We start from the raw sequence: 55,767 nt of genomic DNA on the forward strand, positions 1-55,767 counted from the left end.
CATCCACGGGAGCTGGCACCGGCACAAACCCAGCAGGCGATAAAACGAATACTGTCGACCGGGGCCGTCATCCGAACCCAGGCACCTTTGCTAAAACATATCAATGATAAACCAGAGACCTGGATAGATTTATGGACTAAACAGGTTCAGCTTGGTTGTATTCCTTATTACATGTTCGTTGAGCGGGATACCGGTCCGAAGCAGTATTTCGAAGTCCCTCTGGTAGAGTGTTATGACATATTCCAGAAGGCCTATTCAAAAGTCTCGGGGCTTTCACGTTCGGTCAGAGGGCCCATAATGTCGGCGACCTCAGGTAAAGTTTGTATCGACGGCATCATTGAACTCAATGAAGAGAAATATCTTTCTCTTCAGTATCTACAGGCTCGCGATCCGTCATTATGCAGAAAGCCTTTCCTTGCCAAATATGACCCGGATGCCGTTTGGTTTGATCAATTACAATGCGTGACATTACCACGCACAGATGGCACTCGAAAATTAGCAGCCTTAAATAATCGCATTCATGCGACTGAGATATTTTAATCCTCAAATATACCTGCCTTTTTTATTTTTATTGGCCTTAGGAATTATGATGAAACGAAAAATTAAGTTAGGTCTGTCCATTTGGCGTCATGGCTACCATGTTGCATCCTGGCGACTTCCTGAAGTTCCACAAGATAATATGATGAATATATGGCGTTTTATTGACGTTGCAAAAGCTGCCGAAAGAGGAAAATTTGATTTAGTGTTTCTGGCCGATGTCCTTGGCTCACACCATATAGAAAATGATTCAAGAACGAAAACGAAAGGCCATGCGGTTCATAAAAATGATCCCCTGCAAATCCTTTCGGCCATTGCTGTACATACCCGGCATATTGGTCTTGTCGCCACGGTATCTACAACATACGGTCATCCTTATAAAACTGCGCGTGCCTTCGCCACTTTAGATCAAATCAGTAACGGACGTTCAGGGTGGAACATTGTGACCTCACACAATCTGGAAGAAGCACGAAACTTCGGTCTTGAAAAGAGGCCGGATCCGGCCATTCGCTATGCGCGTGCCCAGGAGTTTATTGATGTCACAAAAGGGTTATGGGATAGCTGGGGTGATGATGCATTTCCTGTAAATAAGGAGACAGGGTTATATGTCGATCGCAGCAAAATGCATGTTCTGGCACATGAGGGGATACATTTTAAAGTCCGTGGGCCGCTGGATATTGTACGATCTCCCCAGGGCCAGCCCGTGCTCGTAACTGCTGGCGACTCAGACAATACCGTGACGATGGCCGGTAAATACGCCAATATTGTTTATGCCGGACAGCCCGACTTAGAGGGTGCAAGAGATTTTTATCAGCGAATCAAAAGCAAGGCCCGGGAGTACGGACGAGAGGATGAAGTCTTCGTAATGCCGGGAATGATGGTTTATGTCGGCCAGACGCGTGAAGAAGCACAGGCAAAATTGGACAGAGTGCAAGATCTCGTCACGCCCGATGTGGGGTTTGCCCTGATCAAACCCTTCTTCGGTGATTTAACGCACCTGGATATTAACGCCCCTTTCCCGCTTGATGTTGAAGCATTAAAACTTGAATGGATCAACAGCCATTTCAGCAAGCTTCTGCTTCAGAAAGCAGCAGAACATAAATACACCATCAAAGACATGTACCGGGCTATTGCCAGAGGAGATGACTGGCATATCACCATCGCAGGAACCGCTAAAGAAGTCGTTGATAAAATGGAGGAGTGGATCAATGCAGGCGCAGCCGATGGTTTTAATATCCAGCCTCCGGACACTGTCGGGGGCGTCAATGACTTTATTGATCTCGTGATCCCTGAACTCCAACGACGCGGACTGTTCCGTGAAGAATATGAAGGGAATACATTGAGGGAAAATTTAGGATTAAAACATCCGGAAAATGTGTTTTTTAACACCACAGAATCCGTTTAGTAGAACACACTCCGGATGTTCGTCTGGTCAGGAGAATCGGCCTGAGAGACAGGCTGATTCTCCTTTACAAGAAAAGCGCTTTGTTCTTATGAGAATAATCCTTCTCTTATGCCCTTTTTGAGAACCCTGCGATAGCTTGTCACATTCGTTCTTCAGAGATTGCTAAGATAGAGTCAGACCAATAAGAAATTCGGGAAATGATGATGAGCACACAATTGAGACAGGAAGCCTTTCACTTAATGCGTAAGGTATTCCAGCAACACACTGCGAGATGGCAGCAATGCATCCCGGAACTGACGAAACCGCAGTATGCAGTGTTACGCGCTATTGCTGAAAACCCCGGAATTGAGCAGGTCCAACTCACGGATGTCGCCTTCAGCAGTAAAGCGACACTGGCTGAAATGCTGGCACGTCTTGAAACACGCGGGCTGCTGATCCGTGCAGCCGATCCGGCAGATAAACGCCGGCGTTTTATTACACTGACGGCGGAGGGGAAAGCGGTTCTCGCGAAAATCCGGCCCGCCGGTCAGCAGGTAGATACTGAATTTCTGGCAAGACTTTCTCCGGACGATCAACAGCATTTAGTCCGTCTGCTGAAGTCGATGATGGAGGATTCAGTATAACTTTGCCGTAAACCCTTGTGGCTTGATTAGTGAAGGCCGCTTCGTTCCATAATTCCGGTCATTAATCTGCATTCAGCGCCGTATTGCCCCAAAAGGTACTAAGGCACTCTTGCACCGTCCCGATGATGAATGCTCACCAATAATAAGCCTATGAAAATCAACTTATTACGATTTCCGCTAATTGTTTTCGGCGCTAATTGTTTTCGGCGATTGATGGGCATAACTATACCCTCACTGTTAAATGGGACTTATCAAAATGGCGATACCCGCTTACCTATGGCTTAAAGATGACGGCGGCGCACACTGACAACTGGAAGTACCAAACGTCTCAAATTCTCCTATGTCGATAATCCTGGGGCATTTGTGGCGCGCTGGATCCCTTTCCCAGGTGTTGTAATTCCTGCGAGTGACATATCTCAAATTGTTTGGAAAAGCACCCGTCGTTACAACACCAGTGCGAGAGAGAATGACCGCTTATGGTGAATAATCAGGATGTCATAGATTGGTATAGCTCAAGATGGAATAAGACAGGTAAATGGCCTGTCACGATTGACACCAGCCTTACGACAGGACGCTATGTCTGGGTGTGGGAGACAGGCGAAGAAATCATGGATTATCAGTAAGTTAATTCGGAAAACCTACTCAACAGTGTACGGGCAACGCCCTGGGCATTCAGCCCGCGGATAGTGTTACAGCTGGGTCAGATTATGCAGAAAATCCTGAGTCTGCTTGGGTGATGTAAGACGAACAAAGCGAACATGCTGCCAGTCTGGATCGTTAAACAATGCCTGATATTGACGCCGGTTTTTCGCATAAGTTTTCAACGTCCAGAGAATAATCGAATCCCGGCTGAAGAAGCTCTTACGAAACGACTCACGGTTCCCTGTGCCTGCCCAGATTTCCTTTTGTCCCCATGCCCGGGTGACGGCGCGTTTCACCGCCTGATATAACGTACGTCCGAACGAATAATCTACCCACACGATCATATCGATCTGGCGCCATTTCACTGCCTGCGTACGTTTGTAATTTCCGTCAATCACCCAGCCGTCACTGGCCGCCAGTTTTTCTGCCAGACGGGCAAAAAATTCGTCATCCGGCGTGCCCTGCCAGTCCGGACGCCAGAACAGCGCATCCAGTTCAATATAAGGAATATTCAGTTTCTGAGAAATATTGCGTGCAAGCGTGGATTTCCCGCTTCCGCTGGTGCCAATGACATTGATTTTCACCGTATGACTCCTTATCTACTGTCGGATATTGCCTATGACCCGAGCAAAAAAGGCGCATATTTTGCCGCACTCCATTTCAGTTGTACAGGAAGATAAATTCACGCCCTGAACCATTACGCGCGGAACTTAATTGTTACGTGAATGTATTAACACACCAGAACGATGAACTTTTTGTGCTTTTTTTAGATTGCTAGCAACAAAGTTTAAGATATTTTACGACCATACCTGTACAGATTTGAAATCTTTGTATAACTTTCTGTTACCCCTGCTTCATCATTAGTCCGTCTTTTACGGGCGTGTTCAGCCTGGCCTTTGGAAGGAAAATTGGATTTCCCTTCTTCCAAAGGTTTTTTTCACGGCTGGGATTTCGTGATGCGCAATTCAATGATCAGATGAGTCAGGGCCGGAAATTGTGAAGAGAAACTTCACAATACTCTCTTTTCTGACTGGTAATAGGCACTTTTCACATGAGACAAGTCTGCTGAAAAGTTTAAGGAGGTCTACATGCAAATCGAAGCAGAACATACAGTTACAGAAATCAGTGATTATTTAAATGTTCGGGAAACGCCGACATTAAGCGAAGTGGAGATCCTCGGGACTATCGTTTCAGGACTTCTCTCCAGCCATTATCCGGTAAGCAATAAGGCCATCATTGAAGGTCTGGTGCGTCAGCTGGAACAGGAGACCAACGTCAGTAATCAGCAAGCTTGTCGCAACTTGTTAGAGCTGGTGTTGCTTTCAACGCAGGATGATGTGATCTAAAAATATTACCGGCCTGTTAAGGCATGATATTAACAGGCCGGAGTGCAATCATTTTTTTATTAAAGCGTTTTCAGCGTTGCTGCAATGACATCTTTAACTGGCGTAGTCGGACGACCAATCAGTTTGCTCAATGTATGGGAATCATCAAACAAGCCGCCTTTCCCGGCACCCGCATCAGAATCAGCCAGCATATTCGCCAGACCTTCCGGTAAACCGGCCCCGAGCAGCGCTTTGGCAAAATCCGCCTCCGGCAGGTTGATATAATCGACTTTTTTACCGGACTGACGGGCAATTTCGGCAGTGAATTCAGCCAGCGTGTAGGCATCATCCCCGGCCAGTTCGTAGATTTTACCGGCCTGATTTTCCTGGGTCAGTACTGCGGCGGCGGCTTCAGCATAATCCTGACGCGCAGCGGAAGAGATTTTTCCTTCACCCACTGAACCAATAAACGCGTTATGTGCCAGCGCCGGGGCAATACTTGCCGCATAGTTTTCGGTATACCAGCCGTTACGCAGCAGCACGAAAGGAATAGCGGATTCACTTAATGCTTTTTCTGTCGCACGGTGTTCAACACCCAGTCCCAGCGGACTTTTGTCTGCATGAAGCAAACTGGTGTAGGCCAGCAGTTGCACGCCTGCACGTTTTGCTGCATCGATGACCGCGTTATGTTGCGCTTCGCGCTGACCGACTTCACTGGAAGAAATCAGCAGCAATTTTTCGACACCTTCAAAAGCCGAATCCAGTGTGGCGGGCTGGCTGTAATCGGCCTGACGTACCTGAATACCCTGCTCTGCCAGGTCCTGCGCTTTTTGCGGATTACGTACCGCAGCAATTATCTGATGAGCAGGCACTTTTTTCAAAAGTGCGGCAATAACGAGGCGACCTAACTGGCCGGTAGCACCGGTAACTGCGATCATAGTGGTTTCTCCAAAAAGTCTTCGACAGAAAAGTTATACTTTAAAGACGCTAAAAGCGTCGCCGTAAGCACATCCTATGCGATATACTAACTTTTCGTAAGTACGCACCCAAAGGTTAGTATGAAAATAATTTCTTCCGGGCAACCCGCTGAACGTTTACCACTGACAGAGCAAATCCGCCGGGGCGAAGTGCTGGATCCCAACTGCCCGTCGCGCGAAATTCTACGCCACATCACCAGCCGCTGGGGCTTACTGATCCTGATCGCCCTCAGCGATAATACGTTGCGCTTTAGCGAGTTGCGCCGCAAAGTCGGTGGTGTCAGTGAAAAAATGCTGGCGCAGACTTTACAATCCCTTGAAGAAGACGGTTTCATCGACCGCCGCGCTTATCCGGTGGTGCCACCACATGTGGAATATTCTCTGACCCCGCTCGGCGTTGAAGTAAAAGATCAGGTTGCCGGACTTGCAGACTGGCTGGAGTCGAATCTGCATCGTGTGATGAAACAGCGTAGCTTGCATATTGCAGGCACGCAGTAATTAACAAAAAAACTTAACAAGTCCCCAAAAATTCTCACCTATCATTGATTCAACCCACCGACTAACATCATTTCATTGATTCGATAAATCCTTTTATTTTAATCAGCTGAGGTGATGTATGTCCCTGTCCCAGCCCCACCAGCAACATGTCACGCTCGTTATTACCCACAAGATTGCGCCAGCCAGCGAAACACAATACGAGGCCTGGCTGAATAAAATTATGCCGCAGGCCAGCACCTTTCCGGGCCATCTGGGCGTCAACGTTATACGCCCGAACCGCAGCGGCGATGCTTACACCATTCTGGTGCGTTTCGACACGCTGGAAAATCTCAACGCATGGCATAACTCGGATCTGCGTAAACAACTGGTCGCCGAAGTCAGCCCGCTGTTATTGCAAAACGACAACACCGAGGTGCGTCCCGGCGCCGAATTCTGGTTCACCCCGCCAAGTGCGAATGTCCGCCCGCCAGCACGCTGGAAACAATATCTGCTGACATTAGGGGTGATTTACCCATCGACTCACATTGTGCCCTGGTTTTGGGGGCAGTTTTTGCCGCAGCTTAAAGGCACCGAAGGCGGTCATTTACTTAATGACGCAACGGTCGTCGGGCTGGTGGTTTTCCTCTGGATGCCGATCGTTACACGCGTATTTCATTCATGGCTGACGCGCTCTTCCGCGCAATAACAGGAGATTTTCCAATGAATCCAATAAATAATGTTGCTTCACTGATCCTGCTTAACGGCAAGTTCCATACCGTTGACAGAGAAAAACCGCTGGCAAATGCCGTCGCAATCAAAGACGGTAAATTTCTGGCTGTCGGTACCGAAAATGAAGTGATGCAGTTTGCTGATGCACAGACGCAGGTGGTCGATTTGCACGGCCATACCGCCGTTCCCGGCCTGAATGACTCGCATCTGCACCTGATCCGTGGCGGTCTGAATTATAATCTGGAACTGCGCTGGGAAGGCGTACCTTCACTGGCCGATGCCCTGCGTATGCTCAAAGAGCAAGCGCTGCGTACGCCAAGCCCGCAATGGGTGCGCGTCGTCGGTGGCTGGACCGAGTTTCAGTTTGCTGAACGCCGCATGCCTACGCTCGATGAAATTAACCAGGCCGCACCGGATACGCCGGTGTTTATCCTGCATTTATACGACCGTGCCCTGCTCAACCGCGCCGCACTCAAAGTGGTCGGCTATACCAAAGACACGCCAAATCCACCGGGTGGTGAAATTCAGCGTGACAGCAACGGCAATCCGACCGGCATGTTGATCGCCAAACCAAACGCCATGATCTTGTATTCAACGCTGGCAAAAGGTCCGAAACTGCCGCTGGAACAGCAGGTGAATTCCACACGCCAGTTTATGCGTGAGCTGAACCGGCTCGGCCTGACCAGCGCCATAGACGCAGGCGGCGGCTTCCAGAATTATCCTGAGGATTATCAGATCATTGATGAGCTTCATCAGAAAAATCAGCTGACGGTACGCATTGCCTACAACTTGTTTACCCAGCGGCCGCAACACGAGCTGGAAGATTTTGAACTCTGGACTGACATGCTCAAACCTGGCCAGGGTACCGATTTCTACCGTCATAACGGCGCAGGTGAAATGCTGGTATTTTCAGCGGCAGACTTTGAAGACTTCCTGCAACCGCGTCCGGATTTACCGCCGGGAACTGAGGTCGAACTTGAACGCGTGGTGCGTCATCTGGTGGAGCACCGCTGGCCGTTCCGCCTTCATGCAACCTATGACGAATCGATCAGCCGGATGCTGGATGTCTTTGAAAAAGTGAACAGCGATATTCCGTTCAACGGATTGCACTGGTTCTTTGACCACGCGGAAACCATCACCGAACGTAATATTGAGCGCGTCAAAGCGCTGGGCGGTGGCATTGCGGTACAGCATCGTATGGCGTTCCAGGGAGAATATTTTGCTGACCGTTACGGTATCGAAGCCACTAAACATACGCCGCCGGTGGCAAAAATGTTGTCCGCAGGCGTGCCGGTCGGGCTGGGTACCGACGCGACCCGCGTTGCCAGTTATAACCCATGGACGGCGCTGTACTGGCTGGTTTCAGGTCGTACAGTAGGCGGCATGGCCATGTATGATGATGAGGCCCGCATTGACCGCGAAACTGCGCTGATGCTGTGGACACAGGGCAGCTCGTGGTTCTCCAGCGAACAGGGCAAGAAAGGTCAGATCAAAGCCGGACAGCTGGCCGATCTGGCGGTGCTTTCCGAAGATTTCTTCAGCGTGCCGGAAGAACGTATCAAGGGTATCGAATCAGTGATGACCGTAGTCGATGGTAAAGTGGTTTATGCTGCCGGCAGCTTCTCGCCTCTGGCTCCGCCAGCGATTCCGGTGCTGCCGGACTGGTCGCCGGTCACCACGGTACCCGGACATTACCGCTCTGCACCGCCACAAGGTGTTGCGCGTGTCGGGCTGGTTCGTCAGGGACATCAGTGCGTTGGCCCGTGCGGCGTGCATAAACACAGCCATGATATTGCCCGGGGTTCTGATGTCCCGGTGTCCGATGACAACGCCTTCTGGGGTGCTTTAGGGTGTTCGTGCTTCTCGTTCTGACCCTTTCAGAACAACATGGAAATGGCCTGTAACGCAGGCCATTTTTTCTGTCATCGTATCTTTTGCACGGGCTACGCCATACCCTATTATGAGCATTTGCTCATTAACAGGAACACCATGATGCGTGACCTCCCTCCTACAGCCACACTCCGTGCCTTTGAAGTGGCCACCCGCCACACAACGTTTACCTCAACTGCAGAAGAACTGTTTATTACACAAAGTGCGGTCAGCCATCAGCTGAAAAAACTGGAGGAAATCTGGGGCCTTCAACTTTTCCAACGGGGTAAAACCCTTAGCCTGACACCTGCCGGTGCCGCGCTCGCCCCTCTGGTACGGGAATTCTTTAGTAAACTTGAAACCACACTTGCGGATCTGCGTGAACAGAAAGGACGGGTGCGACTGCGTGTCAGCACCACCTATTCTTTCGCCTTAAAGTGGTTGTTACCGCGTCTGCCGGAATTAGCACGTTTGCATCCGGAGATTCTGGTGTCGCTGGAAAGTACGGATAAAGCCATCAACTTCGCCAGCGCAGATTCCGATGTAGCGATCCGTTTCGGACATGGTAATTATGCGGCACTGCATACAGAATTTATGTTCCGCGAACAATTATTTCCGGTGGCCAGCCCCGCTTTTTTAGCCAGCTTTGGTACCCCTTCCGGGCCTGCTGAACTGTTGCGTTTTCCCTTGCTGACGCGTGACGGAGCCGATCTGGTACCGAAATGGGATGCCTGGTTTAAGCTGGTCGGGATAAACACCGATGTGCTGCACGAGAGTGTACGCTTCGCCGACACCAATATGACGATTGAAGCCGCGTTACTGGGCCAGGGCATTGCGCTAGCGCGCAGCGGACACGTAGAAAAAGAAATCCGTGAGGGCAGTCTGGTCAGGCTCTTTGACGTCAATTTTCCTTCACCGGCCGCCTATTACTTCGTCTGTCCGCAAGGCATCGAAACGCAGCCACATATCATTAAATTCCGTAACTGGCTGCTGGCCGAATCACAACAGGCACAGTTAAGTTACCGCTGAAGTATGAATCATTGCTCATACCCCGATGACAACACTTCACTGTTAATCCGGGGACAGGCTGTTTAGCATCGGTACATGCCCGCTCATATTATTTTACTTACATTATTCGCCGCCCTGCTGCATGCCAGCTGGAATGCCTTATTACGCAGCGGTAATGACCGGTTGTGGTCGATGACCATCATGTGTGTGGCGATTGCGTTGAGCTGCGTTGTCATCGCGCCATTTCTGCCACTGCCTGCCCGGGCGAGCATCGGATATGCGGTGTTATCTGCCCTGCTGCATGTCAGCTATAACCTGTGTTTAATACGCAGTTATCAGAGCGGGGATCTCGGGCAAACCTACCCGGTTGCACGCGGCTCCTCGCCGCTGATGGTGACCTGTGGGGCAGCGCTGTTCGCCGGGGAGAAGATCGCTTTTAACACCCTTCTTGGCATCGCGCTAATTTCTGGCGGTATTCTTATGCTTGCAATGAGAAGCCGCAAACTGGCGATGCCAGGCCTGAAATATACCCTGGCTACCGGCGCGTTTATCGCCGCATACAGCGTAGTGGATGGAATGGGCGTACGCGTCTCCGGCAATCCGTTTTCCTATACCGTGTGGATGAGCATGTTATGGGGAGTGCTGATGCCAGTGCTGTATATCGTTCTGCGCGACACAAAAAGCTTACTGCGCTGGCGGCCTGGTTTACTCAGTGCGGCCGCGGGGGGGCTGGTATCGCTGCTGGCTTACGGCATTATTATTTATGCCATGACGGCCGCACCGATGGGTGCCGTCTCCGCGCTGCGCGAAACCAGCGTACTGTTTGCCGCTGTTCTGGGTTATTGGTTCCTTGGCGAAACACTCACGCTGAGAAAAATGCTGGCATGTGCGGTGATTGCCACCGGCACATTATTGATGGGTTAATCAAATCAGGAGAACTTAAAATGTCTGACCGCCCTGCTATAGCTCTGATAGGCCCCGGTGCGATTGGTACCACCATCGCCGCAGTACTGCATGAGGTGAACCGCACCCCGCTGCTGTGCGGGCGCACCGCACACCCCGAATTAATTCTGCGCCATGATGACGGCGAAATTGTAGTACCAGGTCCGGTACTGAACAATCCGTCAACCGTTACCCGTCCTTTCGATTTGGTTTTTGTTGCGGTGAAAACGACGCAGGTGGCTGACAGCGCTGGCTGGCTGACCACCTTATGCGATGAAAATACCGTTGTCTGTGCACTGCAAAACGGCGTTGAACAGAAAACGCTGCTGGAACCTTACGTTAACGGAGCAACGGTACTGCCTTCCGTCGTATGGTTCCCGGCACAACGCGAACCGGATGCTTCAGTCCGGCTGCGCGCCAAACCGCGACTGACGTTGCCGGATGTGCCAAAGGCAAAACGGATCGCTGAGGCGCTCAGTGGCACACGCTGTGCGGTTGAATTGTCATCCGATTTCCTCACGATCGCATGGCGCAAACTGCTGCAGAATGCGGTCGCTGGTCTGATGGTTCTCGCAAACCGCCGGGCAGGTATGTTCTCACGCGGGGATATCACGCAACTGGCACTGGCATATCTGCAGGAATGTCTGACGGTCGCGCGTGCAGAGGGGGCGGTACTTAGCGATACCGTTCCGCAAGAGATCGTTGAGGGTTTTCATCGTGCGCCGGCAGATTTAGGCACATCCATTCTCGCCGATCGCCAGGCTAACCGCCCGCTGGAATGGGATATACGTAACGGCGTCGTACAGCGTTATGGGCTCGCCCGGGGTCTTCCTACACCGATCAGCGACATTCTGGTCCCGCTGCTGGCGGCGGGGAGTGAGGGGCCGGGCTGATGCCCACAAAAAGGCCGCCGCGAACCTGATGCCAGCGGCAGCCTTTGCGTATTACGGCTTATAAATCCTTAAACGATCCCAGCCGGAATCCGCGTTCAGTTATCGCAATTTTGAGCGAGGCCGACGTCAGCACATCCAGCTCTGCCAGGCGCGGAGTGCAATATTTGCTCGCCATTATGGTGTTATCGATAAACGACGGATGGGTCATGATTTCCACGGAGCGGTCACCACGTTGTGTCGCGCTGTCCAGTGTTTGCACAAACAGGGCTTCTGAAACCGCCTCACCGTAGAAACTGCTGTCGAAACCGTCGGTACTCTTCGCGCCGCACAGCGCAATGTCGCCCCTGCGGATTTCCTCACGGTCTATGCGTACAGGAATGCCCTGCTCTTGTGCGAACGCCTCAACGATCGGGAAAATCTGCGGGAACATATGCACATGATGATGACTGTCGAGATGGGTCGGCAAATGGCCAAACAGAGCCAGGAAACGGTCGAACTGGCTTTGCAGTTCATGCCTGATTTCATCAAGCGGTAACGTACCCTGCCCGGCCATTTCCCAAATCCATTTGCCCAGTTCACCGTCGCGGACCAGACCCGGCATGGGTGACAACGGACGTCCAAGCGTCAGCACGAAGTGCATGCCCACGGCAAGATCAGAATTTGCTTTGCTCAGCGCCGCCGCGTGTTCAGCACTGGCCATATTGACCATCGCCGTCGTCGACCGCACCACGCCGTTGTTGAATGCGTCAATAATCCCGTAGTTTTGCGCTTTACAAAGCCCGAAATCATCGGCGTTCACTATCAGTAATTTATCCATAAATGTCCCGTTTGAACGCCTTCCCTTTTCGGGGAAGGCCATGGGTTATTTCAGCGCAGCAATGGTTTTGGCAAAATTTGGCAGCAGTTTTTCATGAGCCAGCAACATTTCGCGCGCCAGTATTTCGGCATCTTTATCGGAATGGATCAGCGGGCTGAGATTCATTGCCAGCAGAACATCATTGAGTTCACCGCTCAGTGCAGCCTCACTCGCGGCAATCTCAAACCCTTTGATGGTGTAAATCAGCCCCAGTACCTTTTCGTCAAAATGCGTGATACGCGGGTGTGGTTTTGCGCCGTCACGCCCGATAGTACAGGTCATTTCCACCGCCCAGTCAGCCGGAATGTTATCAACATGCCCGTTGTGCGGGAAATTGACGTACTGCTCGGTTTGTTTATCGTTGTAAATCGCGCTGATGACTTCGCAGGCCGCGTCGGAATAATAGGCCCCGCCGCGCAATTCCAGTTCTTTGGGTTTGACATTCAGATCAGGGTTTTTGTACAGATCGAACAGCTGCTTCTCAACCTTCTGTACCACCGTAGCGCGCGCGCCGCCTTTGTAGAATTCCCCCATTTCAATCGCCAGCATCTCTTTCTGCTTAAAGTAATACAGCAGATAAGAACACGGCAGCAGATTCAGGGAGCGGATCAGCCCTTCACTGAAGGGCAAATCAAAGATGTTTTTCACCGAACCGGCGGTGAGTGTGCCGGATGCTACGCCGTCAAGCAGTTCGGCGAAACGTGATTCGCCGTTGACCAGAACATCTTTGATGAACACCATGTGGTTCAGGCCAAACAAATCGATAGACAAATCATCCTGCGGTGCCAGCTTCAGCACATCCTGAATAAACATTTTCATGCCGACCGGGATGTTACATACGCCGATAAATTTTTTGAATTGGGTATGACGGAATACGGCTTCTGTCACCATACCCGCCGGGTTGGTGAAGTTAATGACCCAGGCGTCCGGACAGATTTCTTCGACATCCCGGATGATGTCAAAAATCACCGGAATAGTCCGCAGCCCTTTGAACAATCCGCCAGCCCCGTTGGTTTCCTGACCGAGATAACCGTGACTCAGCGGGATACGTTCATCCAGCTCGCGTGCTTTCAACTGGCCGACACGCAGTTGCGTGGTGACGAAATCGGCATCCGCCAGCGCTTCGCGGCGATCCAGTGTTTTATGCATCACAATCGGCACGCCTGCGCGCTCCACCATACGCTGGCAAAGGTTGAAAATAATGTCCTGTTTCTCTTTACCGGCTTCCACATCAACCAGCCATAATTCAGTAATGGGCAGTTCATCGTAGCGTTTAATAAAGCCTTCCAGTAATTCCGGGGTATAACTACTTCCGCCACCGACGGTGACGACTTTCAGTTTTTTACGCATAGGAACTCCCGTGCAATAATAATGCACTGCAAATTTAAACAGAGAAATAAATGATTCGGATTAATTAATACTGCATAACTTCTTCCGGTAATGATTCGGGGTGAAAGATGTCAGCTTTTTAAAGTTTTTAATAAACATACTCGGACTGCTGTAACCAGATTCAAATGCAATATCCGAAACCGAGTAATTCGTAATTTCCAGTTGCTTTTTGGCAAAATCAATACGGATTTCATTAATAATCTGCATCGGCGTTTTGCCATAATGTCGCTGCGTGGCTCGGCTAAGATATTCCTGAGATTTACCGGAAAGTGCCACCATATTCACTAATGCCTTGTCACCAAACTGTGCTTTATCATGCATCTTCTCAATGGTATTTTTAAGCCAGCCTGGCGCATCTGTCGCTACTTCGGATTCCCGGTGATGACGTAAACGGTTCACAATATAAAACGTCACCATTTCCAGAAACTCATTAAATTCCCCGTTCCTGAAATTCAACGAAGCAATCACAGATTCTATATAAGCCAGAAATTCAGTCTTAATCTGATAAACCTGTGATGCCACGAAGCGGGATGGCAATAAAGATAAATAATGTTGCTCAAAGAACGCTTTGCTGATCCCGACATTTAATATCCGTGTCGCACCAAACTCATAAAAGCTTTGGTGGTGAGATCCCAGCGGGATAAACACAAAATCGCCGCGTTCTAACAATACCCGTTTGCCATTGACGTTCTGGTAATACCGCCCGGTCAGTACCACTGTAAATTCATAGTAGTCATGCTCATGCAGCCCGGAAATACTTTCTACTTTGTTGTAGATGAACATGTGGAAATTCTGCCCGTCGAAGAGCTGATTTTCGCGCGCTGTCTTGATTTCCATGCTCAGTACCGGTGGCTGCATTAGGGATCCCTACGTTATTTTATTTTCTCATGAAGCTCAATGAGTTCCGCAATCAGCTCACGGGCCAGCATTGACGTCATCAGATGATCTTGCGCGTGCACCAGTACCAGGCTGACTTTGGTTTTCCCTTCGCCCTGATCGGCCTCAATCAGTTTGGTTTGTACCAGATGCGCTTCATTGAGTGCCATTTTTGACTGTGCCATTACCGCGTGCGCCTGCTCAAAATCTCCTTCTTTGGCCTTTTTGAGCGCTGCGTAAGCCAGGCTGCGCGCCTGTCCGGAGTTAATGATCAACCCCATGACCACTTCTTCGAGATCCTGCATTTCGTTTTCAGTTTCTACAATACTGTCTAAATCCATCATCCTGGTCTCTCCTTGATTGGCCGGATAACAGCGGGAAGATGGCCTCTGCCCGCCCTCCGTTGAGATTAAAATTTCAATGCGGCTGCAATGTCTTCTTCGCTTTCTTCTTCTTCAATGATCGCCTGCGCTTTGTTAGATAAGATCACGAATGGCATATACACCAGCGTGGCGACACCGAGATTGAACAACGCGACCAGCAGCGCAGCGATACTGCCGTTACTGTTAAAGAAGGCGCCCAGCCCGGTCGGCATGGTCCACGGCGCCAGGTTAGTCACCGGGGGAATGATCCCCAGAGAGTAAGCCGCAAGTGTGATAGCTGCGAGAATCGGCTGGACCAGGACAAACGGAATGAACATGACCGGGTTCATGATAATCGGCAGACCAAACAAAATAGGCTCGTTAATCTGGAAAATACCTGACGGCAGCGCCAGCTTCGCCACCTGGCGATGATCGGCACGGCGTGAAGCGATAAAGATGGCGATAATAAGCCCGAGCGTCGCACCGGAACCGCCCAGCATGATGTAGGAATCCAGCATCGGTTTTGCCCAGAAATGGAAGGTTTTCCCGGCATCAATGGCAGCGCTCACGGAACCGTACTCGGTGTACAGAGCGATATTTTCCAGGGCCCACGGGGTCATAATACCGTTGTCGAGAGCGGTCAGTGCGAGCGAACCGTGTACACCAAAGAACCACAGCAGGGAGTTGAAAATCACATACGCCCAGCCCACCACGCCGCCCATCGCCGCCAGAGGCTTGGAAATAGAATCCATAATGATCTGGTGGAAGTTATGACCATATAATCCGAGTAACCAGGAAATCATCCCGAAAATAAACAGAATAATAAAACCCGGAATGAGTGCTGAAAAAGATCGGGAAACAGAAGACGGCACACTCGCCGGCAAGGTAATAACCCAGTTCCGGCGAATGACAAAGGTAAACATTTCTGCGACAACCAAACCTATCAGCATACCGGAAATAATATTGGCGCCCCCTAACCAGTTTGCACCTACTGCATAGGCTTCGCCGACATTGTATGGCGTCACGGTCATAAAGGCCGCGACGGCTAATAAACCGGCGGAGAGCGAATCAACTTTACGTTCTTCCGCTAATGCCATGCCGATAAAGAACGGTGCCATCAGCGACATAATACCGAGCGTACCGTTATAAACATTAATACCGATGGTTTTCAGACCGGCCAGTGTATCGATAGTTGACGGGTCTAAACGCACACCTAATGAATAAAAGAAAGAACCGGCCCCGAAATTCAGGAATACATTATTAATTAAAACGAACATGGCACCCGCAAGGGTTAGCGGCATGAGTTTTATAAAACCATTTTTAATGGCATTAATATGCGGCTGTTTACCTATTTTGACGGCAAAAGGAAGGAGTATCTTTTCAAGTGAATCAATGGCTTTGCTCATTGGTATTTTCCTTTAATGCCGCCATCCGGCGGCCAGGGGAAGAAATTCGCTCTTTGACTGGAGTTCTCTTTGACTTAAAAATTTCAATATAAAGACGATCAATTTAAAAATAAGGAAAAATTAAAATTACTGCGCTGCTGCTTTTTTGATCGCAGCAACCGCTGCTTTCAGAACACCTAACCCATCGATTTTGCCGTACAGGCCAGAATCAATCACCTCAACCGGTTTGCCGGGCAAGACATTTTTAATTTCATTCAGCATATAAGCAATTTGCGGCCCAAGCAGAACGACATCTGCCGCCATACCCTTCTCAGCGGCCAGTGTTTCAGGAAATGCTTCGATAATGACCGGGACCTCATATTTCTCGGCCTGAACCTTCATTTTAGAAACCAGCAATGAAGTGGACATTCCGGCGGAGCAAAACAAATAAATGACTTTCTTTTCCATGATGAAACCCTCATATCCCGATAGATTGCAGCTCTGGCAACGGTTTTTCCTTCACCTGTGAGAATGTATTCAGAGCATATAAATGAAAATGATGAATCGTCTCTGCTTGAAAGCATTATACGGCATCGCGCCGGGACGCGATAATTCGGTGCTTACAGAAATCTTCTCTCCTTGACCATCCCCTATGACTCCCTTCACGTTTTGGGGAAATAATTCGCGAGGATAAATAAGACCGAGCCGGGCTGCAACGCAACAGAAAGTTAACATTTCCCCTTACCCAAGCAGGGAACAATATGAGAAACTGATAATGATTGCGCAAACATTACTATTTTGACGCCCGAATTCAGTGGTCAATACTTTGAATAAGAAAACAAATATCCAAAATGGCCTTTCCCGCACGGCCACGCTCGAAGATGTCGCACAGGCCGCCGGCCTCTCCCCGATGACGGTCAGCCGCGCCTTAAACAATCCTAAAGTCGTGCGTCCGGCAACCATTGCCCGCGTGATGGAGGCCGTAAAAAACACCGGTTACATTCCTAATATGCTGGCCGGCGGACTGGCCACCCGTCGCACAAAACTCATCGCCGTCGTGGTGCCGCAAATCAACAATAATATGTTTGTCGATACTGTACAGGCGATCAGCGACCAGCTCGCGGCGCGGGGTTACCACATGCTGTTGTGTATTGTCGGCTATGAGCCGGAAGATGAAACCGATATTGTCGCGACCTTGCTTTCGCGTCGACCGGACGGGATTGTGCTGACCGGCATCCATCACACCTCAGAACTGAAAAGAATCATTCTGAATGCCAATATTCCGGTGGTGGAGATTTGGGATCTGACACCTACGCCGATAGATATGCTGATTGGCTTCTCGCACGAAAAAGTCGGCAATGCCATCGGTGACTATTTCCTCAGCAAAGGTTTTTCCCGCTTTGGTTTTATCTGCGCCTCGGATCGCCGCGCCATGGTACGTAAAAACGGAGCCATCAGTGTGTTACGGACTCTCTCCGGGCACGATATTAAAGAAGTGATCGTCTCACGTCCGGCCAATATGGAAGTCGGGCGTCATGCACTCAGACAACTGCTTGCCACCGGTGAGCCGTTCGACGCCATCATTTGCAGTTCTGATACGCTGGCCCAAGGTGCAATTATGGAAGCCGAAGCACAGGGTTTATGTGTTCCGGATGATTTCTCGGTGATCGGTTTTGCGGATCTGAATTTTGCTGCCCACAACCGCCCGGCGATAACCACAGTCAGCGTTGAAAAGTGGGATTTAGGCATCCGCGCGGCGGATATGCTGGCGGATAAAATTGAAGGCATCGTGGTTGAAGAGCCGATTGTCGATATGGGTTACCGGCTGGTGATTCGGGAATCGGCTTAGGGCCCGCGCACATTTCAGTTTATGTTTTTGACCTTAATACTCCACCCCAACCCTCCCCTTCGCAGGGGAGGGAGCCGTGCTGCGTTATTATCCGAAATTGAAATCAATTCTTATTTGTTAAAAATGTTAGCTAACATTCACAACAACTAATAACAGGAACTTTCCGTGCGCAATTATATTGATCTAAATTCAGCCAGTGAAGACAGACAATGATCTTTGATAACTGATGCTAATTTAATTTGAGTTTTGGTAAATAGAAAATTTATAACTAGCTGTTTTAAAAGGATTTAAAATCTATTCCATGATTATTTAAAACCACCACATTAGCCACCGCACAGTTCGCATGGAATTTATTCATTTATTTTAGATGTAGCAGTGATATTATAAATTTGTACCCCAAAATAATAATAATTAACCCAAACTTAACATCAGGCATGTGAGAGTCGTAATTCTATGCTCCTTCAAAAAAAAACAACCCGTCGCAAGTTTTTACTTGGGTCGCTGATGGCTCTGCCGGTCGGCACCATAATGATGAAAGGATTGTCGGCGGCACAAGCTGCGGAAATGGCTGCCCCGGATTTACTCGATTATAAACCCATATTTTTCAGTACCGATGAGTGGCAGTTTATTATGGCCGCTGCTGACCGTCTGATCCCTGCTGGTGGCAAAGGTAAAGCACCGGGCGCACTCGAAACCAACGTGCCGATTTTTATCGACCAGCAAATGCACGGTGATTTTGGTGATGAAATTTACATGCAGGGCCCGTTCAATGTGCATGCTCCGGCCACAATGGGGTATCAGATCCCGTTCCGTCCGCAGCAAATCTACAAAACCGGCATTCGCCTGACGAACGCCTGGTGTCAGCAAAACCACCAGAAAGCCTTCCATGACCTCGCCGCTCAGGACAAAGACAACGTTCTGACGCAGCTGCAGAAAAATGGCATTCAGTTTGCGGATCTTGGTGAAGAGAACCTCGTGGCTTCGCAATTCTTCAGTGAACTGCTTTCAGATACCAAACACGGTTATCTGGCAGACCCGATCTACGGCGGAAACAAAGGGATGAAAGCATGGATAGCCATCGGCTTCCCCGGCGCCCGCGCCAGTTTCACCGAATGGGTTAAGCAGCACAATGTCCCTTATCCGCTGGGACCTGTGAGCCTGCAAGGCGCGCGTGCCTGAGTGCCCGCCCTATTACCGTTTTCTGATGAATGACAGGATTAAAGATGGCAAAAGTAACTAAACCGGAAGTCGACGTTGTTGTTGTCGGCCTCGGCTGGGCTGGCTCACTGATGAGTATTGAGCTGGCAATGGCGGGCCTGACCGTGCGCGCGCTTGAGCGTGGCGGCGATCGTGGTTATGAAGAATTTGCTTACCCGAAACCGGCGGACGAATATGCCTACGCGGTACGCAATAAAGTCATGGCGACCCCGGCAGAAGCCGCCGTCACCGTGCGTTACAACATGCGTGAAACTGCCCTTCCGACCCGTAAATGGGGTGCATTTGCGCCGGGTACCGGCGTTGGTGGTTCCGGTCTGCACTGGACAGCGGTATTGATTCGCCCGACGCCGACTGATTTAAAACTCAAAACCTACGCTGACGAGGCTTACAAACCGGGCATCTTACAGGAAGATATGCGGATCATGGATTTCCCATTCACATGGGATGAAATTGAGCCGTATTACACTAAGTTTGAGCACATCTGCGGCCAGTCCGGCAAAACCGGCAATCTTCGTGGTCAGATTATGGAAGGTGGTGATCCGTTCGAAGGGCCCCGCTCCGAGCCGTATCCCCTGCCTGCACTGGAAGATACGCTTAACAGCAGTATGTTTGCTGAAGTGACCAAAAAGATGGGCTATCACCCGTTCCCGAATCCGTCAGCCTGTGTCTCCCGCGCCTGGACTAACCCTTATGGCAACCAAATTGCACCCTGTAACTACTGTGGTTATTGCAGTAAATATCCGTGCCTGAACTACTCGAAAGCCTCACCGCAGACGGCGGTCATGGATGCACTTAAACGTATGGATAACTTCTCCTATGAAGTGCATGCCAACGTGCTGAAAGTCGAACTGCATGATGATAAGAAAACCGCGAAAGGCGTGATCTACATGGATGCAGACGGCAACGAGTGTTTCCAGCCCGCCAAAATCGTGGTGCTGAGTAGCTTCCAGTTCTGTAACGTGCGCCTGATGCTGCTGTCAGGGATCGGCAAGCCTTATAATCCAATTACCGAAGAAGGCGTGATTGGCCGTAACTATGCGTTCCTCAGTAACGGCGGCTCTACGCTGTTCTTCAAAGACAAAAACTTCAATCCGTTCGCTACCGCAGGTGCCACCGGCCAGATGTTCAACGACATCTCTCCGGGCAACTTCGACGGCCCTGCGCTGGGCTTTATCGGCGGCGCGAAAATCCACAGTTCGCAGGCCACCGGCACGCCAATCAGCACCTCGCTGCCAAAAGGCACGCCTGCGTGGGGCACCGGCTGGAAAGAAGGCATGGAAGAATGGTACGGCCATTCAATGAAAATCAGCATTACCACCACCTGCCAGTCTTATCGCGATATCTATCTGGATCTCGATCCGAACTATAAAGATGAATATGGATATCCGCTGCTGCGCATGACCTTCGACTGGAAACAAAACGAACTCAAATTGCAGCAATATCTGAAAGGTATCGTTGGCAATATCACTAAAGAGCTGAATCCGGACAGCTACAGCGAAAGTTTCCTGCCGATGGACGCGCACTTTGACCTGACAAAATACGTTTCCACGCACAACGTGGGCGGCGCGGTGATGGGCGACAACCCGAAAACTTCTGCGCTGAACAAGTTCCTGCAAAGCTGGGATGTACATAACGTCTTTGTGCCGGGCGGTAATGCCTTCCCGCAAAACTTCCAGGCCAACCCGACCGATACCATCGGTGCGATCACCCTGATGGCAGCGCAGGCAATTAAAGATCAGTACCTGAAAAATCCTGGTCCACTGGTTCAGGCATAAGCGGAGATGAACAAGATGAAACTCAAAAGTTTATTTATCGCTAATGCCTTGCTGCTGGGTGCAGGTTTTATGGCGAATGCGCAGGCAGCCACGAATGCACAAGCCGACAACGTCGCGCTCATAAAACAAGGTGAGTATGTGGCGCGCCTGGGCGACTGCGGCGCGTGTCATACGGTGGCTGGCAAACCGGCGTTTTCCGGCGGGCTGGCGATCAACTCGAATCTGGGCACCATTTATTCGACCAACATTACGCCGGATAAAGACCACGGCATTGGCGGTTATACCGAAGCCCAGTTCTCGGATGCGGTGCGTAAAGGCGTGCTGCCGGATGGCACCCGTTTGTATCCGGCGATGCCTTACCCTGATTACGCCAAAATCAGCGATGAGGATATGCACGCGCTCTACGTTTACTTTATGCAGGGCGTAAAACCGAGCGCGGAACAACCGCCGGAAACGGATCTGAGCTTCCCGTTCAGCCAGCGCTGGGGCATGCGCTTCTGGAACTGGGCGTTTGCGTCTGACAAACCATTCCAGCCAATCGGCGGTGCGTCCGCACAGGTTAACCGCGGCGCTTATCTGGTGGAAAGCCTGGGCCACTGCGGCAGTTGCCACACTCCGCGCGGCTTCGGCATGAATGAAAAAGCACTCGACAGCAGCGACTCTGATTTTCTGGCGGGTGGCAGCCTCAATAACTGGGACGTCCCGTCGCTGCGCGGCGTAGCGCACTGGAACGAACAGGAGATCGTCGATTATCTGGGCAAAGGGCGTAACGACAAAGCGGCGGTAGGCGGCGAAATGACGTCTGTGGTGGAAAATAGCACCGCCCATATGACCGATGAAGACCTCAAAGCCATTGCGGCATACATCAAGTTCCTGGGCGGTAATCCACCGGTTCCGGCACAAGATTCGCAGAAAGCCAGCGCGACCGAAGCCAGACTGACGGCAGCGAAAAATCTCACCGAAGGCGAGCGTCTGTATCTGGATAACTGTGGTGCCTGCCACTTTGTGACTGGCAAAGGCGCACCAGGCGTGTTCCCGCAGCTGGATCAGGCAACGATTGTGAACGCGAAAGACCCGACAGGACTGATCCACACCATTCTCGCGGGTGCACAGCAACCTTCAACGGCACGTGCACCGTCGACACTGGTCATGCCGGGCTTTGCCCACCGTCTGACTGACGAAGAAGCAGCACAATTGTCGACCTTCATCCGTCAGGGTTGGAGCAACAACGCACCGGCTGTCACAGCAAAAGACGTCAGTGAAGTGAGAAAAACTCTGGCTCACTAAACGTTCTGCTCATCAACAAACGGCTTTCCTCACGGAAGGCCGTTTTTATGTCATCTTCTCAAAGGGACGCCTCGCCGAACACCACGATGCGATTGCGGCCGCTCTGCTTCGCCTGATACATCGCAGCATCAGCTTTCGCCACACAAGCTTCGGCTTTATCATCCTCACTACCCATAAAATAGATGCCGACGCTGACCGTTACCGGCGCGGGGAGAGTGCCGGGAAATTCTGACCTATGATGTTGTGTCACGTTGATACGAAAACGCTCTGCCATCGTACGAACCTCCTCTTCAGAGGCACCGATCACCAGTGCGGAATATTCCTCACCGCCAATGCGTGAAGGAATATCTTGATCACGCAGGGAATGCGAAAGTGACCAGGCAACATATTTAATGACCTCATCGCCCTGAATGTGTCCGTAGGTATCATTGAAGCGTTTGAAATAATCAATGTCAGCCACCATTACCGCCAGCCTTACCCCTGATTGTTTTTTATCTAAATAAGTTTTCATTGCATCGTAATAATACCGGCGATTATAGAGATTAGTCAGCGGATCGCGAATAGAAGACTCATAAGAAATCTGATATTTCATCAATGTTTTCTTGTAAACCATAGAAATATCGTATAGTAAAACAATCACGACAAAGAACGTCGATAACACTTCAAAAAAACGCGCGTAATACCAGACCAGCGAATGAATATAAATGCTGCTGTGTAAAATAGATACGTTGCCTAAATAGGAAATGCAGCTCAATCCGATAGCAAGCCAGAAGGTATTTTTAAGCCGGGTCACAGAAATAATCAGGACGGTGGCCAGTGCCCAGATACCGCCAATAACATACCCCATTTTTCCAGACCAAAGCTGGCTATAATCACGTCCGTCTGCCGTTACAATCTCCATGCCGAACAGCGGATTTTTACTGGAAAGAAAATAGGCAAAAATCACAGCCAGGCAGCTTGCGGCCAGCACAACGCTCAGCACCCGACGATGGCTGATGCACAGAGTATCCCTGCGCTGATACAGGAAAGCAGTGAGCAAAAATACAGCGGCCATCGAGATACTGCGAAAGACCCAGTAAATAGCCAGATCATTGACGGAGCCTTCAAGCACTGCCCCGGTCAGGAAGATCCCCGGATAATAGAGCAGCTTGTAAACCAGATAGAATGCCGACAACGAGTACGCAAAGGATAATACAGCCAGGTAGAGTTTCTTGCGATTCGCCATGTATTGCATCAGCATGAAAAAGGCGATAAGGGTATGCAGCACAAATAAAATGGCGGTAGTGACGGGAAATATTGAGACTACAGCAGGCGTTTCATGAAAAAAATAGCGATGAGACATCACCGTAACAGGAACTAAAACAATCAATATGTATAAGAAAAACACTAACATATTTAACTTACACTTATCTTTAACATCAAATAACGTCATATCACGCATCCCTCTCCGTTGGGAATAAGCCTCTGTCCTGCAAGGCGGCGTGATTTTATCATAAACTGAGTGTCAGCGAGTTTGATTACAGATTATTATTGTGTAATAAACGCTGCTGTTGACCCGCATCATTTTCTGAAAGAAAAAGAATTATTGTCAGTGACCATTAGCGGCCGCCGTTTCATGCAGATGCCGCCACAGCACTTTCCCGTCAGTATCGACTTCAAATACCACTGTCGAATAACGCAACGTCTCCGGCTGACCTGGCAGTTGCTGGCGTTCCTGATACGCAACGACTGCGCCTGCCTCATTTTCAGCAATAACAACGGGTGCTTCAACGTTAATCTCCAAACCGATTTTCGTGCCCCGCTGTTCCCTGAAAAAGGCACATAATGCAGGATAATCCAACCGGTAACCGGTGACGGTTACCATCGAAAATGCCGGACTAAAACGCGCCAGGAGTTCGGTTCCTGCCTGCTGATGTGCAGCGGGATCGGAAAACCAGCACTGGATCAATACATGTGCATCAAACACTTCTTTAACAAAACGATTCATCGCATTTCCTTTTGTTTTTGCTATTAAGACAGTTCAAGGTGACATGATTTAGGGTTTACCAAATTGAAATATAAGCATTTATTTCAAACCACGTCCACATATTGACCATTTCGAGATTTAACGACAAAAAAGCCCCGCATTTAACTGTGCGGGGCTTTTTTGTTTCTGCGATCACATCAGGAAGGTTTGCTGATTATGCGCTTTAAGCATTGTTGATACTGAATAAACCGCCATATTTTTGGCGGTTTTGATGCATGCATTTACTTCACTAACTAAATGTTATTTAGGCATATAAACACAATAATTTTGGTTAAGTAAAAAAAAGTAATATGATGAAAATCTGATCAACCAAAACTGCAAGGATTAGCAGGTGCATCATGTTTACACTCTACGAAGGCCGTGAAATTAAATGGGAACTCAGCCCAGAAGGCTTCGCCTATATCTGCTCACCCGAGCACGCTTTAGAACAATCTAAAACCCACTATGATCTGGATGAGCGAAATTACCGCAGCAAATTCAGCCCCTTTAGTGTTCCTGAGCGCGTTTACTCAGGACAGCCCACATGGCGACGCGCACAGGCCGGGTATGTGGATCCCATTTACGACTTAATAAAAGAGCATCTTCAGTTAGGCTGGCTGATTGGTGTGGATACCACTGAGCAATGGAATTGGGTCGAAAACCCATTTTACGTTGATGAAAATGGTGACCTGATTTGTGACAGAGCCTATCTGTACCACGAATGGTTTATTCGACAGACTATGGATGCTTATGAATTCGCCGTAGCCGAAAGACAAGGTGTAAAAGCCCTTCCAACTCAGAAATACGATTACGGGGGGTGGGGTTCAGCACCTGTTCAACATGCCCAGTCAACTAAGACAATCAATAGTAAAGCTGCCGGGCGGTTATTAGCTGCTGGCGGTGTCTACAATGGAAACATAGAAGGCTATGCCAAAACAGCTCAGCAGCTCGGCGGTGAAGCTCCGGCAGGTTATGATCAGATGCTGAATGAGACAACCGCAGGTTCGGCGATTGCTATTGTCTCTGCGGCGGCGGGATTAGGTCTTGGTCGAATGGGTGCCGCGGGTGAGATTAGTCAGTTAGAGAAATTGACGCAGCCGCAGAACATTAATGGCTTTACACTCGAGCAGTTATCCGATGGTGCAAAACTATTAGATAAGGGAGATTTAACTCAAGCAGGACGTGCCCTGCAAAAACATGGGGGACGTATTGGAAGTGCATTTCCACCCGTTAAGGGAAATACTGCCGCAATAAATGAACAGGGGCAAAGTATCGTTGATGGCATTTTAAACGACGAAAGCAAAAAAGTCCTATTCAGCAACACTGGTCGGTTTGGTCAAGTAACTGATATTATTGCAACAGACGGTCGGGGTCTGAGGTATGACCCCCAAGGGAAGTTAATAGGATTTCTGGAGCCCCCAAAATGAGTAAATTAACCGCACAACTGGCCAGTTTGCCAGACAGAGAAAACGTTGTTTATGAAATCTACTCTGATTCCGATCAGGTGGCTGAAGTGTCCAACGAGCCTGATAATGGCATCCGAATTGAAATTTTCCCATGTCCACATACAGGGAAAATTTGGAATTTTGATTTCAATGAATTCTATACACTCATAGAACAAGCCAAGCAGAATATTGACGTTTAGGGTGTAGTTCATTGATTTTATGAAACTAAACGTGGGGAATGCACACCTATTAGAAATTGTCATAGCCAGCGATATAGACTATGAAAATTTGATTGCTGAGATCTATTGCAATGACCAATATGTAGCGCTTTTACAGCAAGAAAATGGCAAAGAAGAGCTGAAGGAAGTGCTTGAAAACGGCTTAAACACAATAAACCTTGATTGGTTTCAGCATGCTTTATCAGAAGCTAAAGAACGGCTTTTAAATGAATGATACCTTCTCCCTATGACGTTGTCGTTTTAGTCAAAAATATGCCAGATAAAGGACTAACCAAGGGTATGATCGGTACAGTTGTTGATGTTTACAGCACACCTTCACTGGCTTATGAAGTTGAATTCTGCGATCAACAAGGTCGAACAATTGTTTCTCTGGCATTAGCTCCAGAACGATTACAGTATAAACCCTGATTCATCAGACAAGACAAGGCTACTCGGATATTCGGGTGGCCATTTTGTCTTAGACCTTCGTAGCTCGTCAAAGGCGTCAGACACAGCGCTGCTCTGGGAACTGATCGGTTTTAGGGTGAAACCAGATAACCCCCTTACGACGTGCTGAGACGCTAGAATAAATGTACGTCAACACGCTCCGCGCGCAATGCTATCCCCGCCACGCCTGCCCGCTTTATGTGTCGCTTTTAATGCAGTTGCATTTCACTTATAAGCCCCCTTAATAAGGGCGTAGAACCCCAAAAAAACTCAGGGCAGGCTCATGCAAATCAATTCAACTTAATGCATCAACTCTAGGATTATGATACAGAACAAACTGTTTGTACCCAGACATCCATGATAAGCAGAATTTACTATAAATTGCATGATTATGCTTAATATTTGAAAGTGATTACACATGGCTGCTGAAATCGAGTCCTCATTCGATGCATTAGATGAAATAAAGATATTTTTTGATAAAGCAAACTTTTCAATCGAAAAGGTGAAAATTTTAATAGGTGCAATTTCGAGTGTGGAATTTATTGAGGTTAACTCAAACGGAACAATTATATTTTCTGAGGATAGTTTTATGGACATGTCGAAAATTATTGAAGATATTAATTTTACAAAATGATACGTAGGGACTTTATATGCCCCTATAGTTTTAAAATGTTTTATAAGCAACCATCTATTTATTATTTAATTTATTATATAAAGGTGCGCATTCAACATAGTCGGCGTACAAATCCTCCTCACTTATATATATAATAATGACAGAGGCAATAGAAATCAGGCAGGCAATAAACGAAACGCTGCCTTGAGATATAGGATTTTCTGAAAAAGAATTTATGATCCGATATACCCACTCGAGAAACAGACCACTACCTCCACTCTTCAAAATCTGTATGGACTCAATAAATAGTAATAATAAGACACCTAGACAAGCAATCTCTTTTCTCCGCCGTGATTTCACTCTATTTTTCTGTATCTCTTTTGCTTTAACATGTAACTTATAATAAACATCGGAGCCTGTTTTCACAGCCTCGGTTAATAATTCATATGGTGAAACCACGCCATAGCTTTTTCTGTAATTATCTTTGTAAGATAATAAACTACCCAGAGTGATTTTTAGTAAGACTCTAAAAAAATCTAGAATTACTAGCATTAAGGCCCAAAAAAAGAACCCTCCAAATACACCACCTAAATTAACTTCACTAATATTATCCATAGTCACGAGCCATAGTCCACGGCCTATCACATGGAAACATGCCAAATCTAAAAATAAACAATAAAAAAGAAACTTCATAAGTAATGAAGATTCCCATGCCAAGTCAAGAGCTTTTATAATAGGATGTATATTACTACCATTATCCTTATCATCAGACATAATTACCTCACTTTAGTAACTCAATCTATAATACCCTAATAAATTCCTTTAAAATCAATCTATTAAACACCAAGCAATTTATTTTAGCAAATTTTTTGGTGTTATAATTATAATACAACTTATATTTAATTAATTCTAAAGTAAATTTCATTCCATTCATCCTTTATCGGATAAGCAAACTGTTTCTCTCCAAAAGTGACTTTGGCACCACGTGCCAATACATCCAGTTCCCCGCGCTCAACTAATTTCATCACCGCCGTGGCGTACTCAGAAGATGTCGGGGCAAACCCTGTCCAAGTCCTCCCCACAGTTATTGACAGGACTCCGAGGCGCGCCGGAGGCGCTTATTAAATTCAAAGGATGAACGGCAACTTCAACAGCCTTGGCGACAATGCGCCATTTTGTTGTGCGTGTTTCGTGGATGAGGTCAGTGCCAAGATGAGGGGCATAAACGCCGATGATTTTCTGGATCTCTTCGTCGTACTCGTTTAACTCATCAATCACTTGGCGGGCGGTTCTTACCGTTTGCTCATCGCGTGGGACATTCGCCCCACCCTGCGCAGAAATATATGCGGCGAAATCACCACCATCGGCTGCTGCTCTGGCAGCTTCGACAAATTCGTCAAACTCGCTAGCGATACTCACACCACGCGGCAATCTGCGCAGCTCGCGATAGGCTCCCATTGTTGGTACACCGATAGATTTAAATTGCGGTATACGCCATGTAGAAGCCCATGCGGTAACGGCTGCGGCAGTCTCTGACAATGATCGGCCAGTCTCATGGTCTATCTCACCTTCCAGAGCATAGCCATCAATATTCTTGGCTATATATTTAGCGATATAGCCTGCCGCTCCGCCTTTATTTAAATGCTTGCACTCAAAACGCTGGGATAAAAATCCAGCGCGCCCCGAATCGCCCTGCCATCCAACGACTGAGCGGAATCACCAGTGTCAGCCCGAGAATATATCCGGTGCTGACCCATGCCAGTGCGCTGACCGGCGCCTCAAACTGCCGCGCGATACCGGGATACGCCACATTGGCGATAAACATGTTGATCAGATCAACGAAAAATCCGAGCAAATATACTGCGGCAACCCGTGCCCTGTGACTCATCTGCATCCATCCACTGATGTTTAAAGGCGGGCAATGTAGCGGAGATTTTCGGAGGGATAAACGGACGTGATGCAGTTACACTGTCAAAATTATTTTGACAGTGAGGAGACCCGGAATGCTGAATTTACAGCGGCTGGAGATTTTCATTGCGGTGGTTAGTGCAGCCGGAAATCGACGCACAGCGGTTATGCCATTTGCTGCCCGATCACCGTTTCCCACCGCAGGGCATTTTCGCACTCTATCCCAACACCCGCCATGTGCCGGAAAAAGTGCGGCGTTTTATTGATTTCCTCAAAAAACAGATGGCGGAGTCTCCTGCCCAGAGTAAGATTTAGTGCAGTTCACAGAAGGAAAACGCTCACTATGATCCTCGAAACAGCGCGGTTGCTACTCCGGCCAGTAGAGGCTGATGATATCGGTTCTTTTTTTGCTATTTACGGCGATCCGCAGACTAATTTGTTTAATCCGCGCGGTCCGCTGAAAGACATGACGGCTGCGCAGGAAAAACTGAGCGGCTGGTTGCAGGAATGGTCGGATCATGGCTTCGGGCACTGGGCAATTGCACTGAACCATAAGCCTGACGAGATCATCGGTTTCGGCGGACTGGGTATCCGTGAAGGCTACGAAAATCATCGTGTGTTTCTCGGTTATCGCTTTGCGACAGCAGCTTGGGGAAAAGGGCTGGCGACGGAGTTTGCCACCGCCGTGCTCAACACCGGTTTTGAGAAACTGGGTATACCGCAGATTTCTGCTACCGTGCGTGAAAATCATCTGGCTTCACAGCATGTTCTGGAAAAAATCGGTATGCAAAAAACGGGTTTTGAGGGTGATCCGGTGCATGGCATCGGCAGTTACCTGTACCGGCAGACCAGCCAGTAGGTGGTAAATGGCTCAACATTCGACTGAATAAAGGCCCGCATGCCAAGGCTTCCCCGGCCTGAGATCGGAAAATTCTGAGTCTCTGACATTGCGGGCTTTTTTTTTCTTAAAATACCTGTACAACCTTTCACATCTTGTATAACTTTATAGTCACACAGGCAATCATTAATCACACATCTATTAACATAAGGGTTAATCATGCGTCAGAACAGGCACAATGGAACGTCCCCGGACACGTCTCATTCCCTCTATACGCAGGTCTTTTCTGATGAGGAAACCATGGGGCGTGTTGTGGTTGAAATCCTTGAGGCAGGGAAGAATCTCAATCGCAAAGCTTTATGTTCGAAACTTTTAAATCGTGTTGAAGCCGCTGGCAGCGAAGAAGAGGAAAAGCATTATATGAAGCTTATCCGTCTGGTACTTGAGCGAGATTCATGATCCATCCTGATTAAGATTACAGTGCAACGATTGGCTTCATAGCATTTCAGTTCGACATATTATGCGGGCTTGATTAATTCACAGCCTACCAAATTTTATGCCTGATGGCGTAAAGTACTAACTCTGAACCTGAAGCTAATCTGCCCAAGACCTTTGGCCGGCGTATATTCAGAGGCTGCTAATATGTATAGAAGTAACGAAGAAAGATTAACTGATAAGCTGATAGGTGAGGCTGTAATTTCCTTGCTTAAATCTAAGAGCCCAATATCGACTGACAGACTTATTGCACAATTACAGTTTATGGCTGTGAGTGCTGACAACATCAATCGAAAAAGCGCCTGTGAGCGAATTATTAATGAGATCCGCCATGATCTGGCTGATAAACGTGGGCGAATCACTTACGAAGTGCGGGATGTCGACAATGTGCGACACTTTTTCAATGCTGAAGGGCCGTCCGATGACAAGAAAAGACATTGATTCATCAAAGAGCTATACGCTAAATCACAGCGACCCGATGAAATCAAACCAATCCCAGCCGATGACAGACTCTGGTTTTAATTCAGAAGCTTATAACTATTTTAACAAAGCGGGCGAACTTTTTTTGAGTGAAACCGAAGTTTTGGGTGCCGCTATTCGTGTCATTCTGGCTGAAAAAGGCAAAGTGACAAATAAAGCCATTATATTGCACCTGATCACCCAACTTGAATGCACTTCCGATGTTGTACAATTGGATATTTTGCGTAGTGCACTGGAAATAGTTGTGGGTATGACGCCTGATGACATCAGCGTCTGAACCCGGCTACTGATATTTAATCGTTTCACGTTCAATTTTAAAACTGAGCGTGCTTTCTCTCATAAACAGCAGGTGCGGAGGGTATCAAAATGCAAGATGTGTCTTATACTCATGTCAAATTGGCTGATTACATTCTGGCAGAGGATCCGGAACTTCTGGTCGGAAATGAAACTGTCATCCGTATTTATAAGAATTTAAAAAGTCATAAAGAACGGGTTACGCATAAAGATATTATTCTTTGCCTGATTCAAAAAATTGAGCAGGAAAGTGATTCGATTAAACAGGATGTATATTTAGAAGCACTTGAGTATGTGGTATACCGTACCCCTGATGATGACACACTATAAAATATCGTCTGTATGGCAATAAATTTTTCAAATCAGCCGGGAAAATACACGATACCTCACCGGCTGATGAGTTTACTTTTCTGAGAATCTTTTAACAGACCCGGCATAATTAAAGATTTTGATTCATTAATGTATATTCCTGCTTAATCTCCGGCCACGTAACAACCGGCGCCCCATTTAGCCTGGGCGAAGCAAACAGCGGTCCCTGAAAATTACAGACCCCTGCCGCATCAAGCCACATCCATTCTTCTGGTTTTTCAATACCCGCCGCGATGACCGATATTTCCAAAGAAGAACACAATCTGATAATGGCCTGAATGATGGCTTGTTTGGGTCCGCTGGTATGGATGTCACAAATCATATTGCGGTCAATCATAATCTTATCAGGCTGGCATCGGGTCAACAGCAATAATTCGGCAGATCCGGCGCCAAAATCATCAACGGCCAGGCGCATCCCTGAGGCTTTAAGCTGTTGTAACGCTGTCGCGAAATTATCTTCGCGCGTCGCGACACCGTTTTCTGTGATTGCCACAATAATCTGCTCCGGTACCAGATCATGAGCAACAATCTCACGAAGCAAAAATCCAATCGCGTCGGGTACCCTGACGAGCGTCATAGGCAACAGTTTGATTGACAGCATTTTGTCGCCAATCCCCATCTTTCGGGCAAGCGCAAAAGCCAGCTTTTTGGATCGTAAATCGGCTTCATAAATGTTTGGGCCGCTAAGTGCAGAGAAATATTCCATCGGAGAACCGCCACCGGGACCGCACAGACGCGCTTCGTAAGAAATAATCTCTCGACTGAGGGGATCAACAATCGGCTGAAACGTAAAATTGTAATCCTTCATCTCGGGAAAGATAAATCCTGCTTCAGGTTTCAGTGACTCATCTGCGATAAAGGACCAGGCATCCGCTGGCAAAATTTCGAGATAATTTTCCTTTTCGCGAGCCTGTACAAAGGTGCATAAAAATTGAAGCGCGCGGTCTTCGTAGGTAAGCCGATATTTAGACGTTCCCTTATCCAGCACTGCCTGAAGAACAACATCCTCATGATGATGCCTGAGGTCAAACAGCTCCATCCCTACATTGCCGAAGCGCCGCGACGGTGCGTAATCACGCATGAGAACAACGACATTATTGTGGCGTTGATCGCTGCAAATCTTGCTATAAATGGCATCGACGGCTTCTTCCGGCCCTTCCAGCAACTGGAAAAAGTGCATTCCGTCAAAAAGCAGAATACCGGTAATGCTACGGCGTTCGTTCTCGATGTTGGCTCGCGACACCATCTCTGCCAGAGAAGCAGGCCGGACAGAGTCGCTGATGTGACTGCGATAGACGAGGGTTAAAAGCATTCAGATATTCCAGGGCAGGCTCCAGTTAAGAACGCCACGATAACAGAAATTTTATTTACGGAAAATTCTCAATTGATTATCTTTCCTTACATATTGTGGCAAGAAATGCCTTGTTGCGTAGGTCCCTGACCATTAAGGATAATGGCGCGGTTGTCGTTTTAGAGGATAATCGCTGATATTCGATTCACTTTCAGGAAGCCAGGGCATGACTCATCAACCCGCACCAGAAGATTTTTACACCGAAAAATACGGTCTGACCCGTACCCACTCAGAAATAATCAACGCAACACATTATGTACAGTCAGGTAAAGCACTGGATTTAGGCTGTGGCAGCGGGCGTAACTCCCTGTATCTTAACCTTAAAGGCTTTGATGTGACGGGTTGGGATAACAACGCCATAAGCGTCGCAAAAGTGAATAATATTATTGCGGCGGAATCCCTGACCAACATCACTATCAGCGAAGCGGATCTGAACACCCACCGTTTCAGCGGTGAATATAATTTTATCTTTTCGACCGTAGTAATGATGTTTCTGCAACGCGACAGCATCCCACACATCATTGAAGATATGCATGCAGCCACCGTAACGGGCGGCTATAACCTGATTGTCGCCGCCATGGACAGCCCGGATTATCCGTGCCCGCTGCCTTTCCCGTTCACGTTTAAGCCGGCAGAGTTGCGTGATTATTATCGCGACTGGGAGATAGTGAAATACAACGAGGATGTCGGAGAACTGCATAAACGTGACGAAAACGGACACCGTTATTCGCTGCGTTTTGCGACACTGCTGGCAAGAAAAGTCTGATATCTATGACTCCTTCGCAGGCAAACCCTGCATGTCCTGACTTTTCGACTAGACTTAAAATCCACCCAAAAAGGAGCACGATATGTCATCACAAGACTTTGATAAAGATCCTAACCGTGTGGAAGATAAAGTAGAAAACACGGTCAATGAGTTTGCCGGTGAAGCACAAAAGCAATTTGGAGATTTTGTTGATTCTCCTAAACACCAGCTGAAAGGTGCTGCACGCAAATACTCCGCACAGGCAAGTGAAGCTGTCTCTGACGTGGCGGATAAGATCAAAGAAAATCCGCTGTCGGGATTGATTGCTGCCGGCGCGATTGGCGTGGTGCTGGGGTTGCTTTTAGGCCGCAAATAACCGTTCAGGAGAAAACAGATTTCTCCTAAATAAATGATTCGCATAAAGGGGATAGCATAGTGTTTTCTGTAGCTATCTACAGATACTAAGATACTCCCCTTGTAACGAATCCAATACCCGTCTCCCCTGGCGGGTATTTTTTTGCGCCCGTTTACTCAATCACTGCCCTTTACCGACCAGCTGAGCGGCTTTGACAAAGATCTCATCTTCCAGGCCATCCCCTTTTTTACGTCCGAGCCGTCGTAATTCTTCAATGATGCTTTCCCGGTTAATGACGGTTCCACTGGAAATTAACCCCATAACAGCCGCGCCGATTGCCAGCCCGATCAGACCTGTTTTTTCGCTTTTATCCTTCATTATAACCCCGGTAAATTATTCGAATTTTTAAGGTAACGCTCAGTATCTATAGCTGATGTAATGCCATTTGTCAGAGTTCGTAGATTGCGCAACTTGGCCGGGATCGCATTTTTCTATTAGGGTTAATAGGTATACCTCATCCAACCCATCCAGGAGGAAACGATGACACTCCCCCCTTCACACCTCTCTACTACAGAAGAACTGAGACTCATTGACCGCTACTGGCGGGCCGCCAATTACCTGTCTGTCGGGCAAATTTATCTGATGGATAACCCGTTGCTGCGCGACCCCCTCAAACCTGAGCACATCAAGCCTCGTCTGCTGGGGCACTGGGGCACTACGCCAGGTCTGAATTTTATTTATGCGCACCTCAACCGGGCGATATGCCAGCGTGATCTTGATATTATTTATATCTGCGGTCCGGGTCACGGCGGCCCCGGCATGGTGGCAAATACCTGGCTTGAAGGCAGCTACAGCGAGATTTATCCGCAGATCAGCGAGGATGCCAGCGGAATGCAAAAACTGTTCAGGCAGTTCTCATTCCCCGGTGGCATTCCCAGCCATGCGGCGCCGGAAACACCGGGGTCGATTAACGAGGGCGGCGAACTGGGCTATTCTCTGTCTCATGCGTTCGGCGCAGTATTTGATAATCCTGATCTCATTGCCGCCTGCGTCATTGGCGATGGTGAAGCCGAAACCGGTCCGCTGGCCTCGGGCTGGCACGGCATTAAATTCCTCAATGCCGTGCGGGACGGCGCAGTACTGCCGATACTGCATCTTAATGGTTATAAAATTGCTAACCCGACCCTCCTGGGGCGAATGAGCGACGACGATCTACGTCAGTTATTTTCCGGTTATGGTTACGAGCCATTATTTGTCAGCGGACACGAGCCGGAACAGATGCATATTCAGATGGCCCGCGCACTGAACATTTCACTGGATATGATCAAAGATCTCCAGCAACGCGCCCTCGCCGGTACGTCCAACGACGGTGTTCCCGCGTGGCCGATGATCATCCTGCGCAGTCCGAAAGGTTGGACCGGCCCGAAGACCGTTGACGGTAAAAAAGTCGAAGGTTTCTGGCGCGCACATCAGGTGCCGGTATCTTCCTGCCGTGACAACGACGAGCATCGCCAGATCCTTGAAGACTGGATGCGCAGCTACCAGCCTGACGATCTGTTCGATGAACAGGGACGCCTGAAGCCGGAATTACGGGCGCTGGCACCACAGGGGGATAAACGTATGGGTGCCTCGCCCTTCGCCAATGGCGGCAGACTGCGGCGGAAACTGGTGCCGGCAGAACTGGCCAAATTCGCCGTTAAGCTGACCTCACGCGGCGAACCACAGGTGCAATCAACAGAAATGCTCGGCCGCTATCTGGCCGATATCTTTACCCTCAATCCTGATAACTTCCGTCTGTTCGGCCCGGATGAAACTGCGTCTAACCGGCTCAGCGATGTGTTTAATGTCACCAACCGCACCTGGCTGGAAGACATTGAACCTTACGATGAGCAACTGGCTGCCGATGGCCGGGTGATGGAAATTCTCAGTGAGCATCAGTGTCAGGGCTGGCTGGAAGGCTATTTACTCACCGGACGGCATGGGCTGTTCAACTGCTATGAAGCCTTTATTCATATCGTCGGCTCCATGTTTAATCAGCATGCTAAATGGCTGAAGGTGACCCGTAAATTGCCGTGGCGTCAGCCGATCTCTTCTCTCAACTACCTGCTTTCCTCCCATGTCTGGCGTCAGGATCACAATGGCTACAGCCATCAGGATCCGGGTTTTATGGATCATGTCGCGAACAAGAAAGCCGATATCGTGCGTATTTATCTGCCGCCGGATGCCAATACGTTGTTGTGGGTCGCAGATCACTGTCTGCAAACCTGGGACCGCATCAATGTGATTGTGGCTGGTAAACAACCTGCCCCGCAATGGCTGTCTGCCGACGAAGCCGCAGAACATTGCGCCGCAGGGATGGGCATCTGGCCGTGGGCGGGCCATGAGCCGGACGGAACGGAACCTGATGTAGTGATGGCTTGTGCGGGCGATGTGCCAACCATGGAAACCCTGGCGGCGGTCGATTTATTGCGGGAATATCTGCCGGATCTCAGCGTCCGTGTGGTGAACGTGGTGGATATTATGGCTTTACAGACCCAGGAACAACATCCTCACGGACTGAGCGAAGCTGCTTTTGACCACATTTTCACCCAAAGCAAACCGGTGATTTTCGCTTTCCACGGCTATCCAAGCCTGATTCACCGCTTAACCTACCAGCGCAACAACCACCGCAATTTCCACGTCAGCGGTTTTATGGAAGAAGGCACCACCACCACGCCGTTTGACATGACCGTGCTCAATAAGCTGGATCGCTTTCACCTGGCGCAGGCAGCCATTCTGCATACGGAAAAATTGCAAGGCCAGGCGGATGATGTTCTGGATACGTTGCAAGAGAAAATTGCCGCGCATCATCGCTACGTGCGTGAGTATGGTGAGGATTTGCCTGAAGTTCGTGACTGGAAATGGCCCTCACAACAGGGAAGTGGCGGCGCGCCGGAATAACCTGAGGCGGTGAAACTCTGCCTTGTGCGAAGATTTTCTAAACAGTGCTCCTGTATCCCGGGATAAGAAGGCAAATGGGATTGCTGTCTCTGGGTTGCTTTCGCCGCGGCAAAACTTTCAGTAACGCCTGTTTAAAAATGAGCATGATTCACCACACAAAAGCCACGCAAACATCGCGTGGCTTTTTTCAGAAAATCCTGAACTGTTAAATCATCAGTTTTCCAGCTGGTACGTCAGCGTGATCTCAGCGTTCAGTACCTGAGAAACCGGACAGCCTGCTTTGGCTTTTTTGATGATTTCATCAAATTTATCTTTGTCGATGCCTGGCAGTTTCACTTTACTGTCGAGTGCGATTTTGGTGATCGCAAAACCGCCATCCACTTTATCGAGTGAAACATCAGCAACAGTATCGATGCTTTCCGGCGTGTGCCCGGCTTCACCCAGCATCAGCGAGAGCGCCATGGAGAAGCAGGCTGAGTGCGCCGCACCAATCAGTTCTTCCGGATTGGTGCCTGGCTTGCCTTCAAAACGGGTATTAAATCCATATGGCTGTTCCTTCAGGGCACCACTTTCAGAAGAGATATAGCCTTTACCGTGTTTAATGTCACCTTCCCAGTGTGCCTGTCCTTTCTTATGTATGGTCATCTTTTCCTCCGGTTTGTATTACATTAACTTTAAGTATAGCTTCTGATGAGTGATCCGCGAGGATGACCGGACTGTACGGTCTGCGGACACCTTTTCCATGAATCACAACAACATAGATAACCGGGGAATAAAGCATGTTTAAACCGCAAGATCTCGTTCAGTCCAAAACCGGCGGCCCGAAAATGATTGTCCGGCGCGTTGAGGGCGACACGCTGTGGTGCTCGCGGACAGATGACTTTTCTGCCACAGAAATTTCAGTAAAAGCCGATACCGTCGATTTGTATCATGAAGACGGCGATTTTGGCGTGTGCTGATCACCACATCGATTGACCATTGAGGCCGCCGTGGTGGCCTTTTTATTTCCCATGTATTGCCTCTGCTCCTTTAATGAATTAATATTCGATATTACAGTATAATTATTCATTAAAGGCGGTAATAAATGGACGTCGTTATCCCGGTAGAAAAACAGTTTCAGGCTTATAACAGTCACGATCTCGATACCTTCGTTTCCTGCTACAGCGACGATTTCATCGCATATCGTATGCCAAACATGTCGCCTTCCTTACAGGGCAAAGAAGCACTCAGAACTTTTTACAAGCACCACCGGTTTAACAACGCGGCGTTACGCGCTGAGCTGATTTCGCGAACAGTACTGGGCAATAACGTTTTTGATCATGAAATGATTTACGGGATTTATGACACCCCGGTTAACAGCATTGCCGTATTTGAAGTGGAGAAGGGACTGATTAAAACGGCGTGGTTCTATTTTGAATAGATATTCATTTTAGCCTGTGCATTAAAATAAAAAATCCTGAGATTGTTAAATCCCAGGATTCAATGATTCTACTTCCTGCCTGCTTTACCAGCCTTTTACCGCATCTCCGTGATAGATAGCGTCAGCCGCTTTTACTGTGGCATCCGTCTGATAAGACTCAACCAGTTCCTTCACTGCCTGACTGTCTTTGTTATCTTCCCGTGCCACGATAATATTTACATAAGGTGAATCTTTATCTTCGACAAACAGGCCATTTTTGCCCGGCGTCAGCCCGACCTGTCCTGAATAAGTGGTGTTGATGATTGCCAGTTTAATTTTGTCGTCATCAATGGCGCGCGTCAGCTGCGGTGCTTCGATTTCAACAATTTTGAGATGCCTGGGATTCTCAATGATATCCAGAGACGTTGGCAGCAAACCCACGCCCTCTTTCAGTTTGATCAAACCCTCTTTTTGCAGCAGTAGCAGCGAACGCCCCAGGTTAGTCGGGTCATTAGGTACCGCCACCTGCGCGTTATCACTGAGCTGATCGATGGATTTTATCTTGCGGGAATAGCCTGCAATGGGATAAACAAAGGTTTTCCCCACTTCCACCAGCTTGTAGCCGCGCTCTTTGATCTGCTTATCCAGATAAGGACGGTGCTGAAATGAGTTCACATCAATGTCACCGCTGCTCAGCGCAGAGTTTGGCAACACGAAATCGTTGAAGGTCACGACTTCCACATCAAGGTTGTATTTATCTTTGGCGGTTTTTTTGATGGTTTCCCACATCTGCTGATCAATACCCGCACTGATACCCACTTTAATGTGGTTTTCCTGCGATTTTTGGTCACAAGCACTCAGCGCCAGTGCACCTGCCAGAGACAACGCCAGAACTGAAAATTTTAGTGTTATGCGCATAAAAGTTTTTACTCTTTCCGTGAATAATTAAAATGTTGAAATAACATCGCTGAAGTTCACAGTGTTTCAAAGCAGGTCGTAATGGGCAAATACGAAAAAGAAATAACCAGATACGGGACTGTTATGGGAACGGACAGAAAACAAGCAACTATTGAGTTTCATCTGCCTTACAACGCATAAAACCCGCTCTGCGCGGGTTTTGTCGAAGGAGATACTCTTATGTGGAAAGATTTCCTGATCGTAAACCGATTATTCGCCCGCAGCCTGTAATACCGCAGGCTGAGGGCGGGACAGAAAGATGGTGATGCCTGCCAGCAGTGTCAGCACACCGCCGAGCAGAAAGGCACTGCTGACGCCCGCGTGGTCAGCGAGGATACCACCAGACAATGCACCCAGCGCAAGCGATGTCTGGAAGACACACACCAGCAACGCCGAACCGGTTTCAAACAACGCAGGTGACGCCTGATAGGTCCAGATATTCAGACATACTGGCAGGGCCCCAAAGGCTAATCCCCAGAGAATTACCAGTACACAGGCCAGCGCCAGCGGCACCGGAAACAGCGACAATACCAGCACCGAGACGCTGAGCAGCAGCATGTTGAGCATAAATGCCTTCTTCACACCGAACTCACGGACAGTGATTTCACTGGTCAGTGTGCCTAACAACCCCGCCACACCGTAGCCCATCAGTAACAAAGAAATATTGCCGGCAGAAAGGTGCAGGTTAAACCGCAGCCATGGCTCGAGGTAGGTATAGGCCGCAAAATGACCGCCCGCCATAAATACCCCGATGATCAGCGCATAGCGGATCCCCGCAACTTTCGTGACGCCAAGCATCGCACGCAGGCCGATAGATTGCTGGGCGGGCAGCGAAGGCAGCGCCACCCATTGCAACACAAAAAATGCCAGCGCCAGTACGGCATTGAGCGTAAACGCCATCCGCCAGCCGAACAGATCGCCGATAAAAGCGCCCGCCGGTACACCTGCGACCGTGCCGACCGCCACGCCAGCGGTGATCAGCGAAATGGCCCGTGCACCCTGCTCTTCTGACACCAGCCGTCGTCCGGAGGGAATGGCAAACGACCAAAATCCCCCCACGCCGATGCCCAGAATAATACGTCCGATCAGCAGAATATTGAACGACTGCGCCAGTACGGCGATACCGTTGGCCACGATCACCGTTGCGCTGAGCAACAACAGTAAGGTGCGGCGATCCATTTTTCGGGCAAACAACATAATCAGCGGCGCAGAAATTGCAGCCACTAAACCGGGCAACATCACCGCCAGCCCCGCATGCCCTTCGGTAATGCCCAGAGACTGGGCGATCGGCGAAAGTAAACCGATCGGCAAAAATTCAGTATTAACCAGCGCGAAGGTGCCGCAGGCCAGTGAGAAAACCGCCAGCCAGCGGCGGAACGCAGAAGTTTCTGGCCGGGTGTCCAGCGATGAGCACTCAGTCATTTTATTATCCTTAGCAAGGTGAACTATTTCATGTCTGTATAATCTGGCTAATAAACGTGATCACTATCACAGGGTCAAGGCATTTTCATAATGAGTGTTAGGGTATTTCTTATCCGCCTGCCGGATAAGCCAGTCTCCGCCTGCCATGCCGGCTGCAGAGGTACGCGGAGGTTCAACTGAAAAAGGCACATACAGATAATGCGGACAGAAAATCTCTCCACATATAAGTATGTTGTAACTAATGTGCAAAAACAGTGAAATTAACCGCCGGATACGGCGGTCAAAAAATGATGGAAGACAACACGGGAGTACCGGGGTTAATGCGACACTGATTTTGAATAAAGCTGGATGATCATAATACCGAGGGCGATGCAGCCCATGCCAATCAGCGCAGGCGTATCAAGCCGTTGTTTGTAGATGAAAAATGACATTGTCGACACAAGGAAAATCCCCATTCCTGCCCAGATAGCATAGGCGATGCCGATATTCATCACTTTAACAACCTGGGAAAGTCCGTAAAACGATATGGCATAACCTACAATCACAATGACGCTCGGAACTAACCGGGTAAATCCATTGGATGCCTTCATCATCGTGGTAGCCAGCGTTTCAGCGCAGATAGAAACAGCAAGGATCAGATATATTTTGAACATAACACCTTCTGAATATGAAATTTAAAAAAATAATACCATACCCCGCCCTCCGGTATTTAACGCAATTAACCTCCTCTTCTGACCAAAATGATTGAAAACGACGGGGACGCAGACATTCAGTGATTTCCTATTTTTACAACAGGTGCAATTTCAAGCAAATCTTTTCTGTCATGCTGGATAAGATGTGGGTTCGAAGTTTTTAAGGTGGCGAAACCAATGTCTATTTCATTGACGACGAGAGAATTTATACTTTCATCTTTAGAGAAAGTGGGTGTTGACAATAGGAAGCTGGCAGCAATCGCAGAGGGCGCTGAAATCTACGGACCTGAAGGCTTACTTGACTCAATACATTTAGTGGGTTTCATCGCAGAAATGGGTGAGTGGATGGAAACCAGAACCGATTCATCCGGGAGTTTTTTTGATATCCTTGATGGCGATCTGTTCGAAAACTTCAAAAATATCAATGAAATTGAAGCGCTGTTAAGCCGGAGGTATAGCCATGTTAGCTTTTCCTCCTGACAGCCGGTTTATCAGCGCAGAAAAAATCGAAGACATTTGTTATCAGCGTCTGGCTGACCAGGTTCCGACACCTTTCTATGCCTACAGCGCATCGCAAATACGGGCAGACTTTTCAGCGTTAAAAAATTCACTTCCTGATGATATTCACTATTTTTATTCGCTTAAAGCGAATCCGAATAAAGCGTTAGCACGCCTGTTAAACCAGGCCGGAACAGGCTGTGAAGTATGTTCTCTGGCAGAACTCGAAACGGTATTAAGTCAGGGCGTCGAGCCGCAAGATATTATTTTCGTCGGCCCCGGAAAATACATTGCTGAATTAACGCAATGTTGTCGTATTGGTATTAAAGCTGTCGTCATAGAATCCATTGAAGAAATGAAACTGCTCAATGACATTGCAGCAAGCATGGGCGTTATACAAACCATTGCGTTACGCATCAACCCGGACTTTATTGGCGAAAAAGCCAAACTGGTGATGAGCGGCAAGCCCCGGCAATTTGGCATAGACGAACAACTTTTACCACAGGCCTTTTCCTGTGTCGGGCAGCAGAGTCATTTACGGCTCGCGGGGATCCACATTTATCTCGGTACGCGGATCCTTGACTGGCAGGCACTGGCTAAAAATACTTTGAATATTCTGTCGCTGGCCGAATCTTTGCAGAATACCTACAAGATTCATTTTGATTTTGTTGATGTCGGCGGAGGTTTTGGTGTCCGGTATTTTGACAAAGAAAAAGCGCTGGATATTGATTCGCTGGGTGATGCGTTAGCGGACATTATCCGTACTTATCACGAAAATTTCCCCCGGTGTAAAATTATCGTCGAGTTGGGCAGGTATCTGATTGCCCGCGCCGGTGTTTTCGTTACCCGGGTTAACTACCTCAAGCCCTCGCGGGATGAATGGTTCGCGGTTTGTGACGGAGGTGCCAACTGTCACGGCAGTGCGGCAGGGATCAATTCTTTGATTCGCCGTAATTTTCCCATGGCCCGCCTGGGTGAAACCCGCTCCGACCAACAATATCGTTACCAGGTCACCGGGCCGCTTTGCACACCCACAGATTTATTAGGCGAGAACGTTATGCTGGCTGAACTGCGTCCAGGTGATCTTATTGGCATCGGACATTCAGGCGCTTACGGGGCCAGTGCCTCACCGGTAAACTTTTTAGGTTTTGGTCATCCTGCCGAAATTCTGGTGGAGAAAGATCAGGCTTTTCTTATCCGGACCGCAGATAACATTGAAACATTATTGGCGCCTCAGATTTGTCAGCCATTATCTGTTGCGAACGCCTAAGGTACCTCTATGTCTCTGGAGTTTTCCGCATCAAATATTCTGTGGCATGAGTTTGAAAAAAATAACGTGCCTTCTCCGGCAGCGGACAGTGAGCAACTCGATAAAGTTAAAAGTTTTGTTAACGCTTTTTTCCAGTCCCATTCCCGGATAAATGAAGCCCCGCTTCGGCCGGTCTCCCGTTGGTATAATGCAGATAACCTGACCTTCACGGCGATGCTCAAAAAGTTGGTCACTCAGCTTGAAGAACAGGCGCTGGTGAATGATCTCGATTTGGTGGTGCTGACCCACTGGACGCCTGATGCAGAAATCGGCGCGTCGGTAACCAATGCCATTATTTACGAAACCGGCTCTCATAACGCTTTTGGTATCGCCATCAGTGATCATGGTTTAAGCAGTGCCTTTGTTGCGCTGCAAATCATTGAAGATTACCTGGAGGATATTGGCGGGGACGGGCGTTCCCGCAAGGCGCTTCTGATGATGGCCGATCAGGATGCGATCCTTTATGACAGCCCTTATCTCGCCAGTTTCCGGCCTTCTGCCAGTTGCTGTTTGCTCCTTTTACAGAGCTTCGCACCCGCCGGTGTCCGCAGCGTGCCGGGCAATATTATCTTTAAAAATTATCAGAAGACCGCGCTCCCGCTTTCCGGGGCGGGCATTTATCCTTTGCTGTCCACGCTGGATATGTTCAGTGATACGGAAAACAAATTGCCTCTGATTATTCTGACAACAATGCAGTTGTCGTCTGTATTGCGCCGGGATGAAAACTTCCCGTCTATCCAGATAGAAACCTGGGACGATGCCTTCTTGTCTTCAGCGCCCTGGGTATTACTAAAAAAGCTGGCCCGGAATAATACGCGATTCTTATTCATCGTCCCGGAGGGGAAGAACATGATATTTGCCAGTTTCGTGATGGAGGGCTGATCGTGTATATCCATGCCACCACAAAACTGGTTGCTCCCGTTCTTACGCCGCTGTCTGTACTGGAAAAAAAATACCGCTGGGGGGAGCGCAACCATAAGATTTTTAGCCGGTTTCATAAGATGCAGTCTGCCAGTCTCTTTGAACATGAGGCATTACCGGATCTGATCATCCGACTGCTGCAGCAATTACGCGCGGAGTGTGACCCCGGGTTATTTCGTCAAATTCGCTATGTTGCCTGGGCGCATTCTCTGCATGCCGTCAGTCCGTTCGACCTTATGACCGGACAGTCCGGCGGACTTCAGGCGCTTTTTGGTGATCGGGATATTGAATTTTTTTCGGTAACCCAGGCATCCTGCGCTTCGGGTCTGATGAGTCTGAAATATCTGCAGGCAAAAATGAGCACCGCGCAGCAGAATAATGCCCCGGTGTGTGGCCTGTTGATCACCGGCGAAAAATGCTTTCACCGTACGGTACAATACGTCGATCAGAACGGTTATTTCGGCGAAGCTTTTTGCGCCACGCTGGTCGGTATGTTGCCTTCGGTACAGTCACTTCGCCTGCGTGCACTCCACATACAACAACTTGCTGCTTATGGCACACGTATGCGGTCAACGGATCGTGAAAGTGAAAATGCTTATGATCACGCATTTCTGCCGATGATGACCGAAACCATTCAAAAAGCGCTGGAAGCCGCCGGGCGCAAGCCTGAAGACCTCAGCGCCGTGCTCCCCTATCACATCAGCCCGGTGACTTTTGATCGCATTGCCGACCGTACCGGTTTTGGCAGAGAGATCATTTTCCATCATAACCTTTACACGCTGGGTCACTGCTTTTGCAGCGATGCGTTTCTTAATCTCCACAGTCTTCTCGCCCGTCACGATAATCCTGCGAAGTCTCAGTGCATGCTTGCGCTGGCATCCGGTGTGGCGGGCACCTTTGGCGCCATGGTTCTCGAATCAGAAAGTGAGGGTAATCAATGAATACAAGTCATTTAACGCATTGGCTGGCCCGTTCTGCACAGGCATTCCCGGAGAAAACAGCCCTGGTTGCCGGTGATGATGAGATAAGCTGGGCAGCACTGTCCCGGCGAGTCATGAAGACGGCCAGCTATTTGCAGCAACATTCTATTAAACGGGGCGACCGGGTGGTGGTTTGGCTGCCCAACAGTATCGACTTTGTGGTGTGTTTCTGGGCGGTTCAATACCTGCAGGCTGTCTTTGTTCCTGTAAATCCTGATACGCCCGTCGCGCGCGTGCGCTGGATATTCAACAATGCCGAGGCTGCATTGCTGGTCAGTAGCAGTGAACAAGCTGCTGCGCTGTTTGCCCTGCCCGCCGATGAACAAGGCCAGCGCTCCCCGGGCCCGGTGCTGTTTGATAAGCCTGGTGCGGAGAACCTGATCCATCCGGTATTGCTGACCTTACAGCATATCGCAGCACAAGCAGACGTTGCGCCGCTGACGGTGGAAAATGCGCTGGATATCGATTTGGCCAGCCTGATATATACATCAGGTTCCACCGGCCATCCCAAAGGTGTCATGCTCACCCAACGCAATATGTTGAGTGCGGCGTCGTCGGTGTGCACTTATCTGGATCTCCGGGCAAGCGATCGCATCTTCTGCACTATCCCGATGAGTTTCGACTACGGGCTTTATCAGGCGATTCTGGCCGCCAGAGCAAGCGCAACACTGATCATTGAAAAGGATTTCAGTCGCCCGCTGTTTGCCCTAAAACAATTGGTGAAACACCAGGCAACGGTATTGCCAATTGTTCCTACATTGCTGGCTCTGATTGCCCCTCTGGCAAAGCGTTATGATTTTTCTTCTCTGCGTAAAATCACCAATACGGCTGCCGCACTGCATTCCAATGATATTGATACACTGATCACCTTATTCCCTCAGGCGGAAATTTTTTCTATGTATGGCCTGACGGAATGTCATCGCTGCACCTGGCTGCCGCCGGCGATGTTGTCAACGCATAAAGAAAGTGTCGGTTACGCCATTCCGAATACCGAACTTTGGGTGGTCGATGATAACGGCGTGCAACACCGTAACAATGCCACCGGTGAACTGGTAATCCGTGGTGCGACAGTCATGCGGGGATACTGGCGCAATGAGGAACAAACGCAAAATAAATTGCGTCCCGGCCCGCTTCCCGGCGAATCCGTACTTTATACGGGGGATATCTGCAGGCTGGATGAACACGGCCTGCTTTATTTTGTCGCCCGCAAAGATGACATTCTGAAAACCAACGGTGAGAAAGTTGCCCCCAGAGAAGTCGAAGGCGTACTAAAACGTATACCCGGCGTCGGACAAGTGGCGGTGATTGGCCTCTCTCATCCGGTTTACGGTGATGAAATCATCGCCTGTATTGAATGTGTGACAGCCCCTGATATTGCCCTGCTTAAAGCGTTCTGTCAGACACATCTTGAAGGTTACAAGCGCCCTCACCGCTACTATTTCAGCGAATCATTGCCCAAAAATCCTAATGGAAAAATTGACCGTAACCGGCTGCCTGAACTCCTGTTATCCCCGCCCCATGATGTTAAACGCGAATCCGTAAAATTATAAGGAAATCATCATGTTTACCTCAACCATCATTGAAGCTATCGGTTTAGTGCTTGAAAGTTCTCATCTCTCAGAATTACATGCAGAAACGCATCTGGAGCGCGATTTAGGGTTTGAAAGCGGCCTGTATATTGAGCTGATTATGTATCTTGAAGAGAAAATCGATGGTCTGATCCTTGATCCCGCCACATTAGAATTTGAGCATTTCGAAACCGTCGGCAGTTTATCGAACTTCATTCAACTCCAGCTCGCGAACCGGGCTGCTTAAATGGATGCATGGACAGAAATTATCGCCATTTTTATGCGTTTCCGGCATCAGCCCGGTGCGGCCTGGACCCATCACGCGCAAAGCTGTGATTATACGGCGCTGGGCCAGCGCGCGGCAGATCTTGCCGTGCAGATACGCAGGCACCAGACCGAATACAACACCCATTTAAAACCGGTGCTGGTATACGGGCATAAGTCATTTGATTTTATTGCCGCCTGGTGGGCATGTCTGATTTGCGGTTGTCCGGTGGTGCCGGTTGAATCGGACCACAGTCCTGAGCGCGTTGAGAAAATTGCACGCACGGCTGGCGCTGACCTGCTGGTGAATACCGGCACGCCAGCCGTTCAGATAAACATTGCCGGGGCTATCCACACGGCAGCTGTCAGCGCGTCAGGTTGTACTGAAGCCATGTTGCATGAACTGCTCAGGGAAAGCCGTCAGCGGTTGCATGATGCATCCGGCATTCCCCTGGCTTATATCATGTTTTCCTCCGGCACCACCGGCGAGCCCAAAGGGATCCAAATCAGCCTGCAAAACATGGTGAATTTCATCCAGTGGATCCGTGCAGATTTCCCGTTAAACGGCGCAATCACCGGCAATGTTCGCTACTGCTTTGATGTTTCGTTATTTGAAATCTGGTTAGCCTGGATTTTCCTGCAACCTCTGTCAGTACTCGATCATCGCGAACTTATTAACACCCGTAAGATGATTGCTCAGCACGCACAGGCCGGGGTTGTCTGCTGGGTGTCCACGCCCTCGATGATCCGCCTTTATCTGTTAGATCCCATGTTCAATGCAGAGCAACTTCCCCGGCTCAGGCGGTTTATTTTTTGCGGTGAAACACTGACAAAAGACATCGTCGCTCAGCTATGGGCACGCTTCCCTCAGGCTGCGGTGATAAACACCTATGGCCCGACGGAATGTTCTGTGGCAGTGACCTCCGTGCTGATCACACCGGAGATGATGAGCGATGCATTGCCATTGCCGATTGGTGCTGCCAGGCCTGGTGCGATGCTCAGCCTGTACGTGCGGCACGGTGGCACCGGCCAGGGCGAGCTGCTCATTAGCGGAGCCTGTGTCGGCCCCGGTTATCTCAATGCACCGGAGAAACAACGGACCCAGTTTATCCGGCATGCGGAGCAAAACGCTTATCTGACCGGTGATATCGGCCAGATGAAGGCGGATTATTACTATTTTCTGGGACGGGAAGACGGGGAAGTCAAAATCCAGGGGCACCGTGTTGATCTTTATGAAATAGAGCACTTCCTGCGCGACCATAATCTCGTTTCAGATGCCGTGGTTACGCCTCATCTGCGTAAAGGTCATGCGGAGGCCATTCAGGCCTGCGTCATCCTCAATGGTTCAGGCACGCTCTCTGAACTGGGCCAGGCCATGCAGGCACACTTTCCGCCTTGGTCCATCCCGCGTTACTGGTATGCCATTCCTCAGACTGTTTTGAATCATAACGGGAAACTGGATCGTAATGCGGCACGCGATCTGGCGCTCAATAAAGGGGAAAAATATGTTTTTATCGCAAATCAGACCGTTATTTGACCGGCTGAGAAACCGCAGTAACGCCACTGCGCTGATTAATCAGCAGGGAAGGTACAGCTTTGCTGAACTGGGCGCCCGCACGGCAGCTATCGCGCATTTTCTTACCCCGCATGCAGGCTGCAATGTTCTGATTTTCGGTCATAAACAGCTCGATGCGGTGGCCTGCATTCTGGCCTGCATCAGTAAGGGATGTTGCTTCACCTTTGTTGACCAGGCGAATCCGCCGTCAAGAATTGAGAAAATTGCCAGGATGACAGGTACGGAAGTGATCATCACCACCCTGGCACAACCGCTTGCAGGGCTGGAGCCCTGGCCGCAGTGCGTCAGCGCATCACTGCACGATATGTCTGCCGCTTCTCTGCCCGAGGAACCGATCTTAACCCAGCCACTTTTTTATATCCTGTCGACATCAGGCAGCACCGGTGAGCCTAAGGGCGTCAAGGTCAGTTATGACAATTTTGCGGCGTTCAGTGCCTGGTTCGCGCCCCAGGTCACCGCCGGAAAAGACAGGGGTTGCCATGTCAATCATGCCTGTTTTTCTTTTGATATGGCCATTCTCGATCTGATCCCCGTCCTCAGCCGCGGGCAGACAGTGCTGATGCTGGATCATTGCAATAATGTTTTACCCCGGCAAAACATAAAGCTCATGACCAGAGAGCCTGAAGCGCCTGTCACCAGCTGGTTTTCAACCCCCAGTTTTGCCGAAATCATGCTGAAGGATCCTTTATTTAACCACGTAACATTTGCCAGTCTGAGGCGTTTTTATATCGGCGGTGAGCGGGTTGCGCTGGGTTTAGTCACACAATTGCAGACGCGTTTCCCGGGGCTTGAGGTACTGCACGCCTATGGCCCGACAGAGACGACATGTGTAACGCACACGCATCTTTTGTCCCATCCGCCGCAGCATAATGCCGGCTTGTTGCCTTTGGGCAGGCCGCAGGGGCTTAACCGCATGCGCATCGTCGATGAGACAGGTCATGCCGTTTCCGCGACGGTAACGGGCGAAGTCAGGCTTTATGGTCCTCAGGTTTCACAAGGCTATCTGCCTGAAGATCACCCGCGCAATCAGGCTTTCGGTGAGGATGAATTTGGCCGGTATTACGCAACAGGAGACCGCGGTTTTGTCGATGAAAACCAGTCACTGTTTATTTGCGGAAGGGATGACGGGCAACTTAAGCTGCATGGCAACCGTATCGAACGGGCAGAAATAGAATCTGCTGTCTGCGCAAATACCAATGTTACCCAATGCTGCGTGGTGCCGGTTGAAGAACAAGGTAAGGTGACCGACCTGCAACTGTTTGTACAGTTGCATGAGGACAATCTGCACCACCGGCAAAGCTTACGCCGTTTTTTGTCTGAGCAGTTACCGGGATACATGATCCCCAGGCAACTGGTTTTTTGCCAGTCCTTCCCGATCACGTTGCATGGAAAAATAGACCGGCAGGAACTCGTCCGACAACATCTCTTATCTGATATTTTTTAACGGCTCACCTGCAAGCACATATAAAAAACTCAATGTGAAGGGTGAGACAATCTCCGGCATGGAGTTATCTTCATCGTATTGAAGAATAGCTGATTTTATGAAATGTGAACGGGGTCATAATGCGTTTTGATCATACCGGTTATGTCGTGTCAGATACAGATGCAACTGCGGCGGCTATTAAAATTTTCTTCCCCGTGATCATCAGATATAAAGAACAGATTAATGCCCAGCAAGTGTTAATTACATTGCTGGCCACGGCAGATGGAAATAATCAGGTTGAACTGGTTGAACCATTAAAAAGTAATATTCACCTGCAAAGCATGCTGGAAAAATCAGGAAAATCCTCCCTTCCCTATCATATTTGTTTTGTTGTAAATAATTTTGACGAACAATACCAGGAGATGAAGTCCGCAGGCTGGATTGTATTAACGCGCCCGTTTAATGCTTTCAAAAGTGATCATCGCGCCAGCCATCTTTATCATCCGGATGCCGGAATAATCGAAATCATGTCGGGGGCCTTATGAAATCATTTTCCGATCAGGCGTCAGACATGGACTTTTTAACCCCCGGTTCAGATGCGCAGGATATTGCCGACCAGCTTCGTCAGATAGTCTCCCCGGACCAAACACGTATCGTCATGCGCGAATGGTCACAGTCCGCAGCATTTAACTACCTTGGCCTGCCCGCTAAATATGTATTACAACAAAATATACAGAATTATCAGGATATCAGCCTGGCAGCACGCTACCGGCTGTATGAAAAAGTGGGTTTTATTTCCCCGATCCTTATGTTTTCTGCGCCCGGCCCCGGTATGGCGGCATTTGCGGTTTCCGGGCTCGGCACAGAGCAACAACAGGATGCTTTTTTTAGCCGCTTTCAGGAAACTTTAGGCTGGTCATGTTTTGCGATGACTGAACCGGAGCAGGGAAGCGATGCAGGCGCCATGGAAACCAGGGCGTCGCCGGTCAGGAACGGCTATCTGATCTCGGGCAGAAAAATGTTCATCGGCAATGGCATGATTGCTGATACCGGTGTCGTATTTGCCCGCACAGCACCTGGGCCGCTGGGTATTAATGCCTTTATATTTAATCCTCAGGTTGCAGAAATCTCGCGCTACGCACTGGAATTAAACGGCTTAAAAGGCACCAATCTTGCCCATATAGAGTTTAATGACGTATTCATTCCTGAAGAAAATATGTTGGGCCGGCACCTGAAGCCTACCGAACGATTTGCAAAATCAGCCATCGCCACATTTGATGCCCTGCGCCCCTGCGTCGGCGCGCTGGCGCTGGGTGTGGCACGACGTGCGTTACATGAATGGCAATCCCATCTTCAGCTTACCGTGTCGCAGTCTGTGTGGTTATCGCAAACGGAACGTCGCTGGCTGGCGGTATATCACCATGCCCTGCGAAGTTGCCAGCAAACCGACGATAAACAACCACCTGACAGTCATCCCGGCATGGTGAAAACCAGCTGCGTAATACTTGCCGATGAGATAATCAGCTGGCTTATTCATGATACGCCAGCCGGGAATATGCCCCTGCTGAACAAACTGTGGCAAGCATTCCGTGACGTGAAAGCCTTTGAATATACCGAGGGCACACGGCAGATCCATCGTTTAAATCAGGGATTTTCACGCAGGCAAAGGATGAGCACATGCCTTTAACCATTACCCTGCTCGGCCAGGGCGCGATAAAAGTTCGCAGTTGCTGTGAAGCGGTGACGCCTGACAGCCGGCATTTTATTGCCGCTGGGTTACCGGAGACCGGGGCAACATCTGGGACAGAAGATTGCTGGTATCATCACTGGCCGGAAGAAGATTGCGGAAACCGCCTGCATGCAAAAATTCTTCTCACACTTTGCCATCACCATTCCCACCCTTCTGCGAAGAGCCTGCTGGTCTATGATTCGCTTTATCCGGCCGCACGCGGAGCAACCCCATTGCTCCAAAGTTTACTTTGTCACTGTCCGGGGTTTTCCGAAGCCTGGGGAATTTGCAGCGGTTGTTTTGATCCCGATGCCGCCAGTGCCCTTGCCCGGGTTCTGATGACGGAGGAATGTCGTTTGCTTTACGTTTTCGATCCGATGCAAAGACTCAGTCAGTGCCCGACGCCTCAGGAGTCAGAATTGCATTATCTGATTTTTTCGGCGCGGACGTTGAGACCGTCATGAATAATAGGCTGGATTCGCTGATAGAAAAGCTGTCCTCGCCCGCTGTTTTTCCTATGCGTGCCTCAGAGGCTCAACAGCTTGCACTGATGAGAACACAGACCCTGCATTGCGGGTCACATCGCAGCAGGATCCTGATCAGTGGAAATCCGGGGTACGGGGCAAAAAAAGCACTTTTATTGCACGGATGGGGAGGCCATCCGCTGATGCTGGCCCAGGCTAAGGATATCCTGCAGGCGCAGGGGTATGAGGTGTATTTGCCATTTTTGCTCGGACATGATCCGCAAACTCCGGCACCGGCTGATTTACCTGTGCAAACTCAGTTACTGCTCACCCTGCAAACGACATTTGGCACTTTCGATACCGTCGTGGCGCATTCCGCTGGCGGACTTATCACCGCCTTGTCGGCATCTCTTGGGTTTCGTTTCAGGAAGCTGGTGCTGATGTCGGTACCGGCCTCTTTTACCAGCCTGCTTCGGCACTTTTTACGGCAAAACCGTCTTCCTGTTCAGTATCTGGCCCCGCTGTGCGCGGAGTACCGGTCCCGTTTTCCGGCCGCCGGCATGCCCGAAACAGACGCACTTTTTGGCCTGGGTGAGATACCGGCCTTAATAGTGCATGGTCAGCAGGACAATAAAATCAATCATGCCGATGCGCGGAAGATTCATCATCAGTTACCCAACAGCCGGCTGGAATTAATAGAAGATACCGGCCATCTGGGCGTGCTGACCCATGTCAGGACACACCACGCCCTGGCCTCTTTTCTTCGCGCGGCAGGCGCTGGTGATGAAAAAAGGAGTCATCATGTTGGGTCATATTGAATCCATTACGGTATACATCCCTGAGCAGCGTAAATCGCTGGCTGAGGTGGCCCCGGCCCTGAATCTGAGCCCGCTTGATGTCAGAATGTTTTCCCGCTTTTACGGATTGGCAAACTTTCCGCGCCAGCCAGGTTCCCTTAATGATCTGTTGCGCCCGCTGTTAAAACAATTCACCGAAAATCATGCGCACTGTATTTCCCGGATAAAACATGTCGTCCATGCCCATACGCTGCCCTGTATCCGCCCTTTTGACCTGCATGGTAAAGCGTTGCTTGATGAAGCCGGATTTTCTGACGATACCCATTACATGTCTCTGACGATGGGACATTGTTCAACGTCATTATCCGCCGTCGACTATGTCTGCAGGCGGCTTAACGCGGGAGAATATGCCTTACTGCTGGTTGGCGAGAAAGCATTTCATCCCAAAGTAGAACTTATTGACGACACCACTATCATGGGCGAGGCCGCCTGCGCCGTTTTGCTCAGCCGTTCGGGTGAACGTTGCAGAGTGACCGCCAGATACAGCATGCAGGCAGGCGAATTTAGTCAGCATCGCGGAAACGCAACAGAAGAAGAATCCCGCTTTGCCAGCGTTTATATTTCTTTTATCGTCACTGCGATGCGCAATGCCCTTGGACATTTTGGTCATACCGCCAGTTCGCTCGCCTGGATTGCGCCGCATAATGTCAATTTATCGTCGTGGCAGAGGCTTGCTGATGAACTTAATATTACGCGTCAAAAAATATTCCTCGAAAATGTGCCGCGTTATGGTCATTGTTTTGGCGCTGATCCTTATCTGAATTTAGCCACATTGATCCGTCAGAAAAAGTTATCACCCGAGACGAATGTGATGATGGTGAGTGTGGGCATGGGCGCAACGTTCTCTTCATTACTGTTAGGCTTATCTGACGGTAATGAAATTCCGGTGTTTTGCAATTTGGAGCAATTTCCCGATATTAAGCAGGATTAAGTTAACGCTCACGTGTTTCTTTATGTGATGTATTAACTCCTCATGGCTGATATTACAAAACTCTACCCGCAGCTGAATGAACTTAATGCCGTGCTCACTGCCGCTGGCAAATTGTCAGAATATAATCCGGACCACGCGGTGACTGGTTTTGATCATCCCGAACTGATGAGCATTGCCTGTATCGGTATTCCTTCCCGTTTTAATCCCTGGGAAACCGCAGCATTCTCTGACGTTGATTATTCACATCACTTACAAATCATCGAATATTTAAGCCGGACAGATGCCAGCGCCATGATGATGCTGCCCGGCGCTTCCCTCAGCACACGCGCCATTTTGACGCTCGGCACTGAACAACAACAGGCGCGTTTTTTCTCCTGTTTTGAACACAGTCCTGCCTGGACATTTTTTGCGGTTACCGAGCCCGGAGTCGGCTCTGACGCCACAGCGGTTTCCTGCGAACTCACGCAAAATAGCCAGGGATGGTGGCTTAACGGACAAAAGATGCTGGTCGGCGGCGCAATGCGTGCCAGTGCAGGTTTGGTATTTGCACGTTATGAACAGACCCACCGGTTAGTGATGGTATTTCCTCAGGGGAAAACCGGGGCCTTGCAGCGTGAACTGCTCGATACATTCGGATTAGCCGGCGCTTCGCTGACACGTCTGACGATGACGAATTTGCATATCAAAGAAGACGATATTTTAGGACTCGGTCGCCGGGGATTGCAGCAGGGACTTAACGCACTGAGTAAGGTCTTTGAGAGACACCGTCCGATGGTCGCCGCCATGGCGCTGGGCACCACTTACGGGCTGCTGAAGGCGCTGGAAACGCGGCCGTTGCCGGTCGCGGCAAAAAACTGGCTCGCCGGTCAGTGGCGTAAATATCATGCCCTCTTTCAGCAGATGCTCACACTGGCACAGGGATATCATTCGGGTCAGCAGCAGTATGCCCAAACCAGCCGCCTCAAATTAAGTGCCACCCGTCTGGTTGAGGAGACTGCACGTCACCTGCCCGACTGGCTGGCAACGCAAGACTGGCTGGAAGACACCTTCCTGCGCAAACGCTACCGGGACAGTTTCGCTTTTGAATACATGGAAGGGACCAGCAATATTCACTTGCTTAACAGCGTCCGTCCGCCTGAAACCCGGGGGGATCAATACCATGCTGTACCTTGATCCCGCCGATATTGTCAGCCGGTCGTTCCACCATACTGAGGTTCCTCAGCCCGAATGGGAGGAAGATATTCCTCACTGGCGTTCGTATGTTCAGCACTTTTTCGCCGCCAGCGGTGAGACGCTCAGCGCAGAGGATGAACAGGTTAATGCCTGGATCAGCAGCAATGAACGGGCAGCCTTCAGTGATATGGTCGCTGCACTGCTGCCAGACCTTGCACCGGTGGTACAGCCGCAGCGGGTGAAAACGGTGCTGATGGCGCACTGGACACCTGACCTGCACATGGGCAGTTCCGTGGTGAATTTTGCCATTCATCAGCTTGGCCTGGCTCACTGTCTGGCGCTGGCTATCAGCGATCGCGGGCCGGATGCCGGTTTGTTTGCACTTGATGGCCTCAGCGACTGCCTGCGCGGGAAAGATGAAGACGGACTGTTGCTCATCGCCGAACAAAAAAACCTGATGTATTTTTCACCGCTGATGGCGCGCCTGAAACCGGAAAATAATGCCTGCATCTGCCTGGTCAACACACAACAACGGGGTTTACGTTATCTGGGATATCAGCGCCTGACACCGTCAGCGGATCTTAATACAGACATCCTGAAATCTGTTGCTCACTTCGGGCTGAGCCTTGAACAGTTAACGCTTATCGGCCCGGCCCGGTGTCTGGCGGCTTTGCCTG

The 55,767-nt window shown here is 49.4% G+C and carries 61 protein-coding genes and 4 pseudogenes (2 of these 65 cut by a window edge); 46 read left to right on the forward strand and 19 right to left on the reverse strand.

Annotation, left to right across the window (positions count from 1 at the left end):
- The 4 genes and pseudogenes from EVX52_RS08170 to EVX52_RS25750 all read left to right on the forward strand — a co-directional run.
- A protein-coding gene (locus EVX52_RS08170) for a KamA family radical SAM protein (protein WP_129953468.1) crosses the window boundary here: on the forward strand, window positions 1-540 show its end. Its footprint begins 783 nt before the window's first position; the window shows 540 of its 1,323 coding nt (coding positions 784-1,323); its start codon lies off the left edge, out of view; its stop codon occupies window positions 538-540.
- 46 nt (window positions 541-586) lie between these two features.
- The gene (locus EVX52_RS08175) at window positions 587-1,942 is read left to right on the forward strand and encodes an LLM class flavin-dependent oxidoreductase (protein ID WP_165385168.1); all 1,356 of its coding nucleotides are present in this window, start codon (window positions 587-589) and stop codon (window positions 1,940-1,942) included.
- 203 nt (window positions 1,943-2,145) lie between these two features.
- On the forward strand, window positions 2,146-2,565 hold the full coding sequence (locus EVX52_RS08180) for a MarR family winged helix-turn-helix transcriptional regulator (protein WP_129953466.1): 420 nt from the start codon (window positions 2,146-2,148) through the stop codon (window positions 2,563-2,565).
- A 297-nt stretch (window positions 2,566-2,862) separates the two neighbouring features.
- Window positions 2,863-3,048: pseudogene (locus EVX52_RS25750) on the forward strand (STM2901 family protein); the annotation flags it as partial.
- A 206-nt stretch (window positions 3,049-3,254) separates the two neighbouring features.
- On the opposite strand, the gene EVX52_RS08190 reads toward EVX52_RS25750, so the two are convergent.
- On the reverse strand, window positions 3,255-3,791 hold the full coding sequence (locus EVX52_RS08190) for an adenylate kinase (protein WP_129991062.1): 537 nt from the start codon (window positions 3,789-3,791) through the stop codon (window positions 3,255-3,257).
- 504 nt (window positions 3,792-4,295) lie between these two features.
- Between EVX52_RS08190 and EVX52_RS08195 the strand changes: the two genes are divergently transcribed.
- Window positions 4,296-4,553, forward strand: coding sequence for a biofilm/acid-resistance regulator YmgB/AriR (locus tag EVX52_RS08195; RefSeq protein ID WP_129991063.1), 258 nt, complete (start codon window positions 4,296-4,298; stop codon window positions 4,551-4,553).
- 59 nt (window positions 4,554-4,612) lie between these two features.
- Here the strand turns inward: EVX52_RS08195 and EVX52_RS08200 are convergent, their stop codons facing one another.
- Window positions 4,613-5,470 (reverse strand): SDR family oxidoreductase, encoded by an 858-nt coding sequence (locus EVX52_RS08200; RefSeq protein WP_129953463.1) that lies wholly within the window; start codon window positions 5,468-5,470, stop codon window positions 4,613-4,615.
- A gap of 120 nt (window positions 5,471-5,590) precedes the next feature.
- Here EVX52_RS08200 and EVX52_RS08205 point away from each other — a divergent pair, with 120 nt between their 5' ends.
- The 6 genes from EVX52_RS08205 to EVX52_RS08230 all read left to right on the forward strand — a co-directional run bounded on the left by EVX52_RS08205 (window position 5,591) and on the right by EVX52_RS08230 (window position 11,427).
- Window positions 5,591-6,007: a helix-turn-helix domain-containing protein gene (locus EVX52_RS08205; RefSeq protein ID WP_129953462.1), complete on the forward strand. Its 417-nt coding sequence runs from the start codon at window positions 5,591-5,593 to the stop codon at window positions 6,005-6,007.
- Window positions 6,008-6,125: 118 nt separating this feature from the next.
- Window positions 6,126-6,692 (forward strand): antibiotic biosynthesis monooxygenase, encoded by a 567-nt coding sequence (locus tag EVX52_RS08210; protein WP_129953461.1) that lies wholly within the window; start codon window positions 6,126-6,128, stop codon window positions 6,690-6,692.
- Between the two features lie 14 nt (window positions 6,693-6,706).
- A complete protein-coding gene (locus EVX52_RS08215) occupies window positions 6,707-8,587 on the forward strand; it encodes an amidohydrolase (RefSeq protein ID WP_129991064.1) in 1,881 nt (626 codons plus the stop codon).
- Window positions 8,588-8,707: 120 nt separating this feature from the next.
- Entirely contained in the window at window positions 8,708-9,613 is a 906-nt protein-coding gene (gene gcvA / locus EVX52_RS08220; RefSeq protein ID WP_129991124.1) for a transcriptional regulator GcvA, read from the forward strand.
- Between the two features lie 75 nt (window positions 9,614-9,688).
- A complete protein-coding gene (locus EVX52_RS08225) occupies window positions 9,689-10,516 on the forward strand; it encodes a DMT family transporter (RefSeq protein WP_129953459.1) in 828 nt (275 codons plus the stop codon).
- Between the two features lie 20 nt (window positions 10,517-10,536).
- On the forward strand, window positions 10,537-11,427 hold the full coding sequence (locus EVX52_RS08230) for an oxidoreductase (RefSeq protein ID WP_129991065.1): 891 nt from the start codon (window positions 10,537-10,539) through the stop codon (window positions 11,425-11,427).
- A 58-nt stretch (window positions 11,428-11,485) separates the two neighbouring features.
- Here the strand turns inward: EVX52_RS08230 and chbG are convergent, their stop codons facing one another.
- The 6 genes from chbG to EVX52_RS08260 form a co-directional block, all read right to left on the reverse strand.
- On the reverse strand, window positions 11,486-12,244 hold the full coding sequence (gene chbG, locus EVX52_RS08235) for a chitin disaccharide deacetylase (protein ID WP_129991066.1): 759 nt from the start codon (window positions 12,242-12,244) through the stop codon (window positions 11,486-11,488).
- A gap of 45 nt (window positions 12,245-12,289) precedes the next feature.
- A complete protein-coding gene (locus EVX52_RS08240) occupies window positions 12,290-13,633 on the reverse strand; it encodes a 6-phospho-beta-glucosidase (protein ID WP_129953456.1) in 1,344 nt (447 codons plus the stop codon).
- Between the two features lie 60 nt (window positions 13,634-13,693).
- Window positions 13,694-14,530, reverse strand: a complete 837-nt coding sequence (chbR, locus tag EVX52_RS08245) for a transcriptional regulator ChbR (RefSeq protein WP_129991067.1) — start codon at window positions 14,528-14,530, stop codon at window positions 13,694-13,696.
- 14 nt (window positions 14,531-14,544) lie between these two features.
- Complete coding sequence (gene chbA / locus EVX52_RS08250) at window positions 14,545-14,892, reverse strand: PTS N,N'-diacetylchitobiose transporter subunit IIA (protein WP_129953454.1); 348 nt, start codon at window positions 14,890-14,892, stop codon at window positions 14,545-14,547.
- Window positions 14,893-14,957: 65 nt separating this feature from the next.
- Complete coding sequence (gene chbC / locus EVX52_RS08255) at window positions 14,958-16,316, reverse strand: PTS N,N'-diacetylchitobiose transporter subunit IIC (RefSeq protein WP_129953453.1); 1,359 nt, start codon at window positions 16,314-16,316, stop codon at window positions 14,958-14,960.
- Between the two features lie 126 nt (window positions 16,317-16,442).
- Window positions 16,443-16,766, reverse strand: coding sequence for a PTS sugar transporter subunit IIB (locus tag EVX52_RS08260; protein ID WP_255466699.1), 324 nt, complete (start codon window positions 16,764-16,766; stop codon window positions 16,443-16,445).
- Window positions 16,767-17,121: 355 nt separating this feature from the next.
- Here EVX52_RS08260 and EVX52_RS08265 point away from each other — a divergent pair, with 355 nt between their 5' ends.
- The 4 genes from EVX52_RS08265 to EVX52_RS08280 all read left to right on the forward strand — a co-directional run bounded on the left by EVX52_RS08265 (window position 17,122) and on the right by EVX52_RS08280 (window position 22,424).
- Window positions 17,122-18,144, forward strand: coding sequence for a LacI family DNA-binding transcriptional regulator (locus tag EVX52_RS08265; RefSeq protein WP_370278321.1), 1,023 nt, complete (start codon window positions 17,122-17,124; stop codon window positions 18,142-18,144).
- 453 nt (window positions 18,145-18,597) lie between these two features.
- Entirely contained in the window at window positions 18,598-19,323 is a 726-nt protein-coding gene (locus tag EVX52_RS08270; protein ID WP_129991069.1) for a gluconate 2-dehydrogenase subunit 3 family protein, read from the forward strand.
- A 44-nt stretch (window positions 19,324-19,367) separates the two neighbouring features.
- Entirely contained in the window at window positions 19,368-21,137 is a 1,770-nt protein-coding gene (locus EVX52_RS08275; protein WP_129953449.1) for a GMC family oxidoreductase, read from the forward strand.
- A 6-nt stretch (window positions 21,138-21,143) separates the two neighbouring features.
- Window positions 21,144-22,424 (forward strand): cytochrome c, encoded by a 1,281-nt coding sequence (locus EVX52_RS08280; protein WP_129991070.1) that lies wholly within the window; start codon window positions 21,144-21,146, stop codon window positions 22,422-22,424.
- A 58-nt stretch (window positions 22,425-22,482) separates the two neighbouring features.
- On the opposite strand, the gene EVX52_RS08285 is transcribed toward EVX52_RS08280, so the two are convergent.
- Both EVX52_RS08285 and EVX52_RS08290 read right to left on the reverse strand, forming a co-directional pair.
- On the reverse strand, window positions 22,483-23,766 hold the full coding sequence (locus EVX52_RS08285) for a GGDEF domain-containing protein (RefSeq protein WP_165385169.1): 1,284 nt from the start codon (window positions 23,764-23,766) through the stop codon (window positions 22,483-22,485).
- A gap of 246 nt (window positions 23,767-24,012) precedes the next feature.
- Window positions 24,013-24,411 (reverse strand): DUF4440 domain-containing protein, encoded by a 399-nt coding sequence (locus tag EVX52_RS08290; protein WP_129953446.1) that lies wholly within the window; start codon window positions 24,409-24,411, stop codon window positions 24,013-24,015.
- Window positions 24,412-24,788: 377 nt separating this feature from the next.
- Here EVX52_RS08290 and EVX52_RS25510 point away from each other — a divergent pair, with 377 nt between their 5' ends.
- The 5 genes from EVX52_RS25510 to EVX52_RS08315 all read left to right on the forward strand — a co-directional run bounded on the left by EVX52_RS25510 (window position 24,789) and on the right by EVX52_RS08315 (window position 27,173).
- Window positions 24,789-25,856, forward strand: a complete 1,068-nt coding sequence (locus tag EVX52_RS25510; protein ID WP_129991072.1) for a hypothetical protein — start codon at window positions 24,789-24,791, stop codon at window positions 25,854-25,856.
- The gene (locus tag EVX52_RS08300) at window positions 25,853-26,074 is read left to right on the forward strand and encodes a hypothetical protein (protein ID WP_129991073.1); all 222 of its coding nucleotides are present in this window, start codon (window positions 25,853-25,855) and stop codon (window positions 26,072-26,074) included. Before EVX52_RS25510 ends, EVX52_RS08300 begins: the two co-directional genes overlap by 4 nt.
- 19 nt (window positions 26,075-26,093) lie before the next feature.
- The gene (locus tag EVX52_RS08305; protein WP_240783443.1) at window positions 26,094-26,327 is read left to right on the forward strand and encodes a hypothetical protein; all 234 of its coding nucleotides are present in this window, start codon (window positions 26,094-26,096) and stop codon (window positions 26,325-26,327) included.
- On the forward strand, window positions 26,324-26,521 hold the full coding sequence (locus EVX52_RS08310; protein WP_129991074.1) for a DUF4926 domain-containing protein: 198 nt from the start codon (window positions 26,324-26,326) through the stop codon (window positions 26,519-26,521). Before EVX52_RS08305 ends, EVX52_RS08310 begins: the two co-directional genes overlap by 4 nt.
- 436 nt (window positions 26,522-26,957) lie before the next feature.
- Window positions 26,958-27,173 (forward strand): hypothetical protein, encoded by a 216-nt coding sequence (locus EVX52_RS08315; protein ID WP_129991075.1) that lies wholly within the window; start codon window positions 26,958-26,960, stop codon window positions 27,171-27,173.
- A 54-nt stretch (window positions 27,174-27,227) separates the two neighbouring features.
- Here the strand turns inward: EVX52_RS08315 and EVX52_RS08320 are convergent, their stop codons facing one another.
- The 3 genes and pseudogenes from EVX52_RS08320 to EVX52_RS08330 form a co-directional block, all read right to left on the reverse strand.
- Window positions 27,228-27,926: a hypothetical protein gene (locus tag EVX52_RS08320; RefSeq protein ID WP_129991076.1), complete on the reverse strand. Its 699-nt coding sequence runs from the start codon at window positions 27,924-27,926 to the stop codon at window positions 27,228-27,230.
- A 125-nt stretch (window positions 27,927-28,051) separates the two neighbouring features.
- Window positions 28,052-28,841, reverse strand: a pseudogene (locus tag EVX52_RS08325) (hypothetical protein); the annotation flags it as partial.
- Window positions 28,816-29,040, reverse strand: a pseudogene (locus EVX52_RS08330) (MFS transporter); the annotation flags it as partial. The pseudogenes EVX52_RS08330 and EVX52_RS08325, both read right to left, overlap by 26 nt.
- A 152-nt stretch (window positions 29,041-29,192) precedes the next feature.
- Between EVX52_RS08330 and EVX52_RS08335 the strand changes: the two are divergent.
- The 6 genes and pseudogenes from EVX52_RS08335 to EVX52_RS08360 form a co-directional block, all read left to right on the forward strand.
- A pseudogene (locus EVX52_RS08335) lies at window positions 29,193-29,375 on the forward strand (LysR substrate-binding domain-containing protein); the annotation flags it as partial.
- Between the two features lie 28 nt (window positions 29,376-29,403).
- A complete protein-coding gene (locus tag EVX52_RS08340; protein ID WP_129953442.1) occupies window positions 29,404-29,919 on the forward strand; it encodes a GNAT family N-acetyltransferase in 516 nt (171 codons plus the stop codon).
- Between the two features lie 198 nt (window positions 29,920-30,117).
- Window positions 30,118-30,357, forward strand: a complete 240-nt coding sequence (gene ycgZ / locus EVX52_RS08345; protein WP_129953441.1) for a regulatory protein YcgZ — start codon at window positions 30,118-30,120, stop codon at window positions 30,355-30,357.
- 183 nt (window positions 30,358-30,540) lie between these two features.
- Window positions 30,541-30,834, forward strand: a complete 294-nt coding sequence (locus EVX52_RS08350) for a hypothetical protein (protein ID WP_129953440.1) — start codon at window positions 30,541-30,543, stop codon at window positions 30,832-30,834.
- Window positions 30,815-31,150 carry a biofilm/acid-resistance regulator YmgB/AriR gene (locus tag EVX52_RS08355; protein WP_370278323.1) on the forward strand — a complete coding sequence of 112 codons (336 nt, stop codon included), beginning with the start codon at window positions 30,815-30,817 and terminating at the stop codon, window positions 31,148-31,150. The genes EVX52_RS08350 and EVX52_RS08355 overlap by 20 nt, the downstream gene beginning before the upstream one ends.
- Window positions 31,151-31,239: 89 nt before the next feature.
- Entirely contained in the window at window positions 31,240-31,497 is a 258-nt protein-coding gene (locus EVX52_RS08360) for a biofilm development regulator YmgB/AriR family protein (protein WP_129953439.1), read from the forward strand.
- Window positions 31,498-31,606: 109 nt separating this feature from the next.
- Here the strand turns inward: EVX52_RS08360 and EVX52_RS08365 are convergent, their stop codons facing one another.
- Window positions 31,607-32,848: a diguanylate phosphodiesterase gene (locus EVX52_RS08365; protein ID WP_129953438.1), complete on the reverse strand. Its 1,242-nt coding sequence runs from the start codon at window positions 32,846-32,848 to the stop codon at window positions 31,607-31,609.
- 205 nt (window positions 32,849-33,053) lie between these two features.
- Between EVX52_RS08365 and tehB the strand changes: the two genes are divergently transcribed.
- Together tehB and EVX52_RS08375 are read left to right on the forward strand one after the other, a co-directional pair.
- On the forward strand, window positions 33,054-33,653 hold the full coding sequence (gene tehB / locus EVX52_RS08370) for a tellurite resistance methyltransferase TehB (RefSeq protein ID WP_129953437.1): 600 nt from the start codon (window positions 33,054-33,056) through the stop codon (window positions 33,651-33,653).
- An 82-nt stretch (window positions 33,654-33,735) separates the two neighbouring features.
- Entirely contained in the window at window positions 33,736-34,008 is a 273-nt protein-coding gene (locus EVX52_RS08375) for a YqjD family protein (RefSeq protein ID WP_129953436.1), read from the forward strand.
- Window positions 34,009-34,167: 159 nt separating this feature from the next.
- Here EVX52_RS08375 and EVX52_RS08380 read toward each other — a convergent pair whose 3' ends face one another.
- Window positions 34,168-34,365 (reverse strand): hypothetical protein, encoded by a 198-nt coding sequence (locus EVX52_RS08380; RefSeq protein WP_129953435.1) that lies wholly within the window; start codon window positions 34,363-34,365, stop codon window positions 34,168-34,170.
- Window positions 34,366-34,527: 162 nt separating this feature from the next.
- Here EVX52_RS08380 and EVX52_RS08385 point away from each other — a divergent pair, with 162 nt between their 5' ends.
- Entirely contained in the window at window positions 34,528-36,927 is a 2,400-nt protein-coding gene (locus tag EVX52_RS08385; RefSeq protein WP_129991077.1) for a phosphoketolase, read from the forward strand.
- A 213-nt stretch (window positions 36,928-37,140) separates the two neighbouring features.
- Here the strand turns inward: EVX52_RS08385 and EVX52_RS08390 are convergent, their stop codons facing one another.
- Entirely contained in the window at window positions 37,141-37,572 is a 432-nt protein-coding gene (locus EVX52_RS08390; protein WP_129953433.1) for an OsmC family protein, read from the reverse strand.
- Window positions 37,573-37,706: 134 nt separating this feature from the next.
- On the opposite strand from EVX52_RS08390, the gene EVX52_RS08395 reads away from it, so the two are divergent.
- Both EVX52_RS08395 and EVX52_RS08400 read left to right on the forward strand, forming a co-directional pair.
- On the forward strand, window positions 37,707-37,886 hold the full coding sequence (locus EVX52_RS08395; protein ID WP_129953432.1) for a DUF2158 domain-containing protein: 180 nt from the start codon (window positions 37,707-37,709) through the stop codon (window positions 37,884-37,886).
- 125 nt (window positions 37,887-38,011) lie between these two features.
- A complete protein-coding gene (locus tag EVX52_RS08400) occupies window positions 38,012-38,347 on the forward strand; it encodes a nuclear transport factor 2 family protein (protein WP_129953431.1) in 336 nt (111 codons plus the stop codon).
- Window positions 38,348-38,431: 84 nt separating this feature from the next.
- On the opposite strand, the gene metQ is transcribed toward EVX52_RS08400, so the two are convergent.
- From metQ to EVX52_RS08415, 3 genes are all read right to left on the reverse strand, one after another.
- Window positions 38,432-39,244, reverse strand: a complete 813-nt coding sequence (metQ, locus tag EVX52_RS08405; protein WP_129991078.1) for a methionine ABC transporter substrate-binding lipoprotein MetQ — start codon at window positions 39,242-39,244, stop codon at window positions 38,432-38,434.
- Between the two features lie 249 nt (window positions 39,245-39,493).
- Entirely contained in the window at window positions 39,494-40,705 is a 1,212-nt protein-coding gene (locus EVX52_RS08410) for an MFS transporter (protein ID WP_129953429.1), read from the reverse strand.
- A gap of 317 nt (window positions 40,706-41,022) precedes the next feature.
- The gene (locus tag EVX52_RS08415) at window positions 41,023-41,358 is read right to left on the reverse strand and encodes a multidrug efflux SMR transporter (RefSeq protein WP_129953428.1); all 336 of its coding nucleotides are present in this window, start codon (window positions 41,356-41,358) and stop codon (window positions 41,023-41,025) included.
- A gap of 216 nt (window positions 41,359-41,574) precedes the next feature.
- Between EVX52_RS08415 and EVX52_RS08420 the strand changes: the two genes are divergently transcribed.
- The 15 genes from EVX52_RS08420 to EVX52_RS08490 form a co-directional block, all read left to right on the forward strand.
- Window positions 41,575-41,877 carry a hypothetical protein gene (locus EVX52_RS08420; RefSeq protein ID WP_129953427.1) on the forward strand — a complete coding sequence of 101 codons (303 nt, stop codon included), beginning with the start codon at window positions 41,575-41,577 and terminating at the stop codon, window positions 41,875-41,877.
- On the forward strand, window positions 41,858-43,165 hold the full coding sequence (locus EVX52_RS08425) for a diaminopimelate decarboxylase (protein WP_129991079.1): 1,308 nt from the start codon (window positions 41,858-41,860) through the stop codon (window positions 43,163-43,165). The genes EVX52_RS08420 and EVX52_RS08425 overlap by 20 nt, the downstream gene beginning before the upstream one ends.
- Before the next feature lie 9 nt (window positions 43,166-43,174).
- Window positions 43,175-44,086 (forward strand): hypothetical protein, encoded by a 912-nt coding sequence (locus EVX52_RS08430; protein ID WP_129991080.1) that lies wholly within the window; start codon window positions 43,175-43,177, stop codon window positions 44,084-44,086.
- 2 nt (window positions 44,087-44,088) lie between these two features.
- The gene (locus EVX52_RS08435; RefSeq protein WP_129991081.1) at window positions 44,089-45,066 is read left to right on the forward strand and encodes a 3-oxoacyl-[acyl-carrier-protein] synthase III C-terminal domain-containing protein; all 978 of its coding nucleotides are present in this window, start codon (window positions 44,089-44,091) and stop codon (window positions 45,064-45,066) included.
- Window positions 45,063-46,655 (forward strand): class I adenylate-forming enzyme family protein, encoded by a 1,593-nt coding sequence (locus tag EVX52_RS08440; RefSeq protein ID WP_129953423.1) that lies wholly within the window; start codon window positions 45,063-45,065, stop codon window positions 46,653-46,655. Before EVX52_RS08435 ends, EVX52_RS08440 begins: the two co-directional genes overlap by 4 nt.
- 10 nt (window positions 46,656-46,665) lie before the next feature.
- Entirely contained in the window at window positions 46,666-46,920 is a 255-nt protein-coding gene (locus EVX52_RS08445) for a phosphopantetheine-binding protein (protein ID WP_129953422.1), read from the forward strand.
- The gene (locus EVX52_RS08450) at window positions 46,921-48,474 is read left to right on the forward strand and encodes an AMP-binding protein (RefSeq protein ID WP_129991082.1); all 1,554 of its coding nucleotides are present in this window, start codon (window positions 46,921-46,923) and stop codon (window positions 48,472-48,474) included.
- Complete coding sequence (locus tag EVX52_RS08455) at window positions 48,443-49,957, forward strand: AMP-binding protein (RefSeq protein WP_129991083.1); 1,515 nt, start codon at window positions 48,443-48,445, stop codon at window positions 49,955-49,957. Before EVX52_RS08450 ends, EVX52_RS08455 begins: the two co-directional genes overlap by 32 nt.
- A gap of 119 nt (window positions 49,958-50,076) precedes the next feature.
- Entirely contained in the window at window positions 50,077-50,481 is a 405-nt protein-coding gene (locus EVX52_RS08460; protein WP_129953419.1) for a VOC family protein, read from the forward strand.
- 26 nt (window positions 50,482-50,507) lie between these two features.
- Window positions 50,508-51,623 carry an acyl-CoA dehydrogenase family protein gene (locus tag EVX52_RS08465; protein WP_240783444.1) on the forward strand — a complete coding sequence of 372 codons (1,116 nt, stop codon included), beginning with the start codon at window positions 50,508-50,510 and terminating at the stop codon, window positions 51,621-51,623.
- The gene (locus EVX52_RS08470) at window positions 51,614-52,129 is read left to right on the forward strand and encodes a hypothetical protein (protein ID WP_129991085.1); all 516 of its coding nucleotides are present in this window, start codon (window positions 51,614-51,616) and stop codon (window positions 52,127-52,129) included. The genes EVX52_RS08465 and EVX52_RS08470 overlap by 10 nt, the downstream gene beginning before the upstream one ends.
- Window positions 52,015-52,947, forward strand: a complete 933-nt coding sequence (locus tag EVX52_RS08475; protein WP_240783445.1) for an alpha/beta fold hydrolase — start codon at window positions 52,015-52,017, stop codon at window positions 52,945-52,947. The genes EVX52_RS08470 and EVX52_RS08475 overlap by 115 nt, the downstream gene beginning before the upstream one ends.
- On the forward strand, window positions 52,931-53,917 hold the full coding sequence (locus EVX52_RS08480) for a 3-oxoacyl-[acyl-carrier-protein] synthase III C-terminal domain-containing protein (RefSeq protein WP_129953415.1): 987 nt from the start codon (window positions 52,931-52,933) through the stop codon (window positions 53,915-53,917). The genes EVX52_RS08475 and EVX52_RS08480 overlap by 17 nt, the downstream gene beginning before the upstream one ends.
- A 42-nt stretch (window positions 53,918-53,959) precedes the next feature.
- Entirely contained in the window at window positions 53,960-55,090 is a 1,131-nt protein-coding gene (locus EVX52_RS08485; RefSeq protein ID WP_129991086.1) for an acyl-CoA dehydrogenase family protein, read from the forward strand.
- Window positions 55,077-55,767, forward strand: partial view of a hypothetical protein gene (locus tag EVX52_RS08490; protein WP_129953413.1) — the 5' portion only. The gene runs 161 nt beyond the window's last position; 691 of the gene's 852 nt are visible here — the first part of the coding sequence; the start codon lies at window positions 55,077-55,079; its stop codon lies beyond the right edge, outside the window. The genes EVX52_RS08485 and EVX52_RS08490 overlap by 14 nt, the downstream gene beginning before the upstream one ends.

It is taken from the genome of Rahnella sp. CFA14(1/10) (genome assembly GCF_004195095.1).
GTDB lineage: Bacteria > Pseudomonadota > Gammaproteobacteria > Enterobacterales > Enterobacteriaceae > Rahnella > Rahnella perminowiae.

What these genes read in the sequence shown, in the direction of transcription:
- EVX52_RS08175 (WP_165385168.1), top strand. Translation starts at nt 587, where the DNA reads ATGATGAAACGAAAAATTAAGTTAGGTCTGTCCATTTGGCGTCATGGC.
- EVX52_RS08180 (WP_129953466.1), top strand. Translation starts at nt 2,146, where the DNA reads ATGAGCACACAATTGAGACAGGAAGCCTTTCACTTAATGCGTAAGGTA.
- EVX52_RS08195 (WP_129991063.1), top strand. Translation starts at nt 4,296, where the DNA reads ATGCAAATCGAAGCAGAACATACAGTTACAGAAATCAGTGATTATTTA.
- EVX52_RS08200 (WP_129953463.1), bottom strand. Translation starts at nt 5,470, where the DNA reads ATGATCGCAGTTACCGGTGCTACCGGCCAGTTAGGTCGCCTCGTTATT.
- EVX52_RS08205 (WP_129953462.1), top strand. Translation starts at nt 5,591, where the DNA reads ATGAAAATAATTTCTTCCGGGCAACCCGCTGAACGTTTACCACTGACA.
- EVX52_RS08210 (WP_129953461.1), top strand. Translation starts at nt 6,126, where the DNA reads ATGTCCCTGTCCCAGCCCCACCAGCAACATGTCACGCTCGTTATTACC.
- EVX52_RS08215 (WP_129991064.1), top strand. Translation starts at nt 6,707, where the DNA reads ATGAATCCAATAAATAATGTTGCTTCACTGATCCTGCTTAACGGCAAG.
- gcvA (WP_129991124.1), top strand. Translation starts at nt 8,708, where the DNA reads ATGCGTGACCTCCCTCCTACAGCCACACTCCGTGCCTTTGAAGTGGCC.
- EVX52_RS08225 (WP_129953459.1), top strand. Translation starts at nt 9,689, where the DNA reads ATGCCCGCTCATATTATTTTACTTACATTATTCGCCGCCCTGCTGCAT.
- EVX52_RS08230 (WP_129991065.1), top strand. Translation starts at nt 10,537, where the DNA reads ATGTCTGACCGCCCTGCTATAGCTCTGATAGGCCCCGGTGCGATTGGT.
- chbG (WP_129991066.1), bottom strand. Translation starts at nt 12,244, where the DNA reads ATGGATAAATTACTGATAGTGAACGCCGATGATTTCGGGCTTTGTAAA.
- EVX52_RS08240 (WP_129953456.1), bottom strand. Translation starts at nt 13,633, where the DNA reads ATGCGTAAAAAACTGAAAGTCGTCACCGTCGGTGGCGGAAGTAGTTAT.
- chbR (WP_129991067.1), bottom strand. Translation starts at nt 14,530, where the DNA reads ATGCAGCCACCGGTACTGAGCATGGAAATCAAGACAGCGCGCGAAAAT.
- chbA (WP_129953454.1), bottom strand. Translation starts at nt 14,892, where the DNA reads ATGATGGATTTAGACAGTATTGTAGAAACTGAAAACGAAATGCAGGAT.
- chbC (WP_129953453.1), bottom strand. Translation starts at nt 16,316, where the DNA reads ATGAGCAAAGCCATTGATTCACTTGAAAAGATACTCCTTCCTTTTGCC.
- EVX52_RS08270 (WP_129991069.1), top strand. Translation starts at nt 18,598, where the DNA reads ATGCTCCTTCAAAAAAAAACAACCCGTCGCAAGTTTTTACTTGGGTCG.
- EVX52_RS08275 (WP_129953449.1), top strand. Translation starts at nt 19,368, where the DNA reads ATGGCAAAAGTAACTAAACCGGAAGTCGACGTTGTTGTTGTCGGCCTC.
- EVX52_RS08280 (WP_129991070.1), top strand. Translation starts at nt 21,144, where the DNA reads ATGAACAAGATGAAACTCAAAAGTTTATTTATCGCTAATGCCTTGCTG.
- EVX52_RS08285 (WP_165385169.1), bottom strand. Translation starts at nt 23,766, where the DNA reads ATGTCTCATCGCTATTTTTTTCATGAAACGCCTGCTGTAGTCTCAATA.
- EVX52_RS08290 (WP_129953446.1), bottom strand. Translation starts at nt 24,411, where the DNA reads ATGAATCGTTTTGTTAAAGAAGTGTTTGATGCACATGTATTGATCCAG.
- EVX52_RS25510 (WP_129991072.1), top strand. Translation starts at nt 24,789, where the DNA reads ATGTTTACACTCTACGAAGGCCGTGAAATTAAATGGGAACTCAGCCCA.
- EVX52_RS08300 (WP_129991073.1), top strand. Translation starts at nt 25,853, where the DNA reads ATGAGTAAATTAACCGCACAACTGGCCAGTTTGCCAGACAGAGAAAAC.
- EVX52_RS08305 (WP_240783443.1), top strand. Translation starts at nt 26,094, where the DNA reads ATGAAACTAAACGTGGGGAATGCACACCTATTAGAAATTGTCATAGCC.
- EVX52_RS08310 (WP_129991074.1), top strand. Translation starts at nt 26,324, where the DNA reads ATGATACCTTCTCCCTATGACGTTGTCGTTTTAGTCAAAAATATGCCA.
- EVX52_RS08315 (WP_129991075.1), top strand. Translation starts at nt 26,958, where the DNA reads ATGGCTGCTGAAATCGAGTCCTCATTCGATGCATTAGATGAAATAAAG.
- EVX52_RS08320 (WP_129991076.1), bottom strand. Translation starts at nt 27,926, where the DNA reads ATGTCTGATGATAAGGATAATGGTAGTAATATACATCCTATTATAAAA.
- EVX52_RS08340 (WP_129953442.1), top strand. Translation starts at nt 29,404, where the DNA reads ATGATCCTCGAAACAGCGCGGTTGCTACTCCGGCCAGTAGAGGCTGAT.
- ycgZ (WP_129953441.1), top strand. Translation starts at nt 30,118, where the DNA reads ATGCGTCAGAACAGGCACAATGGAACGTCCCCGGACACGTCTCATTCC.
- EVX52_RS08350 (WP_129953440.1), top strand. Translation starts at nt 30,541, where the DNA reads ATGTATAGAAGTAACGAAGAAAGATTAACTGATAAGCTGATAGGTGAG.
- EVX52_RS08355 (WP_370278323.1), top strand. Translation starts at nt 30,815, where the DNA reads ATGACAAGAAAAGACATTGATTCATCAAAGAGCTATACGCTAAATCAC.
- EVX52_RS08360 (WP_129953439.1), top strand. Translation starts at nt 31,240, where the DNA reads ATGCAAGATGTGTCTTATACTCATGTCAAATTGGCTGATTACATTCTG.
- EVX52_RS08365 (WP_129953438.1), bottom strand. Translation starts at nt 32,848, where the DNA reads ATGCTTTTAACCCTCGTCTATCGCAGTCACATCAGCGACTCTGTCCGG.
- tehB (WP_129953437.1), top strand. Translation starts at nt 33,054, where the DNA reads ATGACTCATCAACCCGCACCAGAAGATTTTTACACCGAAAAATACGGT.
- EVX52_RS08375 (WP_129953436.1), top strand. Translation starts at nt 33,736, where the DNA reads ATGTCATCACAAGACTTTGATAAAGATCCTAACCGTGTGGAAGATAAA.
- EVX52_RS08380 (WP_129953435.1), bottom strand. Translation starts at nt 34,365, where the DNA reads ATGAAGGATAAAAGCGAAAAAACAGGTCTGATCGGGCTGGCAATCGGC.
- EVX52_RS08385 (WP_129991077.1), top strand. Translation starts at nt 34,528, where the DNA reads ATGACACTCCCCCCTTCACACCTCTCTACTACAGAAGAACTGAGACTC.
- EVX52_RS08390 (WP_129953433.1), bottom strand. Translation starts at nt 37,572, where the DNA reads ATGACCATACATAAGAAAGGACAGGCACACTGGGAAGGTGACATTAAA.
- EVX52_RS08395 (WP_129953432.1), top strand. Translation starts at nt 37,707, where the DNA reads ATGTTTAAACCGCAAGATCTCGTTCAGTCCAAAACCGGCGGCCCGAAA.
- EVX52_RS08400 (WP_129953431.1), top strand. Translation starts at nt 38,012, where the DNA reads ATGGACGTCGTTATCCCGGTAGAAAAACAGTTTCAGGCTTATAACAGT.
- metQ (WP_129991078.1), bottom strand. Translation starts at nt 39,244, where the DNA reads ATGCGCATAACACTAAAATTTTCAGTTCTGGCGTTGTCTCTGGCAGGT.
- EVX52_RS08410 (WP_129953429.1), bottom strand. Translation starts at nt 40,705, where the DNA reads ATGACTGAGTGCTCATCGCTGGACACCCGGCCAGAAACTTCTGCGTTC.
- EVX52_RS08415 (WP_129953428.1), bottom strand. Translation starts at nt 41,358, where the DNA reads ATGTTCAAAATATATCTGATCCTTGCTGTTTCTATCTGCGCTGAAACG.
- EVX52_RS08420 (WP_129953427.1), top strand. Translation starts at nt 41,575, where the DNA reads ATGTCTATTTCATTGACGACGAGAGAATTTATACTTTCATCTTTAGAG.
- EVX52_RS08425 (WP_129991079.1), top strand. Translation starts at nt 41,858, where the DNA reads ATGTTAGCTTTTCCTCCTGACAGCCGGTTTATCAGCGCAGAAAAAATC.
- EVX52_RS08430 (WP_129991080.1), top strand. Translation starts at nt 43,175, where the DNA reads ATGTCTCTGGAGTTTTCCGCATCAAATATTCTGTGGCATGAGTTTGAA.
- EVX52_RS08440 (WP_129953423.1), top strand. Translation starts at nt 45,063, where the DNA reads ATGAATACAAGTCATTTAACGCATTGGCTGGCCCGTTCTGCACAGGCA.
- EVX52_RS08445 (WP_129953422.1), top strand. Translation starts at nt 46,666, where the DNA reads ATGTTTACCTCAACCATCATTGAAGCTATCGGTTTAGTGCTTGAAAGT.
- EVX52_RS08450 (WP_129991082.1), top strand. Translation starts at nt 46,921, where the DNA reads ATGGATGCATGGACAGAAATTATCGCCATTTTTATGCGTTTCCGGCAT.
- EVX52_RS08455 (WP_129991083.1), top strand. Translation starts at nt 48,443, where the DNA reads ATGTTTTTATCGCAAATCAGACCGTTATTTGACCGGCTGAGAAACCGC.
- EVX52_RS08460 (WP_129953419.1), top strand. Translation starts at nt 50,077, where the DNA reads ATGCGTTTTGATCATACCGGTTATGTCGTGTCAGATACAGATGCAACT.
- EVX52_RS08465 (WP_240783444.1), top strand. Translation starts at nt 50,508, where the DNA reads ATGGACTTTTTAACCCCCGGTTCAGATGCGCAGGATATTGCCGACCAG.
- EVX52_RS08470 (WP_129991085.1), top strand. Translation starts at nt 51,614, where the DNA reads ATGCCTTTAACCATTACCCTGCTCGGCCAGGGCGCGATAAAAGTTCGC.
- EVX52_RS08475 (WP_240783445.1), top strand. Translation starts at nt 52,015, where the DNA reads ATGTCGTTTGCTTTACGTTTTCGATCCGATGCAAAGACTCAGTCAGTG.
- EVX52_RS08480 (WP_129953415.1), top strand. Translation starts at nt 52,931, where the DNA reads ATGTTGGGTCATATTGAATCCATTACGGTATACATCCCTGAGCAGCGT.
- EVX52_RS08485 (WP_129991086.1), top strand. Translation starts at nt 53,960, where the DNA reads ATGGCTGATATTACAAAACTCTACCCGCAGCTGAATGAACTTAATGCC.